Raw genomic sequence first — 56,290 nt, forward strand, 5'->3', positions numbered from 1 at the left:
CATCGTCTATCTGGCCTCGGACGAGTCGAAGTTCATCACCGGCGCCGAGCTGGCGATCGACGGCGGCTACACCGCACGCTGATCGCCGCAAAAGGTCAGAGCCGCTGCAGACGGTAGGCCAGGCCGTCGGCGCTGGGCTGCGCCTCGCTATCGAGCATCTCCAGTCCACCGTCGTCCTGCAGCCAGAACCAGCGCCCCGCACCCTCGGGATCGATTCGATAGACCACGGCGTCGGCGCCGTCGATCACCGTGCTTTCTTCACGCCAATCGCCTTCCTGCACGAAACGGTTCTGGCCGGGACCGCCCAGGTAGGTTTCCTCCAGCAGATAGCGGCCGCCGTCCGGATCGGTGCGCAGCTGCAGCCGGGTCTCGATGCCATCGCAATCGGCGCAGGGCAGTACGCCCAGCCAGGTGCGGTCTACCTTCTGGGCATCCGATGCCGACTCGGTGGGCACCGCCTGCCGGGCCTCGTCTCCACCGTCTTCGCGCGCGCAGCCCACCCCGGCCATCAGGGCGACCAGGAACAGCGCCGCGCAGGCGGGGCGGGCAAACAGGTTGGCGGTCATGGCGTCCTCCGGCAGGGCCTCCATCCTAGCCTGTCGCTGCGTGAGGGTGACTTCAACCCCGTTCCCCCGCCCGGCGCGTTGAAGGCAGTGCAAACCCCGCACGGAGGTGTTCCATGATCCAGCGCAGCCTGTCCCAGCCCTCGCCCTTCGATGCCATCGATGCCAAGCGCATCGCCGGCAATACCCTGGCCATCGCCATCCACGCCGCGGTGTTCGCGGTATTGCTGGTGCCCAGCACCTGGACGCCGCCGGCCAAGCCGCCACAGGCGGAGCTTGTGGTGATTCCAGAATACGTGCCGCCGGTAGAAATCCCGGTGATGCCGGCGCCCGACAAGCCGCCAGTCCGGCCCGAGCCGCGCCCGCGCCCCAGCGCGCAGCCGGTCGTGCCGCAGGTCCCGGCGCTCGACACCGCACCGGTCCTGGACCAGGGGACGGAGCCGGCGGTCGAGCTCGATCCCGGCCCGCCCATCGAAGACCGCTTCGAAGTCGGTCCGCCCCAGGTCGCGACGCTGGCCTACGACGTCTATCCCCCGCCGCGCTATCCGCGCCAAGCGCTCCGCAGCGGTGCCACCGGCACCGTGCTGCTGCGCGTACTGGTGGACGCACAGGGCTGGCCCCAGCAGGTTCAGGTGGAAACCAGCAGCGGCCACCGCGAACTCGACCGCGCCGCGGCCGAACAGGTTCAGAGCAAGTGGCGCTTCCACCCGGCCACCGACCGGGGCCGCCCGATCAGCGCCTACGCCCTGGTGCCGATCGGCTTCAACCTGCCCTGAACACGATGCTCACACCGGTTCGACGGTTCGCCTTCACAATGGGCAACCCCGAACCGGTGATCGCCATGACCAAGTCCCTGCTCGCCTGCGCCCTGCTCCTTGCCGCCGCGCCCGTCCTGGCCCAGCAAGAGGCGCCGCCGCGCTGGACCTTCGGCGTATTGGCCGCCGACCGTGACGCGCCCTATGTCGGCCTCGACGAAGGCCTGCTGGTCGTGCCCCTGGTCCGCTTCGAGGGCGAGCGCGCCTACCTGCGCGGACTGCGCGGCGGCTGGCGCCTGCGCGACACCGGCACGCACGAGATATCGATCTTCGGCCAGGCCCGCACGGACGGCTATGACGCGAAGGATTCGCCGTTCCTGGCCGGCATGTCCGACCGTGAATTCTCGCTCGACCTCGGCGTCGCCTCGACATGGACCGTCGCCAACGTGGGTCAGATCGAGGCGGCGGTGTCGGCCGACGCGCTCGACCGCAGCGGTGGCTACGAAGCTGCGCTGTCCTGGAATGGCCTGTTCCGCGCCGGCGGTTTCACCTTCATTCCCGGCGTGTCGGCGCGCTGGCAGTCGGACGACATCGTCGACTACTACTACGGCGTTCGCGCCGGCGAGGCCCTGCCGGGCCGGGCCGCCTATCGCGGCAGCGCCGCGGTAACGCCGGACCTGTCGCTGCTGGTGCAGCGCCCATTGGGTCCGCGCTGGAGCGTATTCGCACGCGCCAGCCACGCCTGGCTGCCCTCGGAAATAAGCAACAGCCCGATCGTCGATCGCGACAGCACGACGTCGATTTTCCTGGGTCTGGGCTACTCGCCCGAATAAGGCACTCAGGCGTCAAGCACGACGCAGTTGCGGCCGCCGCGCTTGGCCCGGTAGAGCGCGGCGTCGGCGCGGGCCAGCAGTTGCACGGCGGTCTCATCGCCGTGGGCCTGGGCGGCCCCGATGCTGACCGTGACCGGGTCATGCGGCCAGTCCGCGGCGGCCAGATGCAGGCGAATACGGTCGGCGACCAGGACCGCGCGCTCGCCGTCGATACTGGGCAGCAGCACGGCGAATTCTTCACCGCCGAAGCGTGCCGCCAGGTCGCCGGGCCGGAGCTCGGCTAACAGCGCCTCGCCCATTCGTCGCAGTACTTCGTCGCCGGCGGGATGGCCGTGGTTGTCGTTGTAGGCCTTGAAATGATCGATATCAATCATCAACAGCGAGAACTTCTCGCCGGTCGCCTGACACTTCTGCAGCGAGACGCCCAAGCTGCCGTCGAACGCCCGACGGTTGCCTACCCCCGTCAGCGGATCGGTGTTGGCGTCCTGCCGCAGGTCGCGCGCGATGCGCATCTGCTGCTCGATCCTATCGAGCAAGGAGCCGGCAGACCAAATCAGCCAGGCGACCAGGCCACCCGAGGTCAGCGCCAGCAGCGCCAGCGTCGTCTGCGGTGCAATGAGCGCGTTCGACTGCAGCCATTGCGCGGCAAAACTCAGCAGGCTCGGGATCAGCAGCGAGGGCAGCAGCACGCGTCGCGTCAAGGCGCCGCCGAAACTGTCCGAGGACAGCACCCGCATCAGGCCGGCCTCCGGGCGCGTCGCCAGCAAGCCCAGCGCCAGCACGATGAACAGCAGTGCAGCGTGCAGGGCAACCGGTGCGAAGGGCGTCACGGCCGAAGGCGTCGCCGCCTGGTAGCCGAGGATCGAAAGCCCGTATAGCGAAATGACGATGGCGCCAACGCTCGCGCCCTGCGCGAGACCGTGCAGCCGCGGCCTTCCGGCGACGAGTCCGGCCAGGCCCAACAACAGCAGCGACATGGCGCTCAATTCCGACATCCGACCCGGCGCGCGACCCACGGCGATGGTTCCCCGGTCGGGGTGGAACAGGGTGTCAATGCCCAGATCGAGGCGACCCACCATCTGCACCAGGGTCGCGACGGCCACCAGCAGCGTTGCGAAGGCGAGCACGCGCGGAACGACCGTGTCGCGGGTACGCGGCCAGCAGGACGCCAGCAGCGACAGGCCCATCATGGCTACGCTGATCGCGGTGTTGATCTTCATGGTGATCCGGCCGGGCAGCAGTCCGCCGGTGTCGCCGGTGCCAAAGACCCAGTCCAGCAGCACCACCACGGCAACCAGCACCGACAAGCCGCCCGTCGCGCAGGCGAACAGACCGAAGTAGCGCACTACCCGGGGATTGGAACGACTGCGTTCGCGAACCGCCATGTCGCCTCAGGGAAACTTAAACGCCGAGGGGCAGGCTAGCGTAGGCGGCGCAGATTGGAAACCCGGATTACAGGACCTCGGGTGGGGTATCCAGCGCACAGCGATCCAGCGCCGCAAGCAATGTGGCATCGTGTTCAATGGCCGGCAGCTCATGCACAAAGAACCAGCGACAGGCGGCCAGCTTGCCGGCGTAGAAGTGGCGATCCGCCTCCGTGGTGGGTGTCGCTGCACTGGCGATCTGGGCCTGCCTGAGCCAGGTCCAGGCAATGGCCACGTGGCCAACCAAGCGCAGGTAGCGCGGCGCATTGGCGAGCGTAGCGCGCACCTCACCGCGCGCCAGCGCCTCGCCCAACGTCCCGGTGGTGCGGGCCAGCAGCCCGGCGGCCCGGGTCAGGGCCAGCGCGTGTTCGGCCAGCGCCGGCTCGGTGCCTGCAGCGGCCGCGGTGCCGGCGATCTCGCACAGCAGCAGCTTCAGGGCGGCGCCTCCGTCCAGCATGGCCTTGCGCCCCAACAGGTCCAGCGCCTGGATGCCGTTGGCCCCTTCATGGATTGGGTTGAGGCGATTGTCGCGCCAGCACTGCTCGACCGGATACTCGCGGGTGTAGCCGTAGCCGCCCAAGACCTGGATCGCCAGGTCGTTGGCTTCCAGGCAGGCGTCCGCCGACCAGGCCTTGACCACCGGCGTCAGCAGCTCGAGCAGGCGATGCGCATCGCCACGGCGCGAGGCGTCCGGATCCTGGTCCCGCGCATCCACCAGGGTGGCGGCGCGTATCGCCAGACCGAGTGCGCCCTCGACCCGCACCTTCTGCTGCAGCAGCATGCGCCGCACGTCGGCGTGCTCGATGATCGCCACCGGCGGCGAGGAAGGATCCTTCTGGTCCGGATGCCGGCCCTGCCTGCGCTCGCGCGCGTACTGCAGCGAATAGCGGTAGCCGGCGCTGCCGAGCATGATCGCGCCGACGCCGACGCCGATGCGCGCCTCATTCATCATGTGGAACATCTGCGCCAGGCCCTGGTGCGGGGCACCCACGAGTTCGGCGAAGCAGTCGCCGCGCTCGCCGAATTTCAGGAAGGTGTTGACGATGCCGCGCTGGCCCAGCTTGTGGTTCACACCGGCGAGCTGCACGTCGTTGCGCGCCCCCAGGCTGCCGTCGTCATTGACGCGGAACTTCGGCACGATGAACAGGCTGATGCCTTTCACTCCCGCCGGTGCCTCCGGCAGCCGCGCAAGCACCAGATGCACGATGTTTTCGGACAGCTCGTGTTCGCCGCCGCTGATCCACATCTTGGCGCCGCTGAGGCGATAGCTGCCGTCGCCAGCCGGTTCGGCGCGCGTGCGGATATCGCCCAGCGACGAGCCGGCCTGGGGCTCGCTCAGGCACATCGTGCCCAGGAAGCGGCCCTGCAGGATCGGCCTGCGGTAGCGCGCGCACTGTTCGGGCGTGGCGTGCGCCTGCAGCAGGTTGGCGACGCCGCGCGCCAGCAGCGCGTAGCCGGCGGTGGAGACATTAGCCGCAGCGAACATCGCGTCGCAGGCCAGCGCCACGGTGTAGGGCAACTGCATTCCGCCCTCCTCCGCATCCGCCAACTGCGCGCCGAAGCCCGCCTCGGCATAAGCGTCCAAAGCGAGCTTCACCGCTGGAAGGATCTCCACCCGGCCATCCACGAAGCGTGGCTCGTTCGTGTCCGAGGCACGGTTGTGGTCGGCGAACTTCGCCATCGCCAGTTCGGCGGCGGCATCCATGGCGGCATCGAAGGTATCGCGCGAATGTTCGGCGAAACGCGGATGGCGGCATAGCGATCCGACGTCCTCGACTTCATGCAGGAGGAAATCAAGGTCACGGCGGTCGAAAGGGACGTGCGAGGTCATGGATGCATCCAGCGGGGCCAGTCCCAGAGCCTAGCAATCCGCGCGCGCAGGCGCTGCGAAAAATCAGTCACGACCCTCGATCACGGCCATCGCCCGCGACTGCAGCGCGGCCACCGCCTTTGGAATGCCGCCGGCGGTATCCACGGTGACGACGCGCCCCCGGTGCTCGGGCTCAAGCCCGTTTTCCAGCTCGTGCGCCCAGGTCACGTGATACGGCACGTGCACGCCCCAGCCGCCCAGCCGGACCACGGGCTCGATGTCGGACCGCAGCGAATTACCCACCATCGCAAACGAACCGGCCTCGACCCCGAACTCCGACAGCACGCGCGAATACGCACGAGCATCCTTCTCGGACACGATCTCGATACGGCGGAACAGGTCCGCCAGCCCCGAGGCGGCGACCTTGGACTCCTGGTGAAACAGGTCGCCCTTGGTCACCAGCACCACGGGATAGTGGTGCGCGACCGCTTCCACGGCGGCACGAATGTCCGGCAGCAGCGCTACCGGGTGGGCCATGACGTCCTTGCCAATGCCGACGATGCGGTGAAGATCGGCCGCTTCAATGCGGCCGCCCGTGATCTCGAATGCGGCTTCGAGCATGGACAGGGTCATGCCCTTGGCGCCGTATCCAAACAGTTTCAGGTTGGCGCGCTCGGTGGCCAGCAGGCGCTCGTGCAGACCGGCGTCCGCCAGGTTGACGTAGCGACCGACGATTTCCTCGAAGGCGCCCGCTGCCGCGCGGTAGTAGTCCTCGCTGTGCCAGAGGGTGTCGTCGCCATCGAATCCGATCAGCTGGATCATTCAGGGAGGCGTCTGCGGCCGGGGTGGCCCAGTCTAACCGTGGGGCACCCCCGGTTGCGATGCGGCATGATGGGGTCCAGCCGCCCCGAGGAATCCGCCATGAAATTTGCAGCGATTGCATTGGCCCTGCTGGTGTTCACCACTGGCGCCGCCCACACCGTCCAGGCCGAGGATTGGAAGGACCGTCTCAAGCGCAGCTTCGAGCGCAGCGACAGCGGCGTCACCGAACAAGAGGCTGCGGGCGGCATCCGCGAGGCCCTGGCGCAAGGCGTGCAGCGTGCCGTGCGGCAGCTTGGGCAGCAGGACGGTTTCTACGGCAACGAGGGCCTGCGTATTCGCGCGCCCGGCCAGCTTCGCAAGATCACCGACACCGCCCGCCAGTTGGGTGCCGGCCGCAAAGTGGACGAGTTCGAGCTCGCCATGAACCGGGCCGCCGAGAAAGCCGTGCCGATGGCGGCAGACATCTTCGCCGACGCCGTGCGTGAGATGAGCGTAAGCGACGCCCTCGACATCGTCCGCGGCGACGAGGACGCCGGCACACGCTTCTTCCGCCGGGTCACCGAAGACCGCCTGCGCGCGCAGTTTCGGCCGATCGTCAGCGACGCCACGCAGCAAGCCGGCGTCACCCAAAGCTACAAGGCCGTGGTGGGCCGCAACAGCGCGCTGATCAGCGCGTTGGGCGGCAGCGAGTCGGTGGATCTGGACGACTACGTCACCAACGAGGCGCTGGACGGCCTGTTCGAGGTGGTGGCCCAACAGGAGCGCGAGATCCGCCGCGATCCGGCGCAGCGCTCCAGTGAGCTGCTTCGAAAGGTATTCGGCAGCCGCTGAGCGACGCCGTCAGCCCTCGGGCTCGGGGCGGAATTCACTGCCGCCAATAATCAATTGGCCCGCCAGCAGGGTGTAGATCGCATCATGTCGGCGCCCGAAGATCGCTTGGGTCGCCTCGTCCAGCGATACCGGCGCCTCGGCACCGAACCAGTAGCGACCGCAGGCGTCGCCCATCGCCACGGAACGCTCCAGCCGCGTCGGGCCCAGGCCCTGGCCGGTGATGCGCTGGGGCTGCTCGCCGCTGGCGAAGATCGCGGTGACCTTGGTTTCGGGCGACACCCTGACGGCCCAGGCGCTGGCGTCGGGTGCGGTCAAGAGCAGGGCGACTTCCCCGGGCACCAGCACTTCGACCCGGCGGATGGTTTCGCGGCCGGGCTCGGCCAGGTCGCCCGGCAGACCGCCGTCCACGACGAATAGTTTGCCGCGCACCGGCAGGGTGCCCGGGAAGCGGCAACGGCTCCAGTCCATGGCCGCCGGCTGGGGCGCCGCCTCCGCGGCGGGCGGCGCGACTTCCGGCGCCGGGACGTTGTCCTGGCAGGCCGCGAGGGCCAGCAGCAGGGCGAGTCCGGAGGCAGTGCGGAAGACAGGCGTCATGGGGTTCAATCCTTGAAGGTGATGGCCGAAGCATAGCCGCCCCGCGCCGGGCTGCCACCCCTCAGGGGTGTTCGGCCTCGGCGTGCACGCGCTCGCGGCGCAGCAGATAGATGCCGCTGGCGACGATGATGCCGGCGCCGGCGAAGGTCCAGCGGTCGGGCAGCGCCTGCCAGATCAGCCAGTCCAGCCCCAGCCCCCAGGCCAGCGCGCTGTATTCAAACGGCGCCACCACCGAGGCTTCGCCCGCCCGGAAAGCCTCGGTAATCGCCACCTGGCCCAGGAAGCCGGTCAGTCCAACGCCAAGGATGACCCATAGGTCCACGCCCAACAGCGGCTGCCAGTTCGGCCAGGCCAGGGCGCCCGCGCCTGCGCCGGTCATCAGCAGCATCCAGAACACCATGCTTTGCCCGCTGTCGGTGCGATGCAGCACGCGCACCAGGATCGACGACAGCGCATAGGCCGTGGCCGACACCAGCACCGCCAGGCCCGCCAGGGTCACCACGCCTTCGCCGGTCGGGCGCAGCACCACCAGCACCCCCAGCAGGCCGATCGAGATCGCGGTCCAGCGTCGGGGCCCTACCCTCTCGCCCAGCAGCGGCACCGACAGCGCGGTGATCATCAGCGGCGCCACGAAAAACAAGGTGTAGGCACCGGTGAGCGGCATGCGCTTGAGCGCATAGGCAAACGACGCCAGCATCAGGATCGACAGCACGCCGCGCAGCAGGTGCAGCGGCCAGCGAATGCGCAGCAGCGCCATGGCACCGCCGGTGGCCAAGACCCAGACCATCACCAGCGGCAGCGAGGACAGACCGCGGATCGCCGCCACCTGCATCGGCGGGTAGTGGGTGGAGAGATGCTTGAGGCCACCGTCCATCAGCGAGAACAGGCCGACAGCCAGCAGCATCGCGACGATGCCGCGCAGGTTGGTCTTGGATTCCATGCCGCTATTGTGCGGCAGGTCGGTCGCCGGACCGAAGTGAAATCAGCCGGCGACAGGCACCGGCAGTTCTTCTGCCACGGGCGCGTCCGGGTCCCGACACTGCCCGATTACCCAGCTGCGGATGCGTTCGCGCTGGGACTGGGTCAGGTCCAGCCACGCCAGCGCCAGGGCGGTGTCCTGGAAGTCGTGCGCGATCGTGCAATCGCTTCTTCGCACCGGGCGCTGGCTGCTGGCTTCGGCCGCCCGAAGTCGCGCCTGCTCGGCCGCCTGGGCCTGTTCGGCCAAGCGCGCCGCCTCGGCGGCACGTGCCGCTTCGGCCGCGCGCAGGGCTTCGGCCTCCGCCAGCGCGGCGCGCGCGGCCAGTGCCTCGGGACTGGGGGCCGGGTCCGGCGTGGCGTCGCGCTTCCAGACCTGGGTCATGCCCTTCGGGCAGGGATCGGACTGGATGCTCACCTCGCCCTTTTCACCGGTGCACTTGTACAGCGCTTCGGCCCGGGCTGCGGGCGCAAGCAACAGCCATGCCAGCAGCACGGACGACAGCGGGATCAGGCGGATCGAGGCCATCGAGAGCTCCGTAACAGGGTTTGAAAACCAACTGTACGCCCGCCGCCCTTCGCTACCCAGTCCCCGCGACACCTAGTCGGTGTTCCGCGGCGATCGCCTGACAGCCTGTCGCTGCGCTGCACGCGCCAGGATCGCCTCGCGCTCGTGCTGCTCTGCGGTATGCCAGTGCGTTATCTCGTCGATCCGGCGCCCACAGCCCAGGCAAACATCCTGCGCATCCAGGCAGCAGTTGCGGACGCAGGGCGAGGCGGGCTCAGTGGCGGGTGTGGCCATGGGCGCGAGTTTGTAGGTTCGCGCCGGCCACCGCCAGCCGTCCGGACGAAGGCGCGCGACCAGCGGCCGCGTGCTCAGAGCGGCAGGCTCTTCTTGCTGCCCATGGGCTCGGCGTCACCGGTGATCGCCGCCACGGCGAACGCGAGCATCCGGCCCACGGTGCCTGATGGGCCCGTCCAGGTCTCAGCGTGCTCGGGTATCACCCGCAGCAGGGTCAGCGCGGGATCATCGCGTCCGCCCGGGAAGTAATTTTCGTGCTCGGGCGACCACAACTCGGAAATCTTGGCCTGGTCGTGAATCTCCTGCGCCTTGCCGGTGATGCAGACGTAGGTGTTCTTCTCGCGCGAGGCGTAGGTCAGGCAAACTGCAGGATGGTCGTGCACTTCGCCCACCACGTCCGAGTCGCGTGAACTCAGGAACCAGAGCATGCCGTCGGCATCGATCTGCTGGGTGTCCATCGGGCGACTGTGAAGCTTGCGGCCGCCGTCCTGGGTGGTGAACATCGCGATGTCGATACCCTGGATGAGTTGGCGGAGCTCGTCGATCTGATCGGCGCGAGTGGCATGCATGGTCGTTCCTCGTGATGGGGGGATGCAGGAAGCGTTGCAAGATCGATGCCAGTGCCTGCGCCTGGCTGAACGGCGAGCGTGCCAGCGCGGCTTGCTTGATCAAGGCAGTGATAAGTTGTGGCCATCCATCCGCTCGAGAGCCGCCCCATGCCTGATTCCTCACGGCTTGCCGCCATCACGTCCTTCTTGGTCAAACATCGCAACTCACCGGTATTCCACGGCCATAGTGGCGAAGAGACCTCGGTCACGCCGACCGATACCGAGGCCGCCGAAAATTTCACTCGCGATCTAGAGAACCTCGGCCCCACCTTCATCAAGATCGGCCAGATGCTCTCGACCCGTCCGGACCTAGTGCCGCCCGTGTACATCGCGGCGCTGTGCCGGCTACAGGACAAGGTCGCACCGGCCGACCTGCAGGCGATCGAAGCGCAGATCGTCGAGGAGCTCGGCGCCCCGCTCAACAAGCTCTTCGCCAGCTTCGACCCGGAACCGCTGGGCACCGCCTCCTTCGCCCAAGTGCATGCCGCGGTGCTGCCCAGCGGCCGCAAAGTGGCGGTGAAGGTGCAGCGCCCAGATCTTTTGCCGGCGATCGAAGCCGACCTGGACACCCTGCGCAGCCTGATCGGCTCGCTGGGCCTGGTCAGCAAGGTCGGCCAGCGCCTGGGTTTCCGCGAGTGGCTGGAGGAATTCCGCACGACCATGCTGGCCGAGCTCGACTACCTGCAGGAAGCCAACAATCTCGAAACCTTCCGCACCCGCCTCGAACCCTATGCGCACATCAGCGTGCCGGCACCGGTGTGGGACTACAGCACGCGCCGGGTGCTGACCATGGATCGGGCCGAAGGTATCCGGGTCACCGATATTCCCAACGTGCTGCGCACCGAGACCGACCTGCTGCCGCTCGCCAGCGAGCTGGGCAAGGCCTACCTGGACCAGATCTTCGTGCACGGGCTGATCCACGCCGATCCGCATCCAGGCAATGTGGTGCTTACCCACGACCAGCAGCTGGTGCTGCTCGATTTGGGCATGGTTGGCCACGTGCCGCCGCGCATGCGCGACCAACTGCTCAAGCTCATCCTTGCGACCACGGAGGGCCGCGGCGAACAGGTGGCTGAAACCCTGATGCACATGGGCACGCGACTGGAGGACTTCGACGAGCCGCGCTTCAGCCGTGAAACCGGCCGCATGGTGGCGCGCTTCTCCAACAGCTCAGTGCGCACGGATTCAGAGGGCGGCTTCCTGCTGCAGCTCGTGCGAATCGGCGGCGAGTGCGGCCTGCGTCCGCCGGCCGAGCTGACCCTGCTGGGCAAGACCCTGCTCAACCTCGAAGACGTGCTGCTGGCGCTGGACGCGAAGATGTCCATGCGCGATGTGCTGCAGGGTCATCTGGCGGAACTCTTCCGCGCACGTACCCGCGCCAGCCTCGACGTTGGCCGCCTGGCTACCGATGCGCTGGAAATGCAGGAGCTGATCCGCGAATCGCCGCAGCGCCTGTCGGTGCTGCTGCGCACGCTGGCCGACAACCGCTTCAAGGTGAATATTGCCGGGCTCGAGGAATCGCACCTGATTGAGAGCATGCAGAAGATCGCCAACCGCATCACCCTGGGCATCATCGCCGCGGCGATGATCGTCGGGGCCGCGCTGATCATGGACGTGCCCACCGAGCAAAAGCTGTTCGGCTATCCGGGGCTGGCGCTGGTGCTGTTCCTGATGGCGGCGGGGCTCGGCGGCTGGCTGGTGGCCAGCATCCTGCTCGCCGACCGCAAGACCCGACCCAAGGCGGAGAAGGATCCGCTCTGAGGGCCGGTTCGCCTCAGCGGTAGTCGTGGGACGCGACCTGCAGGGCGCCGAGCAGGTGGCTGAAGTCGTGCAGGCGGCCGGCGATCAGGTGGCTGACGCCGTCCACCTGTTCCCAGCGGCCGTCCACGGCCATCAGCCTGGCGTTGGCCAGCTCCCGGCGCTGGCGCTCGCCCAAGTCCTGCCAGATCACCACGCTGACGCTGCCGTCTTCGTCCTCGAGCGTGACGAAAGTGACGCCCTTGGCGGTACCCGGCCGCTGGCGCAGCGTCACCAGGCCGGCATGACGGATATGAGCGCCGTGCGGCAGCGTCGCCAGCTCGCGCGAAGGCCGGCAGCGCTGCGCCCGCAACTGTTTCCTCAGCAACCGAAGCGGATGCGGCCCCAGCGTGGTGCCGGTGCTGGCGTAATCGGCCAGCACGGATTCACTGACGCCAGGTGGCGGCAGGCTGACGCGCGCCTCCGGCGAAGCTTCAAGCCCGGCGAACAGCGGCAGGCTGGCCTCGACGCCGCTGGCGGCCCAGCGCGCACGGTTGCGATGACCCACCAGCCCGCGCAGGGCGTCTGCTTCGGCCAGCCGATCAAGCTGGCGACGATCAAGACCGGCGCGATGCGCAAGATCTTCAAGATGCCGGAACGGTGCGCGGGCGCGGGCGATGACCAGGCGTTCGGCGGCAGCTTGCGGGAAGCCCAGTATTTGGTTGAAGCCCAGGCGGATGGCGGGCTGGGGGAGCTTCGGGCCTGAAGGCCCTCCTACGCGCGCCCCTGTAGGAGGGCCTTCAGGCCCGATGCTCTCCAACGAACACGCCCAATCACTAAACCGCACATCCACCGCCCGCACCGCGATCCCGTGCCGGCGCACATCCTGCAGCAGCTGGTTTGGCGTGTAGAAGCCCATGTGCGTGGGCGTGTTGATGAGTGCACAGGTGAACGCCGCCGGCTCGTGGCATTTCAGCCAGCAGCTGACGTAGGCCACCAGCGCATAGCTGGCCGCATGCGACTCGGGGAATCCGTAGCTGCCAAACCCCTTCACCTGCTCGAAAATGCGCTCGGCGAAATCGTCGTCATAGCCGCGCTCGCGCATGCCGGCCAGCAGCCGCTGGCGATGCGGCTCCAGGCCGCCGTGGCGCTTCCATGCGGCCATCGAGCGCCGCAGCTGATCGGCTTCGCCGGGCGTGTAGCCGGCCGCAACCATGGCGATCTGCATCACCTGTTCCTGGAACAACGGGATGCCCAGCGTGCGGCTAAGCACCTTCTCCAGCGCCGGGGAGGGATACACGACCGGCTCGCGCCCCTGCCGCCGCTGCAGGTAGGGATGCACCATCTTTCCCTCGATCGGACCCGGCCGCACGATTGCCACCTGCACCACCAGGTCGTAGTAGCAGGCGGGCTTGAGGCGCGGCAGCATCGCCATCTGCGCGCGGCTTTCAATCTGGAAGGCGCCGACGGTGTCGGCGCGCTGGATCATCGCGTACACCGCCGGGTCCTCGGCCGGGATGTCCTGCACGCGCAGCTCGCGCCGGCCGCTGTCGCGCAGCAGCGACAGGCAGCGGGCGATGGCGCCGAGCATGCCGATGCCCAGCACATCCACCTTCATCAAGCCCAGGGTGTCGAGGTCGTCCTTGTCCCACTGGATGACGGTGCGGTCGGGCATGGCTGCGTTTTCCACCGGCACCAGCGTGTGCAGCGGTGCGTCGGAGATGACGAAGCCGCCGGGATGCTGGGACAGGTGGCGCGGGAAATTGAGCAGCTGGCCGGTCAGCGCCAACACCCGCTTGAGCGCGGGGTTGTCGGGGTCGAAGCCGGCCTCGCGCAGGCGGTCCTCGGCCGGCAGCGCGCTGTCCCAACGGCCCAGCGTGCGCGCCAGCCGGTCCACCTGGTCCGGTGCCAGGCCCAGCGCCTTCGCCACGTCGCGGATCGTGCTGCGGCCCGAGTAGGTGGTGGCGACGGCCGTGAGCGCGGCGCGCTCGCGCCCGTATCGCTCGTAGATGTACTGGATCACTTCCTCGCGCCGGGTGGAATCGAAATCCACGTCAATGTCCGGCGGCTCCTTGCGCTCGCGCGAGATGAAGCGCTCCATCAGCATGCCGATCCGTGCCGGATCCACTTCGGTGATGCCCAGCACGTAGCAGACCACCGAGTTCGCCGCCGAGCCGCGACCCTGGCAGACGATGCCGCGCTCGCGGGCGAGGCGGACGATGTCGTGCACGGTGAGGAAATAGGACTCGTACTGCAGCTCGGCGATCAGCGCCAGTTCGTCGGCGATCTTGTGCCGCACCTCGTCCGGCACGCCGCCGGGCCAGCGCCAGCGTGCGCCCTCTTCGCTCAGCCGACGCAGCCAGCTGCTGGCGTCATGGCCCTCGGGCACCACTTCGCGCGGGTAGTCGTAGCGCAGCTGGTCGAGGGTGAAGCGGCAGCGCTCGGCGATGCGCAGGGTTTCTTCCAGCAGTTCGGGCGGATACGCCTGGGCCAGCAGATCGCGCCGGCGAAGGTGGCGTTCGCCGTTGGCGAACAGGCGCGCGCCGGCCTCGCGCACCGTGCTGCGGTGGCGGATGGCGGTCACGGTGTCCTGCAGCGCGCGACGGCCGCGGGCGTGCATGTGCACGTCGCCAGCGGCAACCAGCGGCAGCCCGAGCATGGCGCCCAGCTCGCGCAGCTGCTGCAGGCGGACGGCGTCGTCGGGGCCGCGGTGCAGTTCGACCGCCAGCCAGGCCCGGCCCGGGAAGCTCGCCTCCACCCAGGCGCCATGCGCGGCTTCGGGCGTCTCGCCCGGCACCCACAGCGCCAGCACGCCGTCGGTGTCGCCGGCCAGGTCGGCCATCGCCAGCCGGTACTCGCCCTTGCGCATGCGCCGGCGGCCGAGCGTGATCCAGCGGCACAGGCGCTGATAGCCGGCCAGGTCGGCGGCCAGCAGCACCAGCTTCGGGCCGCGTTCGAGCTGCAGTTCAGTGCCGGTGATCATGGCGATGCCGGCCTCGCGCGCGGCTTCGAACGCGCGCACCACGCCGGCCATCGAGGCCTCGTCGGTGATCGCCAGCGCGCGGTAGCCCAGCGCCTTGGCACGCGCGAACAGCTCCTTGGCCGAACTCGCCCCGCGCAGGAAGCTGAAGTTCGACAGGCAGTGCAGTTCGGCGTAGGCAGGCGCGCTCATGCGAACCAGCCGTGGAGCATGAAGGGGCCGGTTTCACCGGGCGCGCAGAAGGCCCAGGCGCGCTGGCCGCGCGCGGTTTCCACCACGTAGTAATCGCGCTGCACGTCGCCGCCGTCCCACCAGCCGGTCTCGATCCGCTCGGGGCCGGCCAGCAGCAGCAGGTGCGGATCGCGCAGCGGGATCGGGCGCGGCAGCAGCCAGGTCGGGCGCGGCAGCGCGGGGCCGGACGGCGGCGGTTCGGCCACGCCTTCGCGGCGCTTGAAGCTGCGTTCGGGACGATGGTCGGCGACCGGCTCCAGGCCATACACCGACTCATTGCCCAGCCGCGCGCGCAGGCGTTCGCGCAGCGCCGGCCAATCCTGCGCCTGCTGCGGCCGGGCTTCGAACAGTTCGCGCGCCGCCGGCACGAAGGGCGGCAGTTCGCGCGCCAGCAGCCGCAGCGTGCGCACCGGCGCCGGCACCGCCACCCGTTCGAGTCGTCCGCGCGCCAGTTCGAACAGCATCGCCGGCTGCCGCTCCGGCGCCAGCAGGCCGACCACGACTTCGGTGTCGGCACGATCCTCGTGGCCCAGCTGCAGTACGAAACGCGATACGCCGCCATCGCGCCCGGCCAGGTAGGCGGCCAGGTCGGCGGTGAGCCGGCGCAGCGGGAACAGCAGCGCCTGCGAGCTCTCGACGTCGTAGTTGAGCTCGATCCGGGCATCGAAGACGTCCGGCGGCTGGTACAGCGCCAGCGTTTCCGGCGCCTGACCCAGCAGCCGATCAAGATGGTCGAGCAAGGCCACGCCGTGACGCTTGCCCAGGGAGGAACGCGGCAGCGCCAGCACTTGCCCCAGCGTGCGCACCGCCATGCGCTGCAGCGCTACGGCCGCCCCGCCCGGCAGCCGCGCGCCGGCCACCGGCACCGCCGCCAGCGCCCGCCGCAGCGCGTCGGGCGTGGTCACCGCCAGGCCGTCCTGGCAGCCGGCCAGCACCGCGGCGCCGGCGGCGCTGGGCGCCAGCGCGATGCGGTGGCGGAAGCCCAGCGCCTGCAGGTCCTCGCGCAGCCGCGCCGCAAACGTCGGCCATGGCCCGAACAGGCCCAGGCTGCCCTGCACTTCCAGCAACAGCGCGCCCGGCAGCGCGAGGCTGACCTGGGAGCTGTAGCGATAGGCCCAGGCCGCGAGGAAGTCCCGCGCCCGCGCCAGCCGGGCCGGGTCGTCGTCCACCAGCTGCACGTCTTCGCACAGCGCCTCGGCCGCGGCCACCGACTGGCCGCGATGCAGGCCGCACGCCGCCGCCGCCGCGTTCACTGCCGACAGCACGCGCCGCGGCCGTGGCCCGGTAACCAGCGCCAGCGGCGCTTCAGGCGAAGGGTGGCGCCGAAGGACGGTGTCCAGCGCCAGGTGCGGCAGCAGTAAGCAGGCCCAGAGCATCGCGCGCCCGCATCAGTGCAGCGGGAAGGGAATGGGCTGCGCCGGCGCCAGGCCGCCGCGGCACTTGAGCACACGCAGCTGGCCGGCCTCGAACTGCAGTCGCAGCGCCGCCGGCGACGGCTGCGCGGCAACGCGTGCGTCGCGGAAGGCGAACACCAGCGCCTGCCCGCTTTCAGCCGCGACCTGCAGCCGGCGCAGCGCGCGGTCGTCCACTTTCTGCGGCCAGCACAGCACCGCCGACAGGCAGCCGGCGCGCAGGCATTGTTCGGTGGCCCAGAGCGCGCTGCGCGGATCGGCCGAGACGAGGTGCATGCGGGCGGTGTCCACGCCGGCCGCGCGCCAGGCCAGCGGGTTGGGCACGTAGGGCGGCGCCACCAGGGCGATGTCGCGACCGGCGCCGGTGTGGCGGGCCAGCGTGGGCAGCAGCAGGCGCAGTTCACCCAGGCCATCGGCGGGCAGCAGCACCTCTACCAGGGCGGCCTCGGGCCAGCCGCCGGCGGGCAGCACGGCGTCGAGCGCCGCGTGGCCGCTGGGCTCGGTCGCGGCCGGACGCGGGGTCGGCTGGCCGCGCCAGAGCCGGCGTTCGGCCAGCAGCGTGTCGAGGGAAACCAGGGCGCCCACCGCTAGGCCCGTCGCACCAGGCCGCAGTACAGGCCTTCGATGGCGAATTCGGCGTCGGCCGGCACTTCGATCGGCGCGTAGTCGGGGTTGCGCGGCATCAGCAGGATGCGATCGCGTTTGCGCTGCAGGCGCTTGACGGTGATCTCGCCGTCGATGCGCGCGACCACGATCTGGCCGTTCTCGGCCACTTCGCTGCGGTGCACCGCGATCAGGTCGCCGTCGAGGATGCCGTCGTCGCGCATCGAGTCGCCCTTCACCCGCAACAGGTAGTCGGGCTGGGGGAAGAAGGCCGCGCGGTCGAACAGCATCTGGCCTTCGTGCCCGGCGGCGGCGCCGATGGGCGCACCGGCCGCGACCCGGCCCAGGATCGGCAGCGACAGCAGCTCGTCGCGCCGCGCCGGCTTGCGCGCCGCCGCCGGCAGCCGGATGCCGCGCGCCCGCCCGGGCAGCAGCACCAGCGCGCCCTTGGCCTCGAGCGTGCGCAGATGCTTGTGGGCCGCACTGTCGTGGATGCCGAAGGCGCGGGCGATCTCGGCCACCGACGGTGCGCCTTCGGTACGCAGCCGCTCGGCGATGAAGTCGTACAGGGCCTGCTGGCGGGGGGTGAGGTCGGGGCTCATGGGTGAATATTTATACACCTTGGCGGGCGAATGTCACCTCCTTCCGGAAGCGCCAAGGGATTCAACCACTTGCCTGTCTCACGGGATGAGCCGGCGCCCGACCGATGGCCAGGCGCCGGGACCCGACGGCGATTACTCCGCCGTGTTCGCCTTCAGGAAAGCACCGATGCGGTCGAGCATCGCGGCGCGTGCGGTCGAGTCGACCAGACTGTGCTCGAGGCCTTCATACACGGCCAGCTCGCTGGACTTGCCGGCGGCGCGCAGCTTCTTGTCCATCTCGCGCGAGTGGCCGACGTTGACGTTGAGGTCCATGTCGCCATGGAAGAGCAGCACCGGCGCCTCGATGCGCGCCACGTTCTGCAGGGGCGAGCCCTCGACGGTGTGCCGGCCGTTGCCCACCATGTCCACCACCAGGTTGCGGCCGACGTAGTTGCGGGCGTCCGATTTGAGCATCTCGAGGTCGGTCACCGGCGCGATCGCCACCAGCGCCTTGAACAGCCCGGGCTCGGTCACGCCGGCCTGCAGGGCCGCGTAGCCGCCGTAGGACCAGCCAACGATGGCGAGGCGATCGGCATCGGCGATGCCCTGCGACACCAGCCAGCGCGCGCCGTCGGTGACATCGCCGATCGAGGTACGCCAGCCCTGGAAGCCATTGCGCTGCAGCCAGGCGTCGCCATAGCCGGCCGAGCCGCGGTAGTTGGGCTGCAGCACGGCATAGCCCTGGTTCGCCAGATACTGCGCCAGCCAGTCGAAGCCCCACTCGTCGCGGGCGCTGGGGCCACCGTGCGGCAGCAGCACCGCGGGCAAGCCGCGGGCATCCGCCTTGCCGGGCGGCAAGGTCAGGTAGCCCGGAATCGAGGTGCCGTCGCGCGCCGGGTAGCTCACCGGCTTCGAGCTCGCCAGCGCCACGCCTTCCAGCGACGGTCGGGCCAGCAGGATCTCGTTGAGCGAGCGCGCAGTCTTGTCGTAGACGAAATAGCGGCCCGGGTCGGCGTCGCTGCCGGCATGGATCAGCAGCTTGCTGTTGTCGGCCGAGGAGCCCAGGAAGTCCACCATCGGCAGGTTCGGCAGCGCCTTGCCCAACGCACGCGCCAGGTTCCCGTATTCGGCGTCGAAGTAAACGGCGTGGCGTTTTTCCTCGGCATACGTGAGGCCGATGATCCTGGCGCCGCGGCCGATGCGCAGCACGCCATCGACGTCGACGCGATCGTTGGCGTAAACCAGCTCGGTGGTCATCGACCCGTCGAGCTTGACCCGGTACAGGGCCTGGCGGCCGTTGAGCGGCTGCAGGGCATAGGCGCAGCCGCAGCTGGCGTCAACGTCGATCGGCGACAGGCCGGCGCCGCCGTCCTCGACGGTGGAGAACGGCTGCCATTCGTCCGAACCGTCGGGGCGGTAGCGATAGACCACCTTTCTGGCGAGCTGGCTGGTGGCGCCGACGCCCGGGCGATAGCCCTTGATGCGAACCTGGCCGCGGCCGTCGGTGATGTAGAAATCGGCGTCCTTGGCCGGGCCTTCGACGCGGGTGGCCTCCATCGTAGTCAGGTCGATGCGGTCCACGCCGAGCCCGTCCTCATTGCGCACCATGCGGGTGTTCAACTTGCCGGCTTCAGGAATGTACTCGCGGGTCATCAGCACCGCGTTGGCCTCGTCGGGCAGCCAGTCCAGGACATCGCCGTTGAACTGGCGCAGGCGTGCGTCGAAGCGGCTGTCGCGCTGGCCCAGCATCGCGCCGTTCTTGCCGTCGGTGTCGATGCTGACCAGGCGCGAATAAGGGATCAGGATGCCGGCGCTGTCGACCAGGCCGGTGATCTGGCAGATCAGGCGCGTATCGGTGGCGAAATTGCACCAGCGCAGGCGGTCCGGATCGGCGCCCGAGGTCATCACCAGCCGCGGCGGCGCACTGCCGTCGAGGCTGGCGACGTAGACCGAAGTAACGCGGCCGTGGCCGGGCGTGAGGTATACGACGTACTGGCCGCCGGGCGAGATGTCGGCGTACTCGATGTTCTCGCGGGTTCCGAACAGCGAGCCGGGTGTTTCTTTCGGAGTCTCTGGCGGCGCTTGCGCGAACAGGGCGGCGGGGACCGCGGCCAGGGTGATGGCCGCGGCCAGCAGAAGTCGATTCATCGATGGGGCTTCCGGGTAACAGAGAGATCGGCAGGGTAGCCAGCACCCTGCCCCATCCACAACCCGAAGGTTTCTCCCTAGTCGGCGGCTGCGGCCTCGACGTGGTCGCGCACGTAGCGATCAAGCAGGCGCACGCCGTAGCCGGTGGCGCCGGCCGGCACCGTCGGCAGCAGCGGCGCCTCGCGCCAGGCCATGGAGGCCACGTCCAGGTGCGCCCAAGCCACGCCTTCCTGCACCCACGAGCCGATGAAGAAGGCACCGACGCTGGCACCCGCGCCGCCGGTGCTGCCGCCGTTACGCAGGTCGGCGATCGGCGACTCCAGGTCCTTGGCGTAGCTCGGATGCAGCGGCAGGCGCCAGACCTCTTCGCCCGAGGCCGCACCGGCCGCCTGCAGGTCGGCAGCCAAAGCTTCGTCACGGCTGAACAGGCCGGCGTACTCGTCGCCCAGCGCCGTCACCTGCGAGCCGGTGAGCGTAGCCACGTCGACGATCACCCGCGGGCGGTCGCGCTCCTGCACGAACCACAGCGCGTCCACCAGCACCATGCGGCCCTCGGCGTCGGTGCTCATCACTTCGTAGGTCTTGCCGCTCATGGTGCGCACCACGTCGCCGGGCCGGCCGGCCGTGCCCGAGGGCATGTTCTCGGCCAGCGCCGCCACCGCGATGGCATTGACCCGGGCGCCGCGCTTGGCCAGGGCCAGCACGGTACCGGTGACCGAAGCGGCGCCGGTCATGTCGTACTTCATGCGCCACAGGTTGGCCGAGGGCTTGATGGAAATGCCGCCGGTGTCGAAGGTGATGCCTTTGCCGACGAAGGCCAGCGGCGCCTCGTCGCGGGCGCCGCCCTGGTAACGCACCACCAGCAGCCGCGGCGGGCGCTGGCTGCCCTGGCCAACCGCCAGGATCGAGCCCATGCCCAGCTTCTGCATCGCCGGCACGTCCAGCACCTCGATGCTCACCTTGGGCACGCCGGCGAAGGCAGCACGGGTGCGCTCGACGAAGGATTCGGGATAGATCGTATTCGCCGGTTCGGTGACCAGGTCGCGCGAGAAGCGCACGCCTTCGGCCACCGCACTCCAGTCGTCGTTCCAGGCGCGACGGGACGCTTCGGCGTCGGCGACGCGCAGCACCAGCTCACCCTGGCCCAGCACCGGCGCATCCGGCTTGGGCGTCCGGTAGGTGCGGAAGCTGTACTGGCCCAGCGAGGCGCCCAGCGCCAGATGCGCACCGGCCGCCGGCACGCTGGCTTCCGGCCACAGCAGCTCGATCCGCGGCACCGCACTGAGCAGGCCCCATTGCCCGACCAGGCCGCCAATATCCTCCAGCAGGCGCGCGCTGGGCGCGTCGCTGCCGATGCCGACCAGCAGCACCTGGCGATACGGACCCACGCCCGGCAGGTTCAGCACCACGCCGCGATCGCCGGCGAAGCCCGACGCCGCCACCGCACGCTGCAGCGCACCGCCGCTGATGCGATCCACGTCGGCGAACGCACCCTCCAGCGGCGCACCCTGGCGCACGGTAACGGCGATGGCGCCTTCGGAAGGCACCGCCGCATAGGGCGCGAAATCAAACGTGCGCTGGGCCGCAACGGGTGCCGCCAGGCACAGGGCGAGGAGCACGGCAGAAAGGGATACAAGTCGGTTCACGGGACCTCCGGGACGAAGTGCTGGGCCGGCGGCCCTTAGGGGCCACCGCAGAAATTGGGCAACAAGCTCGACGATGCCGTCAGGAATGTAAACGCCGCGTCACGCCGCGGCATCTGCCGCTGGTCACGGGCCGGCGGCGCTAGCGCAGGGTCCGCTGCCGCGGCCGCAGCGCATCGAGCCGTGACTCGTACAGCGCCTGGTCGGCGGGCGTGCTGCTGTTGTCCAGCGCGATCTGCAGGTGCTTGCGGGCCTGGTCTATCTCGCCCAGCTCGAACAATGCGGCCGCCAGCCAGGCGTGGAACTCGTGGTAGGACGCCGCGCGCTCAACTTCCCTGGCGAAGTTCTCGCGCGCCAGCTCGTACTTCTTGTCGGCCATCGCCTGCATGCCGATGTCGAAGTAGTGGAAGGGCGGCACCGCTTCGATCCGGCGGATGCGCACCTCAAGCGCGGCCGCCTCATCATCACGGCCGCTGTCCTTGAGCACGCGCACCAGGTTCGACATCGGCACCGTATTGCCCGGCTCGCGCGCCACGGCGTAGCGCAGTATCTGCTCGGCTTCCCGCAGATGGCCGCGCCGCCGATAGATCACGCCCAGGGTGTTGTGCGCGGCCAGGAAGCCCGGGTCCTGCCTGGCCGCGGCGCGCGCCCACCAGTAGGCGTCGTCGAAGCGGCGCACGCGCACGGCTTCGGCCGCCTTGTTGTTGAGGTACATGGCGACGATGGTGTCCTCGCGCACCACCCGCGCACGCTGCCGGCCCTGCCCCGTGGGCGGGATGAAATCTACCGTCAGCGGCTCGTTGGCCAAGGTCACCATCCGACCTTCCGGCGCGCTCGGCCGCAGGGTCAGGTTGATGTGGTTGCTCAGATAGACGATGCCGTCGCTGCGCGACACCGACTGTTCGGAATAGACACTCTGATACTGCACCTGCAGGCCCAGCTGCTTGGCGAAGGCGGACGTCATCAGCACCAGCGACAGGCAGTTTCCCGAGCGCGCGTCGAAGGCCTCGGCGGCGTTCCGGGTGACGGCTGCGTTGTATTCAAGCTTGAGCTGGGCGCTGGAATAGAGCGCGTCCACCAGCGCGTTCTGACGGTTCTTGCTGCGCTGCCGGCTGGCGATCTCCGTGTCCAGGTAGCGCTGCATTTCCGGGCTGAGCGCGAACAGGCCGTCGGCGCCGATCGGCTCCGAGGGCGGCGCGAACAGCGCGTCCGGAAACACCGCATCAGCAGTGGCGCCGCCGGGCACGCTGGCGCAGCCCGCCAGCAGCGTCACGATCACCGCGATCCCGCCCAGGCCAAGCCATTTCACGCGCATTGCCTTCACGTCCGCAGCCACCTCCTGGAAGCCATGGTGCCATCCTAAGCGCTGGCCGACGTGATCGTGCCCGCCTCGACGAAAAAACCCCGCCAAGCCACCTTCTCGAAGAAGGCGCGTGACGGGGTTTTTCGACCGCCGGCGCGTTTGCGCCGGCGGCAATACCTAAGCTTTGATCAGCGACCCGAGACCCGGCAGCACTGCGCCGTACCCTCGACCGTGATGGTGCCCGAGGTCACATTGTTGCCCGAGCAGAACCCGAGGACATTGCCGCCGGACGTGAACAGGCCGTTGATCGCCCAGCTCGCTTCGTTGAAGCCCGGGGTACGGCAGCCCGCGCCGGTGATGGCATAGCTCACCGGGCAGCTCGGGATCTGGAGGTCGAAGGGCTGGTTGGCAAGGATGTTTTCGGTGACGAAGGTGCTCACGCACTGGAATGCCGTCGCCTGCGGCTGGACGAAGTAGCCGACGATGTCGCCGACCAGATGGGTCGGGGCGAAGGTGAAGGCCGTGATGTCGTCGCCGGCCGCATCATCGTCCAGCGGGACGATGGTGAGATTGCCGCTGGATTCGTTGGTGACGTAGTTCACCGTGGCCGCGAGCGGCTGCACGCCGCCGAAGTCATAGACCGTGACGAAGCCGGCGTAGTCCGGCGACACCGTGGTGAAGTTGATGACGGCAGCCGAGATATCGCCGACGTTGCCGACGCTGCAATCGGTAGCCGACCCGCCCTGGGCGAGGTAGTCGGTAGTGGATGCGATCTCGAAGCTGCGGGTGCTGACGGCGCCGATCTTGCCGCCGACCAAGCGGGTATCGATGACGCGGCAGGGCACGACCGGCACATACACCAGGTCGGTGTTGGCGCCGCCAACGCCCGCGGTGACGTCCTCGCTCTTGGCCACCGGCAAGGCGCTGCTGCCAGACACGCGGCCAATCGGTGCGCCCGCACGCGGCATGGTCGGCACCGGCGCAGCCTTGGCGACCAGGGCGTCGTTCATGGCGTCGAAGGTGCGCGCATTGGCCGCGAGCTGGAGCGACTCCAGCGGTGCTTTCATCAGCAGGGGAAGCATGTCCTGGCCCCAGGCTTCAGAAGATCGCGAATAGGCGCCTTCAACATGGCTGCCCCACTTCTCGATGATGGCGACGCTCAGGTCGGAACGGCGCTGCTGCTCAACGTTGGCGACAGACGCCGCGCTGACGGTGCCGGCAAGAACGGCGCAGCCGAGGAACACCCCAAATGCAATGCTTGAACGATTCATTTTAATCCCCTGATGTAGTAACAGACTGACGTATGTGACCGGATGGCGCTCTGGATACAGCGCCCTGACGATGCCTTCGATCGCCTTGAGCATATACCTTTTGCACCAAAGCGCACCGTTCGCATCGGTAGGGTACGCCGCCTCGTACGGGGCGCCGCCAGGGCATGACAAGCTCCAGTCTCATCGGGTGAGACAGGGCCGCGTTCCACTCTGGGGCCCCGTCCCGGTGCCCCGCTCATGTCCCTGCCCGCGCTCGCCCCACACCGTCACAATACCGGCCTGCTGCCGGTTCCCGAGAAGACATCGCAGGCCCTCGCTTCGCGTTTGACGCACAAGTATGGCGACCGCATCACGGGCTGCTTCCATCAGCCCGGGCGGGAGGGCCAGTACGCGCCCTTCCCCGACGACCTGCCCCCGGCGCTGGCGGCCGCACTGCGCGTGCGCGGCATCGATCGCCTCTACAGCCATCAGGCCGAGGCCTGGGCAGCAGCCCAGCGCGGTGAACACACGGTGGTCGTCACGCCCACGGCCTCCGGCAAGACGCTGTGCTACACCCTGCCGGTGGTGGCGGCGGCGATGCGCAAACAGGCCAAGGCGCTGTACCTGTTTCCCACCAAGGCGCTGGCCCAGGACCAGGTGGCCGAACTGCTCGAACTCAACGCGGCCGGCACGCTCGGCGTGCGCGCCTACACCTTCGACGGCGACACGCCCGGCGATGCCCGGCAAGCCGTGCGCCTGCACGGCGACATCGTGGTGTCCAACCCCGACATGCTGCACCAGGGCATCCTGCCTCACCACACCAAGTGGGCGCAGTTCTTCGAAAACCTGCAGTACGTCGTCATCGACGAGATCCACAGCTATCGCGGTGTGTTCGGCTCGCACCTGGCCAATGTGCTGCGGCGCCTGAAGCGGGTCTGCGCCTTCTATGGCGCCACGCCGCAGTTCATCCTCTGCTCGGCCACCATCGGCAATCCGAAAGAACATGCCGAAGCGGTGATCGAGGACACGGTGACCGCCATCACCCGCTCCGGCGCACCCACGGGAGACAAGACCGTGATGCTGTGGAACCCGCCGGTGGTGAACCCGGACCTGGGGCTGCGCGCCTCGGCGCGCTCGCAGTCCAACCGCATCGCGCGGCTGGCGATCAAAGCCGGCCTCAAGACGCTGGTGTTCGCGCAGTCGCGGACGATGGTGGAAGTGCTGACCAAATACCTCAAGGATGTCTTCGACCACGACCCGCGCAAACCGCCGCGCATCCGGGCCTACCGCGGCGGCTACCTGCCCAACGAACGCCGCGCCGCGGAACGCGACATGCGCGCGGGCCGCATTGACGGCATCGTCAGCACCTCGGCGCTGGAGCTGGGCGTGGACATCGGTTCGCTCGACGTCGTCGTGCTCAACGGCTATCCCGGCTCCATCGCCGGCACCTGGCAGCGGCTGGGCCGCGCGGGTCGGCGGCAGCAGGCGGCGCTGGGCATCCTGGTGGCCAGTTCCGACCCGCTCGACCAGTACCTGGTGCGCCATCCGGAGTTCTTCGAGGGCGCGCCGCCGGAACACGCGCGCCTGCACGCCGACCAGCCGCTGATCCTGCTCGACCACATCCGCTGCGCGGCCTTCGAGCTGCCCTTCCTGCACGGCGAGACCTTCGGCCCGGTGGATGCCCAGCCCTACTTGGAGCTGCTGGCCGAAACCGGCGTGCTGCACGGCGAAGGCGGTCGCTGGGAATGGATCGCCGACAGCTATCCGGCCAACGCGGTCAGCCTGCGCGCGGTCGCCGACGGCAATTTCGTCGTGGTCGACCGCAGCGACGGCCGCCAGAACATCATCGCGGAGGTGGACTACAGCGCCGCGGCGCTCACGCTCTACGAGGGCGCCATCCACATGGTTCAGTCGGTGCCCTACCAGGTCGAGAAGCTCGACTGGGAGGGGCGCAAGGCCTTCGTCACCCGCACCCACGTCGACTACTACACCGACGCCATCGACTACACCAAGCTCAAGGTGCTCGAACGCTTCGATGGCGCCATCTCCGGTCAGGGCAGCAGCCACCACGGCGAGGTGCACGTGGTGCGTCGGGTCTCGGGCTACAAGAAGATCCGCTACTACACCCACGAGAACATCGGCTACGGCCCGGTCACCCTGCCCGACCAGGAGCTGCACACCACCGCGGTGTGGTGGCAGTTGCCGCAGCAGGTGCTGGAAGCCGCGTTCGCGTCGCGCCAGAATGCACTCGACGGCTTCCTCGGGGCCGCCTATGCGCTGCATCTGGTCGCCAGCGTGTCGGTAATGGCGGAAGCGCGTGATCTTCACAAAGCGGTTGGCAGCGGCGACGGCGCCTGGTTCGCGGCACATGACGGCCGCGGCCGCGGCCAGCTGCGCGGTGGTGACGGGAAACCGATGGACCCGATGACGACCGATCAGTTCGTACCTACGGTCTATCTCTACGACGCCTACCCGGGCGGCATCGGCCTGAGCGAACCACTGCATCAGCGTCGCGATGAACTGGTCCGTCAGGCCCGCGATCTGGTGGCGGCCTGCGACTGTCGCGGCGGCTGCCCCGCCTGCGTCGGCCCGGTGCTGGCGGCCGACGAGTCCTCGGTGTCATCGCCCAGGCGACTGGCCGAGCAGGTGCTCGCGCTGCTGGCGCCGCACGCATGAGTGCCACGCTCGAACGCCTGCGTGCGCTGCGCCAGCAGGCCGGCACCGGCGCGCCGCCGTCACCCCCGGTGGCTGCGCCGCCGGCCATCGCGCCTTCCACCGCGCGCAGCGAAGTGCCTGACCACATCCGCCGCCTGCTGGGCCTACGCGAACGCATGCGGCTGCCGCGAATGGCGCCGCCACCGCGCCCCCTGGCCGCTGATCGCCACGTACCTGGCGAAGAGATCGAGGACGGCCTGCACTACGTCGAGCAATTCACCCCCTGGGGCGACGTGCCGCCGACGCTGGACGCCAGCTTCGGCAAGCTGGGTGAATTCAGGTGCGAGCAGCTGCTGCATTTCGACACGGAAACCACGGGCCTGGCCGGCGGCACAGGTACCCGCGCCTTCATGATCGGCGCCGCCGACTGGCAGCCCGGCGGCCTGCGCCTGCGTCAGCTCACGATCACCACGATGGCGGCCGAGGCCGGGATGCTGCGCCGCTTCGTCGACTGGCTGGCGCCGGACACCGTGCTCGTCAGCTACAACGGCAAGTGCTACGACGCGCCATTGCTCAACACCCGCTACCGCCTGGCGCGCCTGCCCAGCCCGCTCCCGGGTCTGCCGCATCTGGATCTGCTCCATCCCAGCCGTCGCCACTGGAAGGGCCGCTGGGATAACTGCCGGCTAGGCACGATCGAGCGGCAAGTGCTGGGCGTGGTCCGCGAGGACGACCTTCCCGGTTCAGAAGCCCCGCGCGCCTGGCTCGACTACCTGCGCGGCGGCAGCGCCCACGACCTGCGCCGCGTCGGCGAACACAACGCCCAGGACCTGCGCAGCCTGGCCGGGCTGTGCCTGCACTTGGCCGCGCTCGGTGCCGCATCTATCCCGGGCTCGTCGCCCGTGCCCTAGCGTGCGGGCAGCGTGCCCAGCTGTCTCAAGCTACCCTGCCGGCATGGAACCCGACCGCACCCGCGTCGGCACCGCATTTCGCGAAGAAAAAGAACCTCTACTACAAAGACACACCGGCCGAGATCCGCGACCTGCTCTGGCATCGTTTCGAATCCGCCGTGCGTCCGCTGCGCGAGGCCGGCAAGCTGCGCGCCCTGGTCGCCCCGCTGCGCGAAACTTCTGGCCAGGTCGGCGAGACCCACGCCATCTTCAACAACCACTATGGCGACCACGGCCAGCGCAACGCCGCCACCCTGCAGGCGCTGCTGGCGGACGCCTGAGCGAACTCGAAGGCGCGCGACACCAATTCGGCCCGCCAAAAAGTGCGCAATGCGTCACGAACGCGGGCATGCCGCGTGAAATCCCGACACGTAATGCGAAACCCATCCCAATGTGCCGCTGAAAAAGGTCCAAGAATCGCGCTCAACCCGCCCCGCACGCGTCGGCCAGACTTCCAGGCCATCATGAAAGGTAAAGTGATGTGACCTGTCTCCCGGCCAAGATCATGGCAATCAGTCCAATGCCGCCGGATCGCCCTACCGCACCCAGCGTCCGTGCGGTACCTCCAACGAGCACGCTGACCGGTCTTGAAATCCTCCAGGCGGACAACGTCACGCGCGCGGCCGAAGCCTTGGTGTCGGCGCTCGCCGGAACCGGTCTGCTGGACACCTGCGTCGCCTGGACCAACGCGCAGGGCTTGGCATTCCATCCTCGGCAAGAAGGCAACACCGACCAGCACGCTTGGCTGCTGTCCGCCCTGGCCTTGCCCGGTGATCGCGGTCCACGCGTGCTCTGCGACGACGCGGTCGATGCCGCCGCCTTCCTGCTCGATCTCGACCACGTCCGCATGCCGCTCCTCACGCCGATCCAGGAAAACCTGGTGGCGATCGCGGAGCGACGTATCCGGGAGCTGTTCGCTTTCGAACGCATGTCCGCATCGGTCCATCGCCTGGCCGAGGCCGAGAAGCTCCAGCGCGCACTCTTTACCATCGCCGACATCGCCGGCTCCGACCACGACATGCCGTCGATGCTCAGGAGCCTGCACGAGACCATCGGCCAACTCATGTACGCCGAGAATTTCTACATCGCCCTACTGGACGAGGATGGCGACAACCTGCAATTCCTCTACTTCGTCGACACCGTCGATTCCCAGCCGCAAGCCACGGAGTCGATGGATTCGATTGAGGGCGGCCTGACCTGGTATTTGCTGCGCGGTGGCGTGCCGATGATGGGCAGCATCGTCGAGCTGCAGCACCAGGTATCCGGCCCGCTGGACGTCATCGGCGCATCCTGCGAAGACTGGCTGGGCGTGCCCATGCTGCGGGACGGCAAGACGGTGGGCGCGCTGGTGGTGCAGAGCTACCTGCCCGGCATCGGCTATACCGAGGCCGACCGCGCCGTTCTCGCTTTCGTAGCCGACCATGTGCTGACGGCGCTGGAGCGCAAGCGTGACCAGGCCGAGCTTGAGCAGCGGGTCACGATCCGCACGCGCCAGCTCGCCGAGGCCAACGAGGACCTCGAGCTCCGCATTGCCGAGCGCGAGCGCGCGCGTCACCTGCAGGAAACCCTGTATCGCATCGCCAGGCTAACCCACAGCGAGGAAGAGGACGACAGCTTCTACCACCAGATCCATGGCGCGGTGGCGGAGCTTATCAATGCCGAGAACTTCTACATCGCGCTGTTGTCCGAAGACGGCGCGATGCTCCAGTTCCCCTACCATCGGGACCAGCGTGACGGTATCCCGACCTCACGCCCGGTGGGTCGTGGCCTCACGGAGTACGTGATCGACCATGGCCAGGCGCTCCTGACCGACGAGACCGGCGTGCGGCAGCTGGTGGCCGACGGCGTTTTGGAACACGACCTGGCCTTGGGTACGCCTGCCCTGTGCTGGTTGGGCGTCCCCCTGACGGACAACGAGCGAGTGATGGGTGCGGTGGTGGTGCAGAGCTATCGCAGCGACCTGCGCTACGAGCACGAAGACGCCGAACTGCTGAAGTTCGTGTCCTACCAGATCGCCACCAGCCTTCAGCGCCGGAACCACGCCGACTCGCTTCGCCGCCTGAACTCGGAACTCGAAAGCCGCGTGCAGTCACGCACCCGCGAGCTGAGCGAGCAGATCGCCGTACGCGAACAGGTGGAAGAGCGTCTGAAACACGAGGTGATGCATGACCCGCTGACGGGACTTCCCAACCGGGTCTACCTGCGCGATCGGATCGAGCGCGCCATCGCGGCGCGGCGGCGTGATCCCGGCCGAAGCTTTGCGCTGATGTATCTGGACATCGACCGGTTCAAGCTGTTCAACGACAGCCTGGGTCATCTGGCGGGCGACGAGGTGCTGTGCGAAGTTGCGCGCCGACTGGTCCAATCCGTCCGCGATCCCGACGTGGTGGCCAGGCTGTCGGGCGATGAGTTCGCGATCCTGATCGAGGACGCGCACCTGCCGCAGACCGCCTGCAAGGTGGCGCAGCGCATCCTCAACAGCCTGCAGCAGCCGATGACGATTGTTGGACGCGAACTGCAGGCATCGGCCAGCATCGGCATTGCCGTGGGCGCCGATAGACACACCAACACCGACGAACTGCTGCACGACGGTGACGTGGCCCTGTACCGCGCCAAGGAAGCCGGACGCCAACGCTTCGTACTGTTCGACGAGTCCCTGCACAAAGACGCGATGGACGTGCTGGAGATCGAGCAAAAATTGCGCGCGGGCCTCGCCAACGGCGAGTTCATTCCCTATTTCCAACCCATCGTCCGGCTGGCCGATGGCGCCAAGGTGGGCTACGAGGCGCTTGCCCGCTGGCAGCATCCGGAACGCGGCGTGGTGGGGCCGGGCGAGTTCATGGCGGTTGCCGAGGACAGCGGCCTGATCGAATCCCTGGACTGGCAGATCTACCGCGCCACGTGCCTGACCGGCGCCTGCCTGGTGCGCGATGGCGGCTACCTGACCATCAACCTTTCGGCCCGCCACTTCCAGAGCGATCAGTTCGACGTCCGACTGCTGGCGCTGCTGTCGGAGACCGGCTTCGACCCGCGCAAGCTACGCATCGAGGTCACCGAGGGCACGCTGCTCGGCGATACCGCCGCGGTCGTGCGCATCCTAGAGCGCCTGCGCGCCGGCGGCGTCGCCGTGGCCTTGGACGACTTCGGCACCGGCTATTCGTCGCTGGGCTATGTGCATCGCTTCCCGCTGGACATGATCAAGATCGATCGCTCTTTCGTATCGCCCCTGGGCGAAGACGTGGCCGAACGCAGCTCGGCCATCGTCGGCGCGGTGCTGGCGCTGGCGAAGTCCCTGAAGCTGGAGGTCGTGGCGGAAGGCGTGGAGACGCCCGCCCAGCGCGATGCGCTGGTGGCGATGGGCTGCACGCATGGCCAGGGATATTGGTTCGGCAGGCCGCAGCCCGTCGAGCACTGGATGCAGGGTTAATCCCCCCTCCCTGTGGGAGGGACTCAGGCGAGTTCGGCGTAGCGTGCGCGCACCAGCGGCAGGCCGTAGGCACGCTCGAGCCGGCGCACGATGAAGTGGCCGCGGGCGGCGCGCTGGAAGTGGTTGATGAAGACCAGGTTCAAGGCCGCCCCGCTGGCAGCACCGACCAAGGGCGCGGCCTGTGCCAAGGCTTTTTGCGAGACCGGAATCGAGAACCGGCTGGCCACGGCGTGGATCACCCGCATCACCGCGGGCGCGCCACCGCTGGCGACCTGTTGGGCCAGGTGCCCCGACACCGCGCTGACCTGCTGCGCCAAGGCCGCCCGGGTCGCGAAATAACCGGTCTCGGCGCCGTCGTCATCACGGCGGTTGCCGCCGAGCGCCAGCACTTCGATACAGGCCAGGCGGGTCGCCTCGTCCTGGGGTGATTCACCTTCGCTGCGGGCGATGTCGGCGATCGAGCGCAGGATGGTCGCGGTGGTCACCGGCAGCTCCACCAGCAGACCCGGCAGGCCGAAGAAACCGCCGACGGCGCCACTCCCCACCACCGCCACCTTGTGCAAGCGCTCACTGGCGCTGCTGCCTGCACGCGCACCACCCAAGGTGAACGCCGCCGCGCTATAGCCCGCCTGCACCGCACGGCGTGCCGCACGATCGACCAAGCCGCTCGCGGCGCGGGGCAGCTTTTTCGCCAGCAGGTATTCCACCGGTGAACCCACCGCGTTCGCCAGCTGGATCGCCAGGGAGGGCGACTCGAGCAGCGACTTGGCCCGGGCGAGGTCGGCCAGATCGGCGGGTGCGAGACTGCGGACCAGCGCGCCCATCAGCGCTTCCCTAGCCGCTGGCCGCGATAGAACTCGCCCACCCGCACCAGCACCGCCAGCAGTCCGAGGCCGATGGCGCGCAGCACGCGCATCAGGCCCACAGCTCGCCGTTCGGCGTGGCGCTGTCAGCGAGGCGGTTGAGTTCGTCTTCGTCAGGAATACCGCCCGCCTGCCATTCGTCGATCAGTGCGCGGGCTTGTTCGTGCTGCTGCGGCGCTACCCAGACACGCACCAGGCCGCCCGCCGGCAGTTCACCGATGCCGCCGGCGAGGTCGGCGCCCAAGACCTGGGCCTGCAGGCCGGCGCTGAGCAGCAGGTCGCAGACCAGCTGGGCATCAATGCCGTTCTCGGCCTCGTAGACCGGCGTCACGGGCGGGTCTGGCGCCAGCGGGCGAGTTCGGCTTCGGCCGCGGCGGACTGCGCCGGCGACATCGCGGCCTTGATCGCGGCTTCCAGCTTGGGCTCGGGGGCATTGCCCAGGGCCACACCCTGGGAATAAAGCACCCAGGCCTGCACGGCATCGGCCGGGGCGCCCTGGCCGGCGAGGTTCAGCAGGGCCAGATCACGATGCGCCTGCGGCTGGCCGACGCGGGCGGCTCGCTGGTAAAGCGAACGCGCCATGGAGAAGTCCTGTGCCACGCCCGCGCCCGAGGCCAGCAGCGCGCCCAGGCTGGTCATGGCGTCGGCACTGCCGGCAGCAACCGCACGCTTGAGGTGGTCCACGCCCAGCACGGTGTCCTGGGCCCGGCCCTGGCCGTTGACGTAAGCCATGCCGACCCGCCACAGCGAGAAGGCGTCGCTCTTGGCGGCGGCGCGGTTGTACCAGGCCAGGGCGGCGTCGAGGTTGCGCTCGGTGCCTTCGCCGGTTTCCAGGGCACGGCCCATGTCGCGCTCGGCGTCGGTGAAGCCAGCCTCCGCGGCGCGGCGGATCAGCACCAGCGCGCGATCCATGTCCGGCCCCAGGCCGCACTCACCGCGTGCCGTGGCGAGGCCGAGGTAGTAGCTGGCAACCATCCCGACCTCTTCCTTCACCAGCACCTCGGCGAACAGGGCGCAGGCGGTGGCGACGTCGCGCGGCAGGCCCAGTCGGCCCTGGTAGAGCATCACGGCGTAGTCGGCCCGGGCGACGACGTCGCCGGCCTTGGCGGCGCGCTCGAGGAATCCGCGGGACTTCACTTCATCCACCGGCACGCCCCAGCCGCTGCCGTGCATCAGCGACAGCAGGTAGAGCGAGCGGGCATCTTCCTTGGCCGCCGCGCGATTGGCCAGACGCAGGGCCTGGGCGAAGTCGTCCCCGCCGCCTTGTCGCTGCAGCTGGCGGTTGAGGTAGGCAGAGGCGAGCGAGAAGTCCACGTCCGGCCGGGCCAGCTCACGGTAAGGCGCAAGGGCTTCGATGATCGCGGTATAGCTGACGGCGGCGTCCAGCGCCTCGACCTTCTCCAGCGCCTGCTCGACGGATTGCGCGAAGACGGCGGGCGACAACGCCAGACCGAGGGCGAGGACGAGGGAGGCGCGGCGGCGGATCAGGGGCATACGGGAACTCTCTAAGTCGGGGAATTCGCCCGGGCCGCAGCCGGAAGGCGTGCACCGATGATATCTACTGCGTCCCGGGGCCGCGAACGCGGTGGGCGCATCCATGGCGAAGCGTTCAGCCTGCGTGGGCATCCAGCAGCACCGTCGCGATGTCCGCGGCAGGGCGCCAGTAAGAACCGGCTGGTGCCATCAGGGAGCGCTTAGACGGTGTTCAAGCGCGCGCTGATCTGCGGCAGCGACGGGCCCGGGGCTAGAGGCTCTGGCTGTCGAGCAGGTAGTCGGCGTCATCGTCGTCGCCCGCCGGGCTGGTTTCGAGGTGTTTGATCAGGGCGCGGGCGAGGTCGGCGTCTTCGTCCTCGACCACGACCCGGATCAGCCCGGTGGCCGGCACTTCGGGCACCGCCCCGGCCACGTTCGGACCGAAGATATGGGCGGTGATGCCTGAGCCCAGCAGCAGATCTTGTACCAGCTGGGCGTCCAGCTCACTTTCGGCGTTGTAAACCGGCGTCATGTCGGCCCCTGATTTTCCCCGGGGTCATTAACCGGCCTTCTTCACGCCAAGACTGTGAACTGGTTCACACTTTTTGCGGTTTTCGGGCGCGTGGCCGCTGGGGGCTGACGAGCGGGCTGAAAATGCCGGCTCAGGTTTCGGGCGATGTCTCGCCGGACGTCAGCTGCACCAGGTTCACGCCCGCCTCTGCCGCAACCCGCTCCCCCTGCAGGGGCCGCGGTGCGAACTCGGGGCAGGCCTGCCCGCGCTCGACGCGGCAGAAGGTCACCGGCACCAGCACCTTGGTTGCCCGCATCACGCCGGCCACTTCCTCAGGAAAAATCTGCCAGTCCGCCGCCGCCTCGAGGGCAGCCTCGGCGAGATCTTTTCCAGCCCGGCTGCGCTTGATCTCCTGACCCCGGCCGTTCCTCAGCTCAAGGCTCTCGACGCGGCTGGCGTCCCTATCAACGGTGCCGTCCGACAGAATCGCGAGTTCGAGCCAGACGCGGCCACCGGTGCCGTCGCGCATGGCCTCCGAGGGATAGACCGGAACCCGGTTGAAGGGATTCGCCTGGGTGATCGACAGCACCGTGGTGATCAACTGCTCGTCCGCCCCCGACTGCAGGCGAAGGCGTACCCAGACGGTGGTTTTGCTGGCCGCCGGTTCGCCGGCGACCGTCGCCGGGCTGAAAGCCAGCTTTTGAACCGCGTCCTGCACGATCGCCGCGATGGGCGCAGGAAGGCCGCCCTGGGTTTCCACCGCTTGCACCGCGCCATCGGCGCCGACCTGGACACGGGCGTGGAAGCTGCGCTCGATCGGGCTCGTGGCGGCGGCAAGCCCCGAGCAAAGCAGGGCGGCGATCATCAGAAGGTGGCGCATCGTGTTCCCCGAGCCATTGACCAGTCGCCGACGCTAGCGGCTGCGTTCTGCGCCCGCAAGCCGGTGAGCGTTACTGCTGGCCGACAGCTGGGGTAACCGCCGCCGTCTCAGCACGCCGCGGCCGACTCGGCAACGCATGCCGCAGGATCCGCCACACCACCTGGCCAAACTGCCGCGGCAGTGAACCGGTGTTGTAGTGCTGGCCGTAGCGCGCGCAGATGGCGCGCACCTCCACCGCCATCGCGGCGTAGCGGTTGGCGGGCACGTCGGGGAAGAAGTGGTGCTCGATCTGGTGACTGAGGTTGCCCGACATCACGTTCAGCATGCGGCCGCCGGCCAGGTTGGACGAGCCGCGCAGCTGGCGGATATACCAGCCGCCGCGGGATTCATACCGGACCGACTCGCGACTGAAGGTCTCGGCGTCGGCGGTGAAGTGGCCGCAGAAGATGATCAGGTAGGTCCACAGGTTGCGCAGGATGTTGGCGATGACATTGCCCACCAGCACGGTCAAGAAGAACGGACCGGCGAGCAGCGGGAAGAACACGTAGTCCTTGAGCACCTGGCGCGCCATCTTGTGGCCGACCGGGCGAAACTCGGCCCACAGCGCGCGCGTGCTTTTCTTGCCCGCGAACCAGCGGCCCAGGCGCAGGTCCTGGATGGCGATGCCCCACTCGAACAGGACCGCGAACACCACCGCCACCACCGGCTGCAGCAGGTAGAACGGCCGCCAGCGCTGTTCGGGGAAAATCCGCAGCAGGCCGTAGCCGATGTCATCGTCCAGGCCGCGAACATTGGTCCAGGTGTGGTGACGGAAGTTGTGGGTCTTGCGCCAGTTCTCGCTGGTGCCGGCGATGTCCCACTCGTAGGTGCGGCCGTCCAGCGCCGGATCGTTCATCCAGTCGAACTGACCGTGGATGACGTTATGGCCCAGCTCCATGTTGTCCAGGATCTTCGACAAGGCCAGCGACAGCACGCCCAGTACGCCGGCGATCCAGAGCACCGGGGTGAAGAAGGCACCGGCGATGGCGGCCACCATCAGCAGCACGCGCCCGGCGACGCCGGTGTAGCGCACGGCTTTGTAAACCGCGCGAATGTAGTCGGCATCGGCCTGGCCGATGCTGGCAACGGTTCGCGCGCGCAGCGCATCGAGTTCGACGGCGAAGGCGTCGAGTTCGGAAGATGACAGGGCGCGATTGCGAGGGCTGGGGTTCATCAACTCAAAGGTCCAGGACAAGATCAGTGCGGGCGCTGCTGACGCACAGGCGCAGGGCCGAGACCGGCTCGTGCTCCACGTCGCCCGAGAGCAGGTGGCGGGTGCTGCCCGCGGACTTGCCGCAGGCGCAGGTGTTGCACAGGCCCTGGCGGCAGCCGGCGGCAGGCGCCAGGCCGGCAGCCTCCAGCGCTTCAAGGAGTGCCTGGCCGCGTGCGACCTGCAGCTTGCGGCCGCTGCGTGCCAGCGTCAGCTCGATCATTCCGGTGTCAGTGTTTTGATACACGGGCGGTGAGAAGGATTCGGCGGCGAAGCTGGCGACGCGTGCGGCCAGCAAGTTACGCGCCCCGTCGACGAAGCCGGTGGGACCACAGGCAAGCACGTGCACGTGCGCGCGCGTGTCCAGCCACGGCATGAGGTGGTCGGCATTGAGTCGACCCTGCGCCTCGTCGCTGGCCTCGGCGGTGTCGCGGCTAAGCAGGAAGCGGACCTGAAGCAGCGGATTCGCGGCAGCGATAGCGCGCAATTCGTCCACGAAGCAGCGCTGCTCCCGGGTACGGGTGGCATAGACCAGCGTGGCTGGCACGACGCCCGACTGCGCGGCCAGCGCGCTGAAGATCGCCATCATCGGGGTGATGCCGCTGCCGGCGGCGAGCAAAAGACGCGGCGCCCCGTCGTCGGCCGGGAATGCGAGCTGGCCGAAGGCTTGGCCCAAGGCCAGGACGTCGCCGACCTGGGCCACGTCATGCAGGTGACGGCTGACCTTTCCACCCTCGATCGCCTTCACGGTGATGCGGAAGCTGCCGTCGGCCTGGGCCGGCGCACTGGGGCTATAGCTTCGGGTGATCCGGCGACCGTCGATCTCGACGCTGATATTCAGATGCTGCCCGGGCGCGAAGCCGCGGAAATGGCGGTTCGGCTTGAGCACCAGGGTGATGGCGTCCGAGGCGGCCGGCTCCCGCGCCAGGATGCGCGCCAAGGGTCGGCTCCAGGTCCAGGTCGGGGACAGCCGCGCCGCCCAGAAATCGAACAGGGCGGGCGAAAACAGGGGCGTACGGCGGGTTCGCCCGGCGGGCCGGGCAACGGCCGGGCCGGTAAGGGGGGCGGTGTGCATGGGCGGGATTATACAGAGCCGCATACATCTGTCTATACAGCTGTATATACCCCAGACCGCTATGATGCAGGTCCACCCCGAGCCGGCCCGCCCGTGACGCCCCAAGACGCCGACGCCGCCACCGAGCTGCACCCTGCCCGCCGCACCGCGATCACCCAGAGTGACCTGCTCGACGCCGCCCTTCGCCTGATCGGGCCGCATCGCAGCGTGTCCAGCCTGGGCCTGCGGGAAGTGGCGCGCGAGGCCGGGATCGCCCCGAACAGCTTCTACCGCCAGTTCCGCGACATGGACGAGTTGGTCGTGGCGCTGATCGACGTCGCCGGCCAGTCCCTGCGCAAGATCGTCGGCGCCGCCCGCCATCGTGCCGAGGCGGAGCACGGCGTCGTCCGCGGTTCGGTCGAGGCCTTCATGGAACAGGTGCGCGCCGACGACAAGCTGCTGCACGTGCTGCTGCGGGAAGGCACCGTGGGCTCGGATGCCTTCAAGCGCGCAGTTGATCGCGAGCTGGGTTTCTTCGAAGACGAGCTGCACCACGACCTGGTGCGCTTCGCCAAGCTGCGCAACCAGCCCTTGGTCGAGCCCGCCCTGGCCGCCAAGGCCATCACCCGTCTGGCCTTCGCCATCGGCGCCACCGCCCTGGACCTGCCGCCCGAACGCGATGCCGAGCTCGTCGACCAACTGACGACGATGGTGCGGATGATCCTGGTGGGCGCGCGCGAGCAGGCCAACTAGGCCAGCCCACTAGCCACAGGCCGCGCGGATGCGATCACCGTGCCGGCGCAGGCCGTCGTGGGTGACTCGACTGAGCGGCTGGGCGCGGTAGGCGGTATCGGCCGCCCTCGCCCGCTGGCAGCCCGCTGACGTGGACTTCCGCCCAGAATCGCCTGCGCTCGCCGTCCCCCGGCTTGGACGGATGATGTCGCGCGAATCCACCGGAGATTTGGCTGAGGCCACAGGCGCGGGCGGCACGGGAGGTTCGCCCGCCGGCTCAGGCGCCGCGTCCCTGACCCAAACCTGCTCACTCGCCACCGGGCAGGCCTGCGACTGGTAGCTGGCGTGACCCCGCGCGTCCAGGCACTTGTAGAGCGCCGCCGCACTCACGCCCAGCGCAAGCGACGCGCCTATCCACAGCGAAAACAGCAAGCCCGCGGTCACGACACGAGACTGGCGCATACAGAACACTCCTGGCGCGAAACATAGTTCGATGCCAACAAAGAGTGCCGCGCCAACGGGGCGCCGTTAAGCAGAAGATAGGGCGAGGACGCGTAGGAGTCCGCTGCGGAAAAAGGCCTATAGACCTTTCCCGACAGGGCATGCTTTCGTCTGGATTGGAACCGTGTGCGCGGCGGCTAGCCCGCGTACGTCCACGCTACTTGCGCCGGGCGAGCAGCAGTCCGCCGAGCAAGACCAACACCGCCACGGCGGCACCAACCAAGGCCTTGGTCCCGAAGCGTCCCCACTCGATACCTCCGCTCAACTGGCGCGACGACGCCACGCTGGCATCCGATGCGTTGAGCGCGACCATCCCCTCGACCGTCGTATCGAGCTTGCGCCGCGCCACGTCAATCGTGTCCGGGGTAGCCGGCACCGCGTACCAGTAAACGAAAACAAGCTTGTTCTGCACCAGCACTATGGCCCCCGCCGCGCCAACGGCGACCTCCCTGGTCTCGCCACCGACTTCGAACACCGCCGGAATGTTCATCAGGAAACGGATGCTGTCGGGCGTCTTGGCGTAGATTTCCGGGGCCGTCAGCTCGCCGAAGCGCATCGCGACATCGCGCCCCGCAGCTTCGCTCATGCGGGCGTCGCGGGCCTCGGCATCGTTATGGATTTCCTTGCCAGCCAGGGCATCCACCATGCCGCTGGTGATGTCAGGCTGCATCCTCTGCCAGTCAGCCACGCTGACCTGCAAGGGTTCAAGCGAGCGCATGGTCTGGATCATGAAGTAGTGGCCGTTGAGCATCTCGCCCTGCTGCAACGCCTTCAGGTCGGCAGCGGTGTAGAAGGTATCGACCAGCCGGTTGCTGGGCGGCAGCGCCGCCTGGCCGAAGCGATGAAGTTCGGGCGCGTGCTCGCTCACCGCAACGTAACCCGATTCAATCGGCACTTGGATCGATGCGTCGCCCATGGGGAAAGCGACGACGCCGGCATGGGCCGCCGGGGCCAGGGCGAGCAGCCACGCGACAGCGACAACCAGCGGCCATCGCCGCACGGTGGCGCTCAACCGCACTTGCTGTAGCCGCAATTCAGGCAAGTCGCGCAGCCATCCATGATCACCGTGGCCTTGGTATTGCACTTGAAGCACATGGTCGCGCTGGGCGGGAAAGAGGCGCCCTCGCCGGTCACCTGCACCGCCTCGTCGGCGCGCGAAGCGCCGTCGGTGCCGGAGGTCCCCGCGGGGGCGCCGCTCAGGCCGGAATCACTGGACTTTTTTTTTGCGCGGTTCTCGTAGGCAGCGCGCTTGTCGGCAATCAGCTGGCGCTGGGCCTCGCTGAGCTCGGGGTCGATGATCATGCCGATGGACTTGAGGTGCTCTTCGACCACCGAACCGATCTCGGCCACGATCGAGGGCATGTAGACGCCACCGGCCTTGAAATAGCCGCCGCGCGGGTCGAACACCGCCTTCATCTCATCCACCAGGAAGGTGACGTCGCCACCCTTGCGGAACACGGCGCTCATGATCCGGGTCAGGGCCACGATCCACTGGAAGTGGTCCATGTTCTTGGAGTTGATGAACACCTCGAACGGACGGCGCAACTCGTGTTCGGTCCCCGGGTTGAGCACGATGTCGTTGATGGTCACGTACATTGCGTGTTCCACCAGCGGCGACTTGATCTTGTAGGTATTGCCGATCAGCACTTCAGGGCGCTCGACCTTCTCGTGCATCTGGACGATGTTCGAGACCGGTTCGTGCTCGACCACGGGCGCGGCGACGGACGCGGCGGCTTCCTTGGTCTTGTCCTCGGGTTTCTGGACGCTGTAACCCTTGATTTTCTTGCTGATCTTGATGGCCATCTGTTTCTTTTCGCTTTTTGGATTCGGTGGGTGTTTCGCCCGGAGCCCCCCGCCGCCGGGCGGCGGGGGGACGGGGTGCGACAATCGGGACAACCTCAGGTTTTAGCGCTTCCTGGCAACCTTTCGGGCCGTCGTCTTGCGGGCCGCCGGCTTCTTGGCGACCTTTTTCGCTGCCTTCCGGGCCGGAGCCTTCTTGGCGGCAACCTTACGCTTGGCGGTCGTGGCCTTCTTCTTGGCAACGCCCTTCTTGGCGGCGACCTTGCGCTTGGTCGTCGCGGCCTTCTTCTTGGCGACGCCCTTCTTGGCGGCGACCTTGCGCTTGGTCGTCGCGGCCTTCTTCTTGGCGACGCCCTTCTTGGCGGCGACCTTACGCTTGACGGTCGCGACCTTCTTCTTGGCAACGCCCTTTTTGGCAGCGACCTTCTTCTTGGCAACGCCCTTTTTGGCAGCGACCTTCTTCTTGGCGACGCCCTTCTTGGCGGCGACCTTCTTCTTTGCAGCAGCCTTTTTCTTCGGTGCTGCCTTCTTGGCTGCGCCGACCTTGGCCTTGACCGCCTTCACTGCCGCCGAAGCCTTCTTCTTGGCGCCGGCCACGGCTTTCTTGACCGCTTTGCCGGTGTCGGAACGCTCGGCCTTCTTGATTTCGGCTTTGGCGCGCTTGATCGCAGGGGCTGCCTTTTTCTTTGCGGCCTTCATTACTTTGTTGGCCTGGTCGGCGATGGCGCCGCCGATCTCGGACGCCTTGTCGCTGACGCTTCCAGCGGCATTGGAAATGGCCGCCGTGACACCGTTGCCGTTACTCATACCGCTCTCCTCGTCGATGAAACCGCGGCAATCGCCGCGGGCCTTGCAAACTTAGCGCGATTCGGGACCGTTTGCGCGCCCGGCGGGCGCGCCGCCGGAATCAGAACTTGCCGTAATAGCCTTCTTTCAGAGCATCGAACAGGTTGGCGGCGCTGTGCAGCTCGCCGTCGTATTCGATTTCCTCGTTTCCCTTGGCCTCGACCATCGTCCCGTCCTCGAGCTCGAAGCGGTAGGTGGTGTTCTCCAGGTCGGACTCCTTCACCAGCACGCCCTGGAAGGCGGCCGGGTTGAAGCGGAAGGTGGTGCAACCCTTCAGGCCCTGCTTGTGGGCGTACATGTAGATGTCCTTGAAGTCCTCGTACGGGTAATCCGTCGGGACGTTCGCGGTCTTGGAGATCGACGAGTCGATCCACTTCTGCGACGCCGCCTGGATGTCCACGTGGGCCTTGGGCGTGATGTCGTCGGCCGAGATGAAGTAGTCGGGCAGGCGCGTCTCGTCGTCGGTGCCGTAGGGCATCGCATCCGCATTCACCAGGGTGCGGTAGGCCAGCAGCTCGTAGCTGTAGACCTCGACCTTTTCCTTGGACTTCTTGCCTTCGCGGATCACGTTTCGGCTGTAGTGATGCGCGAACGAGGGCTCGATGCCGTTGGAGGCGTTGTTGGCCAGGCTCAGCGAGATGGTGCCGGTGGGCGCGATCGAGCTGTGGTGGGTGAAGCGGGCGCCGGTTTCGGCAAGCTCCTTCACCAGCTCGGGCGCCACTTCGGCCACGCGCTGCATGTAGCGCGAGTAGCGGGCATGCAGCTCGCGACCCTTGATGTTCTGGCCGACCTTCCAGCCGTCCTTCTTCATCTCCGGGCGCTTGCGCAGCATCTCGGCGGTGACCTTGAAGTCCTCGTCCATGATCGGGGCCGCGCCCTTTTCCTTGGCCAGGCTCAGGGCCACTTCCCAACCGGCGACGGCCATCTCGCGGCTCACCTGCTCGGTGAACGCGACCGAATCCTTCTCGCCGTACTTCATGCGCATCATGGTCACGGTGCTGCCCAGGCCCAGGAAGCCCATGCCGTGGCGGCGCTTGCGCATGATCTCGTTGCGCTGCTGCTCCAGCGGCAGGCCGTTGATCTCGACCACGTTGTCGAGCATGCGGGTGAACACGCGCACGACCTCGCGGTACTCCTCCCAGTCGAAGCTCGCCTTGTCGGTGAACGGATCGCGCACGAAGGTGGTGAGGTTGATCGAGCCCAGCAGGCAGGCGCCGTAAGGCGGCAGCGGCTGCTCGCCGCAGGGGTTGGTGGCGCGGATGTTCTCGCACCACCAGTTGTTGTTCATCTCGTTCACCCGGTCGATCAGGATGAAGCCCGGCTCGGCGAAGTCATACGTGGACGCCATGATCCGGTTCCACAGCTGCTGGGCGCGGATATGGCCGTAGATCTTGCAGGCCACCATGCCGTCGTCGCGGGTGACGTAGTTGGTGGCGTGCGGCCAGTCGCGCCAGATGACCTGGGTGGGGTCGTTGACGTCGATCTCGTGCGCTTCCTTGATGTTCACCGGGAACACCAGCGGCCAGTCCAGGTCCTGCTCGACCGCCTGCATGAACTCATCGGTGACCAGCAGCGAGAGGTTGAACTGGCGCAGGCGCCCGTCCTCGCGCTTGGCGCCGATGAATTCCTTCACGTCCGGATGGGACACGTCGAAGGTGCCCATCTGGGCGCCGCGGCGGCCGCCGGCCGACGAGACGGTGAAACACATCTTGTCGTAGATATCCATGAAGCTCAGCGGACCCGAGGTGTAGGCGCCGGCGCCGGACACGTAGGCGCCGCGCGGGCGCAGGGTGCTGAACTCGTAGCCGATGCCGCAGCCGGCCTTCAGGGTCAGGCCGGCCTCGTGGACCTTGCCCAGGATGTCGTCCATCGAGTCGGTGATGATTCCCGACACGGTGCAGTTGATGGTGCTGGTGGCGGGCTTGTGCTCGAGCGCACCGGCGTTCGAGGTGATGCGGCCGGCCGGGATCGCCCCGCGGCGCAGCGCCCAGAGGAAGCGCTCGACCCAGTATTTCTGCTTCTCGGCGGTCGGTTCGGCGTCGGCCAGGGCCTTGGCCACACGCTGGTAGGTGTGGTCGATGGTCGCATCGACCGGATCACCCTGCTTGGTCGTCAGGCGGTACTTCTTGTCCCAGATATCGTAGGACGCCGGCTGCATCTCGATGCCCTGCGCCAGCTTGTTCTTGACCGCCTCCAGGCGAACCGTGCTCATAAGTCCTTTCTTCCTCCGGGTCGCCCGCCTTCGGTGGGGGGCGCCTTGCTTGTGAATTCTTATCGGTTAGTGCCGGCCGGGGATCCGGTGGCAGCGTCGCCCGCCCGTGGGGTCAGGCCCCTGGGAAGCCGTGCTGTCCGATCCGATCCCCGCATGCCGTCTCGCCGTCGCGTCGTGCAAGCTCCAACCCCAAGCCTTGGGGCTGCGCCCGCTGCCCGACACAAGATGTAGTGGCAGCGGAAGCCAAAGCTACCCCTCGCTGACAGGGGTGTCAACTGCTCAAAACGCGTCTAAATCACTGTCTCGTCAAGATGTTCCACGGGTTTGGGAGAGTTGGCCTGAACCCGCTCAGGATCGCGTTTGCCCTTTTCCCGGGCGCCGCTGCGACCGTGGAACCTTGACCCAGGTCACGCTTTTCACACCCCTTGTCCAGCCCCGGTTAGGCTCCCATCTGGTATCACCCACCAAGACTTTTTCACCCCGGAGCCCCGAATGCGCCTTCTACCCGCTGCTGCCTGCCTACTGATCGCCGCTGTCGCGGGAGCCGGCGCCAGTCATTGGCTGGCCGGGCCGGTCGAGCGCAGCCAGGGCGCCCCACCCACCCGGGCCCGGGTCGCCCTGGACGGCGCCGCGGCGCTGGCCCTGCCCCGCACCGCCGAGGCCGCACTGCCGGCACAGATCGCCGGCAGTCCGATGCCCTCGCTGGCGCCCATGCTCCGGGACGTGACGCCCGCCGTGGTGAACATCTACACGCGGCAGGTAGTGCGCGTGCGCAATCCGCTGGCCGAGTTCTTCGGCAGCCCCGGCGGCATGCCGCAGGAACGCATGCAGCAGTCGCTGGGCTCGGGCGTGATCGTGGACGCCGAGCGCGGCCTGGTGCTGACCAATAACCACGTGATCGAAAACGCCGACGGCGTCTCGGTGACCCTGGCTGACGGCCGCACGCTTGAGGCCGAATTGGTCGGCGCCGACCCGGACACCGACGTCGCCGTCATCCGCATTCCGGCCGAGAACCTGACCGCCCTGAACCTGGCCGACTCCACCCAGCTGCAGGTCGGCGACTTCGTGGTTGCGGTCGGCAACCCCTTCGGCCTAGGCCAGACCGTCACCAGCGGCATCGTCTCGGCGGTCGGCCGCAGCGGGCTGCAGGGCCTGGGCTACCAGAACTTCATCCAGACCGACGCCTCCATCAATCCGGGCAATTCCGGCGGCGCCCTGGTCAATCTCAATGGCGAACTGGTCGGCATCAACACCGCCAGCTTCAACCCCCGCGGCAGCGCGGCCGGCAACATCGGCCTGGGCTTCGCCATCCCGGCCAACCTGGCGCGCGAAGTAATGCGCCAGCTGATGGCCTACGGCGAAGTGCGCCGCGGCTCGCTGGGTTTGGACAGCGAAGACATCACGCCCTTCGTGGCCCGGCAGATGGACCTGGACGAAAACCAGCGCGGCGCCCTGGTGGCGCGCGTCTACCGCGGCTCGCCGGCCGAGGTCGCCGGCGTGCGCCCGGGCGATGTGATCGTCGGCGCCAACGGCCAGCGCATTGACAGCGCCCAGGCCCTGCGCAACGTCGAGGGCCTGCTGCCGGTGGACCAGCAGGTGCAGCTGGACCTGATGCGCGGCGAGCGCCAGCTCAGCGTGCAGGCGGTGCTCAAGGCACAGGCCAAGGAAGTCGACGGCGGCGAGATCGACCCGCGACTGGCCGGCGCCACCCTGGTCGAACTGCCCGAGCGCTTCCGCCAGCAGGGCCTGCTGGGGGTGGTCGCCAGCAAGGTCGCACCGGGAAGCCGCGCCGCCCGCAGCGGCCTGCGCGCCGGCGATCGCATCGGCCAGGTCAATCGCCTCAACGTTGCAGACCTGCCGGCTTTCCGCAGCACGCTCGGCAACGAGCCACGCGAGCTGGTGCTCAGCGTCGCCCGCGGCCGACGCTTCGGCTACCTCGTCATGGAGTAAGCCTGGCGCCGCCACGGCGGCGACGGTGTAAGGTAATCACCTGATCCACGCGGGAGCGCGCAATGAACCGTCCCAAGGTCGAACAACCGATCAACGACACCAGCCACCTCGACGCCGCCAAGGACAACCTTGGCGAGGCCAGGGATGCTCTGAAGGCCGGCGTCAGCGACGCCCTCGATGCGGGCGGTGCCGCCGCACGCGAAGCCAAGGCCGAGCTTGACGAGAAACTGCAGGGCCTGCTCGACCAGGGCAAGGGCATGCTGACCCAGGCCGAAGACCTGATCCGCAGCAAGCCGCTGGCCTCGTTCGGCGTCGCCTTCGCCGCCGGCTATCTGGTCGCGGCCCTGACCCGCCGCAAGTAAGCCCGCCGTGGACGAGCAAGCCCCGGCCCGCGACGACGCCGGCCCCCTGGGCGACGACGCCCGGGCGGTGCTGGACGCCGCGCGCGCTACCGCCAGCGCCTATGCCGGCGGCTTCCACACCCTGCGCAGGCTGTTCGCCGCTGAAGTCGGCCTCGCCCGCGACGCGCTGGTCGCGGCCCTGATCTGGCTGCTGGTCGCCACCGTGCTGCTGGGCACCGCCTATCTGCTGTTGACTGCGCTGCTGGTCAGCGGGCTGCGCGCACTCGGTGCGTCCTGGCCACTGGCGATTGCGATTCCGCTGATCATCAGCGTGGCGGTCGCCGTGTTCGGCCTGCTGCGTGCGAAGGCGGTGCTGCGTCACGCCGACTTCGAAGCCACCCGCCGGCAGCTCAAGCTGGGTCTGGGCGGCGCGGCGCAGGACGCGCCCGACGCGCCGGACACCGGGCCAGCGCCGTGAGCCTCAACGCCAAGATTGCCGCCGTGATGCTGGCCGAGCAGGCCTGCCTCGACCAACGCGCCGCCGCCAGCGCGTCGCTGGGCCACCTGAAGTCGGAAATACAGCGCAGCGCCACGCCTGTGCGCATCGTGGTGTCCGGCTTCGCGCTGGGCGTAGTCAGCGGCTTCAGCGCGCCGGCCCTGGGTGCGGCCGGTGCCGCCGGCGGTCGCCTGGCCAGTGGACCGATCTTCTCAATGCTTCTCGACACCGTGGTGCCCGGCCTGCTGGCCGGTCTCACCGCAGCCGTCACGACGGCCGGCGAAGAGGACGACCAGGACGACCAGGACGACACCGATGCCGAAGCGACCGAAGACGACGCGCAAACCGACGCCGACCAAGACGCCCGACGTGACGACGGCGCCTGAGTCCAGCGCCGCGTCGCCGGCCACCACATCCACCGCGCCGGCGGCCAGCGGCCACGCCGCACGCCTGGCCGCGCTGCGCATCAATGCCCGCCTGCTGTGGGTGCTGGTGCTCGCCGTGCTGCTCTACACCTGCTACTTCGCCTCCAGCCTGATCCTTCCGGTGGTGCTGGCGGCCTTCTTCGCGATGCTGCTCAGCCCGCTGGTCAAGCGCGCGCCGCTGCGCTTCCTGCCGCGCGGCGTGGCGGCGATCCTGCTGGTGGGCGCGCTGTTGGGCAGCCTGGGGGCGGTCGCGACCTTCATCGCCGGGCCGGCCAGCGACTGGGCCAGCAAGGTGCCGTTCGCGCTGCGCGAGGCCGCGCCCAAGCTCAAGGAAATGGTGCAGCCGCTGCACGCGGCACGGCGGGCCAGCGCCAGTTTCGACGAATTCACTGAAGGCGATGCCGTCCAGGGCGAGCGCGTCGTGGTGCGGCCTCCCAGCGTGGACCTGGTGTCGGCCACGCCGCGGGTACTGGCTTCGGTGCTGGCGGTGCTTTTGCTTACCTTCACCTTCCTGGTCTACGGCGACGACCTGCTGAGAAAGTTGCTGGAGATGCGGCGCACCCGCGCGCAGAAGAAGCTGACGGCGGGCATCGTCCAGCAGATCCAGAGCGAGCTGTCGCGCTACATGATCACGATCAGCTTCACGGCGGTGATGCTGGGCGGCGCGACGGCGCTGTGGCTGGCCTGGCTGGGCGTCGAGGATCCGCTGCTCTGGGGCGTGCTGGCGGCGGCGCTCAACCTCACGCCCTTTGTCGGGCCGGCGGTGGTGGCGATGCTGCTGATGCTGGTCGGGCTGACCGAGTTCGACACGGTGGCCGCCGCGCTGCTGCCGGCGGCGGGCTATCTGGTGCTCAACGGTTTCGAGAGCCAGCTGCTGACGCCGATGGCGCTGGGCCGGGCGATGAAGATCAACCCCCTGGCCATCATACTGTGGCTGATGTTGTGGGGCTGGCTGTGGGGCGTGCCCGGCCTGCTGGTGGCGGTGCCGATGCTGGTCTGTCTGAAGATCGTCGCCAGCCGCGTGGACGATTGGGGCCACTGGTCGCGGCTGCTCGAATAGGCTTCACCTGTTCCTTGCCACCGGCCGCGCTATCCTTTGGCAGTGAACTTGCGCCCGCTCGCCCTCAGCCTTGACCTCGACGACACCCTCTGGCCCATCTGGCCGGCGATCGAGCGCGCGGAGCTGGCCCTGGACGCCTATCTGCGCGAACACTGCCCGCGCACCGCCGCCAACTTCCCGGTCCACCGCATGCGCAAGCTGCGCGAGAAGATTGCGATCAAGCACCCCGAGTTCGCCCACGACTTCTCCGAGCAGCGCAAGCTGTCCCTGCTGCACGCACTCGAGACCTCGGGCGAGCCCGGGCATCATCTCGAGCCGGCCTACGAAGCCTTCATCGTCAGCCGCAACCGGGTCGACTTCTATCCCGACGCGCTGGCCGCGCTGGCCAGGCTGTCGGCGCGGCTGCCGATCGCGGCGCTGACCAACGGCAACGCCGACCTGGCGCGGATCGGGATCGACGGCCACTTCCAGGCCTTCATCAGCGCCCGCGAACACGGCCACGCCAAGCCCGAGGCGCCGATCTTCCACGCCACCTGCGAGCGCCTGGGCCGGGTGCCGGCCGAGGTGCTGCACATCGGCGACGACCCGCTGTTGGACGTGGCCGGCGCCCAGCGGGCCGGGCTGCGCAGCTGCTGGATCAACCGCGACAAGCAGCGCTGGCCGGCCAACCTGCCCCGTCCGGACCTTGAATTCGCTACGCTGGCGGGACTGGCCGACTGGCTCGACCACCACGTTTTCCAGCCCCATCCCCTGCCCGCCACGGAATCCCGATGAGCCTGCCGTCCTGCTTCGCCCGACCCGACGCTGCCGCCGCCACCACGCCGCTGAGGCTGGTTGAGCGCGCCTCGTTCGCCGCCTGGCGCGAGACGCAGCCGGCCACGACCCAGGCCTGGCTGGACGCACACGGGGCCGGCGCCGGCGCGATCGCGCCGCTGGCCATTCCCGGCGCCGACGGTCGCCCGCTGTTCGTGCTGGTGACGCTGGCCGACGCCACCGATCCGCTGGCGCTGGCGCACCTGCCCAGCCTGCTGCCGATGGGTCGCTACCGCCTGTGTCCGGACTCGCCGGCGCAGCTGGCGCCGGGCCAGGCCCTGCTGGGCTGGGGCCTGGGCGCCTATCGCTTCAATCGCTACCTCAAGCCGGCGCGCGAACCGGCGCAGCTTGAGCTCGACAGCCTCAAGGGCGCCAACGCCGAGGCGCTGGCCCTGCTCGACGCCAGCTATCTCGTGCGCAACCTGATCAACACCCCGACCGAGCACATGGGCCCGGATGAGATCGAAGCCACCGCCGCGCGCATGGCCCAAGACCACGGCGCGCGCCTGGATGTGATCACAGGCGAGGCGCTGCTGACCGAGAACTTCCCCGCCATCCACGCGGTGGGCCGCGCCAGCCACCGCGCACCGCGCCTGGTCGAACTCAACTGGGGCGACGACGCCCACCTGCGCCTGGCCATCGTAGGCAAAGGCGTGTGCTTCGACACCGGCGGCCTGGACATCAAGGGCTCTGACGGCATGCGCAACATGAAGAAGGACATGGGCGGCGCTGCCCACGCCCTGGGCCTGGCCCAGTTGGTAATGGCGCTGAAGCTGCCGGTGCGCCTGCAGCTGCTGGTGCCCGCGGTCGAGAATGCGATCGGTCCGAATGCCTTCCGTCCCGGCGAAGTGCTGGCCACGCGCCAGGGCCTGAGCGTGGAAGTCGACAACACCGACGCCGAGGGTCGGCTGGTGCTGTGCGATGCGCTGACCTACGCGGCCGAGTCCAAGCCGGCGCTGCTGATGGATTTCGCCACCCTCACCGGCGCCGCCCGCATCGCCCTGGGCCCCGACCTGCCGGCACTGTTCGCCAACGACGACGCCCTGGCCAACGACTACCTGGCCGCCGGCCAGCGCGCCCGCGACCCGCTGTGGCGCATGCCGCTGTGGCGTCCCTACCTGAGCTACCTGAAGTCCGGCATCGCCGACCTCGCCAATTCCGGCGGCTCGCGCATGGCTGGCTGCATCACCGCCGCGGTCTACCTTGAACGCTTCGTGCCCGAGGGCCAGGTCTGGACCCACGTGGACGTCTATTCCTGGAACGACAGCGAACGCCCGGGCAAGCCTGCCGGCGGCGAAGCACAAGGGCTGCGTGCGGCCTGGGGCTTGCTGCAGCAGCGCTTCGGGCACGCGACCCCAGCCTGACATTCGTCAGGCCGATCCGGTGATCGGCGCCACTGGGCGGAGAAAGTGCATTCCGGCACCTTGGCCTCACGGGGACGGTGCGTACACTGGTCTCTCCCAAGGAATCCCGTGACGCGATGACCTCCTCCGACCTGCTAAATCAACTTCGAATCGACCGCAGCGCGGCGCCGCCGCCGACCAAGGGTCCCGGCAAAGCCGCGCTTTTGATCGGTCTGGCAGTGGTCGCGGTCGGGGCCGCCGTGGCCTTCTTCCTGCTGCGCGAAGCGCCGATTGCCGTCACGGTGACCACCGCCCAAGCCGAGACCGGAGCTGGCGCAGGCGCCAGCTCGGTGCTCGACGCCTCAGGCTATGTCACCGCCCGCCGCATCGCCACCGTGTCCTCGAAGATCTCGGGCAAGGTGCTCGAGGTCTATATCGAGGAAGGCCAAAAGGTTGCCGAAGGCGAGGTGCTGGCGCGGCTGGAGCCTACCGATGCCGACGCCCAGCGCGCGCTGTCGGCGGCCCAGCTTGCTGCGTCACGCAGCGATGTTGGCCGCGCCGAGGCCCAGCTAAAGCTCGCCGAGCAAACCCTCGTGCGCAGCCGCGACCTGGCTGCCCGCAAACTCGTCGCCGCCGCCGCGCTCGACCAGGCCCAGGCCGAACGCGACAGCCTCGCCGCCCAGCTCCAGAGCGCGCGCGACAACGTCCTCGTCGCCACCCGGGCGTTGGCGCTGGCCGACATCGGCGTCGACAACACCGTGGTGCGCGCGCCCTTCGCCGGCGTGATCACCGTCAAGGCGGCGCAGCCGGGCGAAATCATCTCGCCGATCTCCGGCAGCGGCGGCTTTACCCGTACCGGCATCGGCACCGTGGTGGACATGGAATCGCTGGAGATCCAGGTCGACGTCAACGAGGCGTTCATTGGTCGGGTCAAGCCGCAGCAGAAGGTCGAGGCCGTGCTCAACGCCTACCCGGACTGGCGCATCCCGGCCGAGGTGATCGCGATCGTGCCGACCGCCGACCGCAGCAAGGCCACCGTGAAGGTGCGCATCGCCCTGCTCGAACGCGATGACCGCGTGGTGCCCGACATGGGCGTGCGGGTGTCGTTCCTGGAAGACCGTTCGCAGGCCGTCGCCGATGCTCCGACCGTGGTCGGCGTCAGCGTGCCGGCCGAAGCGGTGGCGCAGCGCGAGGGCCGCAGCGTCGCCTTCGTGGTGCGCGAGGGCCGCGCAAGCCTGCGCCAGGTCGAAGCCGGCGAAACCCGCGACGGCCGCCGCCGCATCAGCCGCGGCCTGGCCGTCGGTGAGCAGGTAGTGGTATCGCCGCCGGCGGAGCTGGTGGATGGCGGCAAGGTTTCGGTGGGGTCTTGAGTTAGAGAGCTTCGGGGCTGAAGCCCCTCCTACACATTTTCGAGGTTCGTCATGACTGATTCGCTCGTACAGATCCGCCAGCTGACCAAGCACTACGTCCGCGGCAAACAGTCGGTAGAAGTGCTGCACGGCATTGACCTGGACATCCCGCGCGGCGATTTCGTCGCGCTGATGGGTCCCTCGGGCTCGGGCAAGACCACCTTGCTCAACCTGATCGGCGGCCTGGACACGCCTACCGCCGGCAGCGTCGCGGTCGACGGCAAGCGCATCGACCAGTACAGCGGCGGCGACCTGGCGCGCTGGCGCGCCGAGCACGTTGGCTTCGTGTTCCAGTTCTACAACCTGCTGCCGGTGCTGAGCGCGCAGAAGAACGTCGAACTGCCGCTGCTGCTTTCCAAGATGGGCTCGGCCGAGCGGGCCAAGCGGGCCACTGTCGCCCTCACGCTTGTCGGCCTTGCCGACCGCGCCGGCCACAAGCCCAGCGAGCTATCAGGTGGCCAGGAACAGCGCGTCGCCATCGCCCGCGCCCTGGTGACCGACCCGACCCTGCTGGTCTGCGACGAACCCACGGGCGATCTCGACCGCAAGACTGCCGATGAAATCCTCGGCCTGCTGCAGGTGCTCAATCGCGAGCACGGCAAGACCATCATCATGGTGACGCACGACCCCAAGGCCGCCGAGTTCGCCAGCCGCACGGTGCACCTCGACAAGGGCCAGCTGGTCGACGCCGCGCCGGCGCACTGAGGCCGACGCCATGACCAAGACCGGATTCATCCTCGCCAACCTCTTCCACAAGAAGACCCGTACCTGGCTCACCCTGCTGTCGGTCGTGATGGCCTTCGTGCTGTTTGGCCTGCTGCAGTCGCTGAACCTGGTCTTCAGCGCCAACCCCGACTTCATCGGCGCCACCCGGCTGGTGACGCAGTCGCGGGTGTCCTTCACCCAATCGCTGCCGATGCGCATGGTGCCCGAGATGGACGCCATTCCCGGCGTGCAGCGGGTGATGTACCAACAGTGGTTTGGCGCCGTGTTCCGCGACAACCCGCAAATCTTTGCATTCGCGGTCGATCCCGAGCGCCTGCACGACGTCTACCCGGAATGGGTGATGCCCGAGGAAAACTGGAACGCCTTCCGCGACACCCGCACCGGCATGGTCGCCGGCCGCCTGCTGGCCGACCAGTACGGCTGGAAGGTGGGCGACAAGATTCCGCTGCAGTCGAATATCTTCCCGCAGAAGAACGGCAGCAAGGACTGGACCTTCGACCTCGTGGGCATCTACGACGGCAAGGACGACCAGTGGCAGCAGCAGACCGCGGGCAGCATGTACATCAATCACGGCTACTTCGCCGAAGCCACCCAGTTTGGCGGCGGCAATGCCGGCATCTTCGTGCTCCGCCTGGACGACCCGGACATGGCCGAATCGGTGGCGATGACGGTCGACCAACGCTACGAGAACTCTGCCGACGAAACCAAGACCCAGACCGAGAAGGACTTCCAGGTCGGCTTCCTCAAGCAGCTCGGCGACATTGGCCTGATCGTGCGCTGGATCCTGTTCGCGGTGTTCTTCACCCTGTTGCTGGTGGTGGGCAACACCATGGCCCAGAGCGTGCGCGAGCGCGTGCCGCAGTTCGCGGTGCTCAAGACGCTGGGCTTCAGCGACAACAGCGTGCTGGGCTTCGTGTTGGCTGAAACCGTGGCGATGTGCACGATCGGCGGACTGCTGGGCCTGTCCCTGGCAACACTGCTGGGCGCCGCCATCTCACGGGTCGCCGGGCCGATGATGCCGGTGGCCGTGGACGGCCGCGTCTGGCTCACCGGCGTGATCGCCATCGTTGTGCTGAGCCTCGTAGTCGGTCTGCTGCCCGCGCTGCGGGCACGTCGCCTGAAGATCGTCGATGCCCTGGCCGGGCGCTGAGGAGAAACCCATGTTCCGACAGATCTTCGCCATCACCGGCCTCAACCTTCGCTCAATCCCGCAGCGCTGGGGTCCGTCGCTCGTCATCATCATCGGCCTGGCCGGCGTGGTGGCGGTGTTCACCGCCCTGCTGGCCATGGCCCAGGGTTTCCAGGCCACGCTGCAGGACGCCGGCCGCACCGACAACGCCATCATCCTGCGCGGTGGCTCCGGCGCCGAGCTCAACTCCGGCTTCGGCGGCGACAGCGCCGACATCATCAAGCTCGGTCCCGGCATCCGCAGGGGCAGCGACGGCAAGCCGCTGGCCGCTGGCGAGCTGATCGTGATCACCGAGCTGATGAAGAAGGGCGAAACCATCAACGGTGCCAACGTCACGCTGCGCGGCGTCGAGTCGGCGTCGTTCGAGCTGCGCCCGCAGCTCAAGATCATCGAGGGCCGCACGTTCAAGCCCGGCCTGCGCGAGATCATCGTCGGCGCCGGCGTGGCGCGTCTGTTCGACGGGGCCGGGGTCGGCGAGACGCTGCGCATGCGCGGCTCGGAGTGGACGGTGGTCGGCATCTTCGAGGCCGGCGATGCCAATGACAGTGAGATGTGGGCCGATGCCGGCACCGCCCAGTCGAGCTTCAACCGCGGCAATGGCTTCAGCGCCGTGCGCGTCGGGCTGGAATCGCCCGAGTCGCTGGAGACGCTCAGGGCGGCGCTGGCCGCCGACCCGCGGCTGACCGTGGAGGTGCTGCAGGAACAGGCCTACTACAGCGCCCAGACCGGGCAGTTCCGCGCCACCATCTCGGTGCTGGCGGGCGTGGTGACGCTGATCATGGGCCTGGGCGCGATCTTCGCCGCGCTCAACACCATGTATGCCGCGGTTGCCACCCGCACGCGCGAGATCGCCACCCTGCGCGCGATCGGATTCGGTGCCTTTCCGGTGCTGGTGTCGGTGATGGTCGAAGCCGTGGTGCTGGCCTTCCTCGGCGGCGTCACCGGCGCCTTCATCGCCTGGTCGCTGTTCGACAACCTTTCGGTGTCCACGCTCGGCGCCAGCTTTACCCAGGTCGTGTTCGCCTTCCAGGTGTCGCTGCCGCTGGTGCTCAGCGGCCTGGCGATCGCCATGGTCATCGGCTTCATCGGCGGCCTGCTGCCCGCCGTGCGGGCTGCGCGAATGCAGGTCACCACCGCGCTGCGCACGCAGTAGCCGGCGGGGCGGCAGGCATTGCCGCCCCGGGAACTGACCGTTGCAGCCATAGCGGCCCGGTCGGGCGGATAATCGCCGCCCTGACCCGGAGCCCATCGTGACCCACGCACCCGCCATCGACCGCAAGGGTCTCGCCGCCGCCATCGCCTCCTACGTGTTGTGGGGCGTGTTTCCGCTCTACTGGTACCTGCTCAAGCACGTGCCGGCGATGCAGATCATCGCCCACCGCATCGTCTGGTGCGTGTTGTTCGTTATCGGCTTCCTGGTGCTGCGCGAGGGCTGGGGCTGGCTGCGCACCGCGCTGTCGCGACCCAAAGTGGGCTGGATGCTGCTCGCCAGCAGCCTGTTCATCAGCTTCAACTGGGGCATCTATATCTGGGCGGTGACCAACGGCCGTGTCATCGAGGCCAGCCTGGGCTATTTCATCAATCCGCTGGTGAACGTGCTGATCGGCGTGCTGGTGCTCGGCGAAAGGCTCAACCGCGCGCAGTGGACGGCGGTGGCGATCGCGACCGTGGGGGTGCTGTGGCTGGCCTTCCTGCACGGCGATCCGCCCTGGATCGCGCTGGCGCTGGCCTTCAGCTTCGCCTTCTACGGCCTGATCCGGAAGCTGGCGAACGTGGACGCGGTGCCGGGCCTGGCGATCGAAAGCCTGTTCCTGCTGCTGCCGGCCCTGGCGTGGCTGGGCTGGGCCCAGTCCCAGGGCGTGGGCGCCTTCGGCGACGGCAACCTGCGCAGCGACGTCCTGCTGGTCGTGGGCGGTGCACTGACGGCGCTGCCGCTGATCGGCTTCGCCTACGGCGCGCGCCGCATCCCGTATTCGCTGGTTGGCATCCTGCAGTACATCGCGCCGACGCTGCAGTTGATCAGCGGCGTGTGGTTGCTGGGCGAGAGCTTCTCCCGCACCCAGGCGATCGGCTTCGCCTGCATCTGGTTGGCGCTGGGCATCTACGCCGTCGACGGCTGGCGCCGCGCGCGCCGGCAGCCGCTGCGCGCGGCCCGCGAACACGCCGCCGAACAGGTGCCGCCCTGCGATGGCGCCGTGCCGCCGGCCGACGGCAGCGTGCGGCCGCGCGGATAGTCCCGCCCTTCACGCCCGGGGCCGCAGGCTCCGGCCATGGCTTTCCTGCGCGCGTCTCTCACTTCCCTGCTGCTGGCCGCCCTGTGGCTGGCGCCGCCGGCGGCCCAAGGCCGCGGCCTGCCCGAGCGCATCGCCCAACCCGAACGCAGCGACACGCCCTACGGCGGCGCGAAGTACCTCGGCTTTTTGGAGCAGGTCGGCAGCCCGCTGGAGTCGCTGACGCGCGCGGGTGAACCGACGCTGGCCTTCGCGGTGATCGAACCACGCGACTACGGCCTCGACTACCGCTACCGGCGCCGCGCCGACGAGCTCGGCATGCGCTTCGAGTTCAATCCCGGCGCGCCGCGACTGGCGCCGCCAGTACGCGGCACCGTGGTGATGCTGCACGGCCTGACCATGGACGCCAGCACCCAGGGGCTCTGGGGCCTGGCCCTCGCCGAGGAAGGCTACCGCACGGTGCTGCTGGACCTGCGCAACCACGGTTTCTCCGGCGACGGCCCGGCCGGCTACGGCACCCGCGAGGCCGGCGACGTCAGCGCCTTGCTCGCCCATCTGCGCGCGCAGCGGCGCCTGGCCGAACCCATCATCCTGTTCGGCACGTCCTACGGCGCCGTGACCGCGCTGCACGCCGCCGCCGATACGGCCGGTATTGCCGGCGTAGTGGCGATGGAACCCTTCGCCAACGCCGGTGATTCAGTGCGCGACTACGTACGGCGCCTGAAAGCAGGCGAGGACGGTGGCTGGGCGGCGCGCCTGCTGGGCTGGTGGCTGCGCCGGACGCTGCCGCCGCCGGCACTGGATGCGGCCATCGCCCGCGCTGGCACCCTGCTCGATCTGGATCTGGACCAGCTAGAGACCGCGACGCCGCTGGGCGCGACCGAGGCCTGCGTACTGCTGCTGCACGGCGCCCGGGACACCCTGGTGCCGGTGGCGACCGCGCGCACGCTGGCGCGCACCGGCGGCGAGCGGCTGCGCTACGTCGAGCTGCCCGACGAGAACCACTATTCGCTGCCGGCACGCATCGACTGGCTGCGCCGCCCGCTGCGAGACTGGCTGGGCGGCATGGACGGCGCCCGCACCGGCGACTGCCCACGGTTCACGCTGCCACCCGACCCACTGGCCTGATCGCTCGCCTTGCCGCACTCGTGCCCGCATGCGCTAATCACGAGCGATGGATGACACCCCGACCTTCAGCGCGCTCTATCGCAACCGCGTACTCGACCACGGCCGCACACCGCGCCACGTC

The 56,290-nt window shown here is 68.5% G+C and carries 53 protein-coding genes and 1 pseudogene (2 of these 54 cut by a window edge); 25 read left to right on the forward strand and 29 right to left on the reverse strand.

From position 1 onward, the window contains the following. Nucleotides 1–82: the 3' portion of an SDR family NAD(P)-dependent oxidoreductase gene (locus tag ACYVGY_RS07655; RefSeq protein ID WP_460456872.1), read on the forward strand. The gene continues 692 nt to the left of window position 1, outside the view; the window shows 82 of its 774 coding nt (coding positions 693–774); the start codon falls outside the window, past its left edge; its stop codon occupies nucleotides 80–82. Between the two features lie 13 nt (nucleotides 83–95). Here the strand turns inward: ACYVGY_RS07655 and ACYVGY_RS07660 are convergent, their stop codons facing one another. After that, a complete protein-coding gene (locus ACYVGY_RS07660; RefSeq protein WP_460456873.1) occupies nucleotides 96–566 on the reverse strand; it encodes a copper resistance protein NlpE in 471 nt (156 codons plus the stop codon). Nucleotides 567–679: 113 nt separating this feature from the next. On the opposite strand from ACYVGY_RS07660, the gene ACYVGY_RS07665 reads away from it, so the two are divergent. Further along, complete coding sequence (locus ACYVGY_RS07665; protein ID WP_460456874.1) at nucleotides 680–1,339, forward strand: energy transducer TonB; 660 nt, start codon at nucleotides 680–682, stop codon at nucleotides 1,337–1,339. A 65-nt stretch (nucleotides 1,340–1,404) separates the two neighbouring features. Further along, the gene (locus ACYVGY_RS07670) at nucleotides 1,405–2,151 is read left to right on the forward strand and encodes a MipA/OmpV family protein (RefSeq protein WP_460456875.1); all 747 of its coding nucleotides are present in this window, start codon (nucleotides 1,405–1,407) and stop codon (nucleotides 2,149–2,151) included. A gap of 5 nt (nucleotides 2,152–2,156) precedes the next feature. Here ACYVGY_RS07670 and ACYVGY_RS07675 read toward each other — a convergent pair whose 3' ends face one another. The 3 genes from ACYVGY_RS07675 to ACYVGY_RS07685 form a co-directional block, all read right to left on the reverse strand. Beyond that, the gene (locus ACYVGY_RS07675) at nucleotides 2,157–3,536 is read right to left on the reverse strand and encodes a GGDEF domain-containing protein (protein ID WP_460456876.1); all 1,380 of its coding nucleotides are present in this window, start codon (nucleotides 3,534–3,536) and stop codon (nucleotides 2,157–2,159) included. A gap of 67 nt (nucleotides 3,537–3,603) precedes the next feature. Then, nucleotides 3,604–5,406, reverse strand: coding sequence for an acyl-CoA dehydrogenase (locus ACYVGY_RS07680; RefSeq protein WP_460456877.1), 1,803 nt, complete (start codon nucleotides 5,404–5,406; stop codon nucleotides 3,604–3,606). Between the two features lie 63 nt (nucleotides 5,407–5,469). Next, the gene (locus ACYVGY_RS07685) at nucleotides 5,470–6,207 is read right to left on the reverse strand and encodes an HAD family hydrolase (RefSeq protein WP_460456878.1); all 738 of its coding nucleotides are present in this window, start codon (nucleotides 6,205–6,207) and stop codon (nucleotides 5,470–5,472) included. A 99-nt stretch (nucleotides 6,208–6,306) separates the two neighbouring features. Here ACYVGY_RS07685 and ACYVGY_RS07690 point away from each other — a divergent pair, with 99 nt between their 5' ends. Further along, nucleotides 6,307–7,038, forward strand: a complete 732-nt coding sequence (locus ACYVGY_RS07690) for a DUF4197 domain-containing protein (RefSeq protein ID WP_460456879.1) — start codon at nucleotides 6,307–6,309, stop codon at nucleotides 7,036–7,038. Between the two features lie 9 nt (nucleotides 7,039–7,047). On the opposite strand, the gene ACYVGY_RS07695 is transcribed toward ACYVGY_RS07690, so the two are convergent. From ACYVGY_RS07695 to ACYVGY_RS07715, 5 genes are all read right to left on the reverse strand, one after another. Beyond that, nucleotides 7,048–7,632, reverse strand: a complete 585-nt coding sequence (locus ACYVGY_RS07695) for a hypothetical protein (RefSeq protein WP_460456880.1) — start codon at nucleotides 7,630–7,632, stop codon at nucleotides 7,048–7,050. Nucleotides 7,633–7,693: 61 nt separating this feature from the next. Then, on the reverse strand, nucleotides 7,694–8,572 hold the full coding sequence (locus ACYVGY_RS07700) for a DMT family transporter (RefSeq protein WP_460456881.1): 879 nt from the start codon (nucleotides 8,570–8,572) through the stop codon (nucleotides 7,694–7,696). Between the two features lie 42 nt (nucleotides 8,573–8,614). Beyond that, nucleotides 8,615–9,136 (reverse strand): DUF4124 domain-containing protein, encoded by a 522-nt coding sequence (locus ACYVGY_RS07705; RefSeq protein ID WP_460456882.1) that lies wholly within the window; start codon nucleotides 9,134–9,136, stop codon nucleotides 8,615–8,617. Nucleotides 9,137–9,208: 72 nt separating this feature from the next. Continuing rightward, nucleotides 9,209–9,409, reverse strand: a complete 201-nt coding sequence (locus tag ACYVGY_RS07710) for a DUF1289 domain-containing protein (RefSeq protein WP_460456883.1) — start codon at nucleotides 9,407–9,409, stop codon at nucleotides 9,209–9,211. 74 nt (nucleotides 9,410–9,483) lie between these two features. Next, nucleotides 9,484–9,978: a pyridoxamine 5'-phosphate oxidase family protein gene (locus ACYVGY_RS07715; RefSeq protein WP_460456884.1), complete on the reverse strand. Its 495-nt coding sequence runs from the start codon at nucleotides 9,976–9,978 to the stop codon at nucleotides 9,484–9,486. 147 nt (nucleotides 9,979–10,125) lie between these two features. Between ACYVGY_RS07715 and ACYVGY_RS07720 the strand changes: the two genes are divergently transcribed. Next, on the forward strand, nucleotides 10,126–11,778 hold the full coding sequence (locus ACYVGY_RS07720) for an ABC1 kinase family protein (RefSeq protein ID WP_460456885.1): 1,653 nt from the start codon (nucleotides 10,126–10,128) through the stop codon (nucleotides 11,776–11,778). 13 nt (nucleotides 11,779–11,791) lie between these two features. Here ACYVGY_RS07720 and ACYVGY_RS07725 read toward each other — a convergent pair whose 3' ends face one another. From ACYVGY_RS07725 to ACYVGY_RS07760, 8 genes are all read right to left on the reverse strand, one after another. Continuing rightward, nucleotides 11,792–14,926 (reverse strand): error-prone DNA polymerase, encoded by a 3,135-nt coding sequence (locus ACYVGY_RS07725; RefSeq protein WP_460456886.1) that lies wholly within the window; start codon nucleotides 14,924–14,926, stop codon nucleotides 11,792–11,794. Then, nucleotides 14,923–16,341 (reverse strand): Y-family DNA polymerase, encoded by a 1,419-nt coding sequence (locus ACYVGY_RS07730; RefSeq protein WP_460456887.1) that lies wholly within the window; start codon nucleotides 16,339–16,341, stop codon nucleotides 14,923–14,925. The genes ACYVGY_RS07725 and ACYVGY_RS07730 overlap by 4 nt, the downstream gene beginning before the upstream one ends. Nucleotides 16,342–16,353: 12 nt before the next feature. Next, nucleotides 16,354–16,962, reverse strand: coding sequence for a translesion DNA synthesis-associated protein ImuA (imuA, locus tag ACYVGY_RS07735; protein ID WP_460456888.1), 609 nt, complete (start codon nucleotides 16,960–16,962; stop codon nucleotides 16,354–16,356). Between the two features lie 2 nt (nucleotides 16,963–16,964). After that, nucleotides 16,965–17,582, reverse strand: coding sequence for a transcriptional repressor LexA (gene lexA / locus ACYVGY_RS07740; RefSeq protein ID WP_460456889.1), 618 nt, complete (start codon nucleotides 17,580–17,582; stop codon nucleotides 16,965–16,967). A 132-nt stretch (nucleotides 17,583–17,714) separates the two neighbouring features. Beyond that, nucleotides 17,715–19,709 (reverse strand): alpha/beta hydrolase family protein, encoded by a 1,995-nt coding sequence (locus ACYVGY_RS07745; protein WP_460456890.1) that lies wholly within the window; start codon nucleotides 19,707–19,709, stop codon nucleotides 17,715–17,717. 77 nt (nucleotides 19,710–19,786) lie between these two features. Next, nucleotides 19,787–21,355: a leucyl aminopeptidase gene (locus tag ACYVGY_RS07750; RefSeq protein ID WP_460456891.1), complete on the reverse strand. Its 1,569-nt coding sequence runs from the start codon at nucleotides 21,353–21,355 to the stop codon at nucleotides 19,787–19,789. Between the two features lie 139 nt (nucleotides 21,356–21,494). Further along, nucleotides 21,495–22,661, reverse strand: a complete 1,167-nt coding sequence (locus tag ACYVGY_RS07755) for a hypothetical protein (protein WP_460456892.1) — start codon at nucleotides 22,659–22,661, stop codon at nucleotides 21,495–21,497. Between the two features lie 182 nt (nucleotides 22,662–22,843). Next, nucleotides 22,844–23,926, reverse strand: coding sequence for a hypothetical protein (locus ACYVGY_RS07760; RefSeq protein ID WP_460456893.1), 1,083 nt, complete (start codon nucleotides 23,924–23,926; stop codon nucleotides 22,844–22,846). 237 nt (nucleotides 23,927–24,163) lie between these two features. Here ACYVGY_RS07760 and ACYVGY_RS07765 point away from each other — a divergent pair, with 237 nt between their 5' ends. The 4 genes from ACYVGY_RS07765 (at nucleotide 24,164) to ACYVGY_RS07780 (ending at nucleotide 30,937) form a co-directional block, all read left to right on the forward strand. Next, nucleotides 24,164–26,581 (forward strand): DEAD/DEAH box helicase, encoded by a 2,418-nt coding sequence (locus ACYVGY_RS07765; RefSeq protein WP_460456894.1) that lies wholly within the window; start codon nucleotides 24,164–24,166, stop codon nucleotides 26,579–26,581. After that, entirely contained in the window at nucleotides 26,578–27,471 is an 894-nt protein-coding gene (locus tag ACYVGY_RS07770; protein ID WP_460456895.1) for a ribonuclease H-like domain-containing protein, read from the forward strand. Before ACYVGY_RS07765 ends, ACYVGY_RS07770 begins: the two co-directional genes overlap by 4 nt. A 158-nt stretch (nucleotides 27,472–27,629) precedes the next feature. After that, nucleotides 27,630–27,791: a hypothetical protein gene (locus tag ACYVGY_RS07775; RefSeq protein ID WP_460456896.1), complete on the forward strand. Its 162-nt coding sequence runs from the start codon at nucleotides 27,630–27,632 to the stop codon at nucleotides 27,789–27,791. A 224-nt stretch (nucleotides 27,792–28,015) separates the two neighbouring features. Then, nucleotides 28,016–30,937, forward strand: a complete 2,922-nt coding sequence (locus ACYVGY_RS07780) for a bifunctional diguanylate cyclase/phosphodiesterase (protein ID WP_460456897.1) — start codon at nucleotides 28,016–28,018, stop codon at nucleotides 30,935–30,937. Nucleotides 30,938–30,960: 23 nt separating this feature from the next. On the opposite strand, the gene ACYVGY_RS07785 is transcribed toward ACYVGY_RS07780, so the two are convergent. From ACYVGY_RS07785 to ACYVGY_RS07815, 7 genes are all read right to left on the reverse strand, one after another. After that, a complete protein-coding gene (locus ACYVGY_RS07785; RefSeq protein ID WP_460456898.1) occupies nucleotides 30,961–31,761 on the reverse strand; it encodes an EcsC family protein in 801 nt (266 codons plus the stop codon). A 91-nt stretch (nucleotides 31,762–31,852) separates the two neighbouring features. Continuing rightward, nucleotides 31,853–32,131, reverse strand: coding sequence for a putative signal transducing protein (locus ACYVGY_RS07790; protein WP_460456899.1), 279 nt, complete (start codon nucleotides 32,129–32,131; stop codon nucleotides 31,853–31,855). Next, nucleotides 32,128–33,294, reverse strand: coding sequence for a tetratricopeptide repeat protein (locus tag ACYVGY_RS07795; protein WP_460456900.1), 1,167 nt, complete (start codon nucleotides 33,292–33,294; stop codon nucleotides 32,128–32,130). Before ACYVGY_RS07795 ends, ACYVGY_RS07790 begins: the two co-directional genes overlap by 4 nt. A gap of 250 nt (nucleotides 33,295–33,544) precedes the next feature. After that, nucleotides 33,545–33,805 carry a putative signal transducing protein gene (locus ACYVGY_RS07800; RefSeq protein WP_460456901.1) on the reverse strand — a complete coding sequence of 87 codons (261 nt, stop codon included), beginning with the start codon at nucleotides 33,803–33,805 and terminating at the stop codon, nucleotides 33,545–33,547. Between the two features lie 130 nt (nucleotides 33,806–33,935). Further along, nucleotides 33,936–34,664, reverse strand: a complete 729-nt coding sequence (locus ACYVGY_RS07805) for an energy transducer TonB (RefSeq protein ID WP_460456902.1) — start codon at nucleotides 34,662–34,664, stop codon at nucleotides 33,936–33,938. A gap of 70 nt (nucleotides 34,665–34,734) precedes the next feature. Further along, nucleotides 34,735–35,877, reverse strand: a complete 1,143-nt coding sequence (locus tag ACYVGY_RS07810; protein ID WP_460456903.1) for a fatty acid desaturase family protein — start codon at nucleotides 35,875–35,877, stop codon at nucleotides 34,735–34,737. Nucleotides 35,878–35,881: 4 nt separating this feature from the next. Next, nucleotides 35,882–36,988, reverse strand: coding sequence for a ferredoxin reductase (locus ACYVGY_RS07815; RefSeq protein WP_460456904.1), 1,107 nt, complete (start codon nucleotides 36,986–36,988; stop codon nucleotides 35,882–35,884). Between the two features lie 93 nt (nucleotides 36,989–37,081). Between ACYVGY_RS07815 and fabR the strand changes: the two genes are divergently transcribed. Beyond that, the gene (gene fabR, locus ACYVGY_RS07820) at nucleotides 37,082–37,720 is read left to right on the forward strand and encodes an HTH-type transcriptional repressor FabR (protein WP_460456905.1); all 639 of its coding nucleotides are present in this window, start codon (nucleotides 37,082–37,084) and stop codon (nucleotides 37,718–37,720) included. A gap of 9 nt (nucleotides 37,721–37,729) precedes the next feature. Here fabR and ACYVGY_RS07825 read toward each other — a convergent pair whose 3' ends face one another. From ACYVGY_RS07825 to ACYVGY_RS07840, 4 genes are all read right to left on the reverse strand, one after another. Continuing rightward, nucleotides 37,730–38,161 carry a DUF4124 domain-containing protein gene (locus ACYVGY_RS07825; RefSeq protein WP_460456906.1) on the reverse strand — a complete coding sequence of 144 codons (432 nt, stop codon included), beginning with the start codon at nucleotides 38,159–38,161 and terminating at the stop codon, nucleotides 37,730–37,732. 196 nt (nucleotides 38,162–38,357) lie between these two features. Continuing rightward, complete coding sequence (locus tag ACYVGY_RS07830) at nucleotides 38,358–39,212, reverse strand: hypothetical protein (protein WP_460456907.1); 855 nt, start codon at nucleotides 39,210–39,212, stop codon at nucleotides 38,358–38,360. After that, nucleotides 39,209–40,003, reverse strand: coding sequence for a TSCPD domain-containing protein (locus tag ACYVGY_RS07835; RefSeq protein ID WP_460456908.1), 795 nt, complete (start codon nucleotides 40,001–40,003; stop codon nucleotides 39,209–39,211). Before ACYVGY_RS07835 ends, ACYVGY_RS07830 begins: the two co-directional genes overlap by 4 nt. A gap of 102 nt (nucleotides 40,004–40,105) precedes the next feature. Continuing rightward, a complete protein-coding gene (locus ACYVGY_RS07840; protein WP_460456909.1) occupies nucleotides 40,106–40,597 on the reverse strand; it encodes a hypothetical protein in 492 nt (163 codons plus the stop codon). Nucleotides 40,598–40,604: 7 nt separating this feature from the next. Here ACYVGY_RS07840 and ACYVGY_RS07845 point away from each other — a divergent pair, with 7 nt between their 5' ends. Then, complete coding sequence (locus ACYVGY_RS07845) at nucleotides 40,605–40,862, forward strand: hypothetical protein (protein ID WP_460456910.1); 258 nt, start codon at nucleotides 40,605–40,607, stop codon at nucleotides 40,860–40,862. Between the two features lie 45 nt (nucleotides 40,863–40,907). Here the strand turns inward: ACYVGY_RS07845 and ACYVGY_RS07850 are convergent, their stop codons facing one another. Beyond that, the gene (locus ACYVGY_RS07850) at nucleotides 40,908–43,058 is read right to left on the reverse strand and encodes an adenosylcobalamin-dependent ribonucleoside-diphosphate reductase (protein WP_460456911.1); all 2,151 of its coding nucleotides are present in this window, start codon (nucleotides 43,056–43,058) and stop codon (nucleotides 40,908–40,910) included. Between the two features lie 492 nt (nucleotides 43,059–43,550). Between ACYVGY_RS07850 and ACYVGY_RS07855 the strand changes: the two genes are divergently transcribed. The 14 genes and pseudogenes from ACYVGY_RS07855 to ACYVGY_RS07920 all read left to right on the forward strand — a co-directional run. Then, nucleotides 43,551–45,008 (forward strand): Do family serine endopeptidase, encoded by a 1,458-nt coding sequence (locus ACYVGY_RS07855; RefSeq protein ID WP_460456912.1) that lies wholly within the window; start codon nucleotides 43,551–43,553, stop codon nucleotides 45,006–45,008. Between the two features lie 62 nt (nucleotides 45,009–45,070). Further along, nucleotides 45,071–45,370, forward strand: a complete 300-nt coding sequence (locus ACYVGY_RS07860; RefSeq protein ID WP_460456913.1) for a hypothetical protein — start codon at nucleotides 45,071–45,073, stop codon at nucleotides 45,368–45,370. 7 nt (nucleotides 45,371–45,377) lie between these two features. Then, on the forward strand, nucleotides 45,378–45,827 hold the full coding sequence (locus tag ACYVGY_RS07865; protein WP_460456914.1) for a hypothetical protein: 450 nt from the start codon (nucleotides 45,378–45,380) through the stop codon (nucleotides 45,825–45,827). Next, nucleotides 45,824–46,231 (forward strand): hypothetical protein, encoded by a 408-nt coding sequence (locus ACYVGY_RS07870; protein ID WP_460456915.1) that lies wholly within the window; start codon nucleotides 45,824–45,826, stop codon nucleotides 46,229–46,231. Before ACYVGY_RS07865 ends, ACYVGY_RS07870 begins: the two co-directional genes overlap by 4 nt. After that, on the forward strand, nucleotides 46,161–47,330 hold the full coding sequence (locus ACYVGY_RS07875) for an AI-2E family transporter (protein ID WP_460456916.1): 1,170 nt from the start codon (nucleotides 46,161–46,163) through the stop codon (nucleotides 47,328–47,330). The genes ACYVGY_RS07870 and ACYVGY_RS07875 overlap by 71 nt, the downstream gene beginning before the upstream one ends. A 42-nt stretch (nucleotides 47,331–47,372) precedes the next feature. Beyond that, a complete protein-coding gene (locus ACYVGY_RS07880) occupies nucleotides 47,373–48,104 on the forward strand; it encodes an HAD family hydrolase (protein ID WP_460456917.1) in 732 nt (243 codons plus the stop codon). Next, nucleotides 48,101–49,507 (forward strand): leucyl aminopeptidase family protein, encoded by a 1,407-nt coding sequence (locus ACYVGY_RS07885; RefSeq protein WP_460456918.1) that lies wholly within the window; start codon nucleotides 48,101–48,103, stop codon nucleotides 49,505–49,507. Before ACYVGY_RS07880 ends, ACYVGY_RS07885 begins: the two co-directional genes overlap by 4 nt. Before the next feature lie 116 nt (nucleotides 49,508–49,623). Beyond that, nucleotides 49,624–50,856, forward strand: coding sequence for an efflux RND transporter periplasmic adaptor subunit (locus tag ACYVGY_RS07890; RefSeq protein WP_460456919.1), 1,233 nt, complete (start codon nucleotides 49,624–49,626; stop codon nucleotides 50,854–50,856). A gap of 51 nt (nucleotides 50,857–50,907) precedes the next feature. Continuing rightward, entirely contained in the window at nucleotides 50,908–51,600 is a 693-nt protein-coding gene (locus ACYVGY_RS07895) for an ABC transporter ATP-binding protein (protein WP_460456920.1), read from the forward strand. A 10-nt stretch (nucleotides 51,601–51,610) separates the two neighbouring features. Then, nucleotides 51,611–52,771 (forward strand): ABC transporter permease, encoded by a 1,161-nt coding sequence (locus tag ACYVGY_RS07900; RefSeq protein ID WP_460456921.1) that lies wholly within the window; start codon nucleotides 51,611–51,613, stop codon nucleotides 52,769–52,771. A 10-nt stretch (nucleotides 52,772–52,781) separates the two neighbouring features. Continuing rightward, nucleotides 52,782–53,963: an ABC transporter permease gene (locus ACYVGY_RS07905; protein ID WP_460456922.1), complete on the forward strand. Its 1,182-nt coding sequence runs from the start codon at nucleotides 52,782–52,784 to the stop codon at nucleotides 53,961–53,963. 94 nt (nucleotides 53,964–54,057) lie between these two features. Then, nucleotides 54,058–54,945 (forward strand): annotated as a pseudogene (gene rarD, locus ACYVGY_RS07910) (EamA family transporter RarD); the annotation flags it as partial. A 135-nt stretch (nucleotides 54,946–55,080) separates the two neighbouring features. Continuing rightward, nucleotides 55,081–56,169: an alpha/beta hydrolase gene (locus tag ACYVGY_RS07915; protein WP_460456923.1), complete on the forward strand. Its 1,089-nt coding sequence runs from the start codon at nucleotides 55,081–55,083 to the stop codon at nucleotides 56,167–56,169. Nucleotides 56,170–56,215: 46 nt separating this feature from the next. Next, a protein-coding gene (locus ACYVGY_RS07920) for an iron-sulfur cluster assembly scaffold protein (RefSeq protein WP_460456924.1) crosses the window boundary here: on the forward strand, nucleotides 56,216–56,290 show its 5' portion. It continues 159 nt past the right edge of the window; only the first 75 of its 234 coding nucleotides appear in the window; its start codon is at nucleotides 56,216–56,218; its stop codon lies off the right edge, out of view.

It is taken from the genome of Arenimonas alkanexedens, assembly GCF_054781355.1.

Bases quoted from the DNA above. Each gene is read 5' to 3' on its own strand.
- ACYVGY_RS07660 (WP_460456873.1), bottom strand. From the start codon at position 566: ATGACCGCCAACCTGTTTGCCCGCCCCGCCTGCGCGGCGCTGTTCCTG.
- ACYVGY_RS07665 (WP_460456874.1), top strand. From the start codon at position 680: ATGATCCAGCGCAGCCTGTCCCAGCCCTCGCCCTTCGATGCCATCGAT.
- ACYVGY_RS07670 (WP_460456875.1), top strand. From the start codon at position 1,405: ATGACCAAGTCCCTGCTCGCCTGCGCCCTGCTCCTTGCCGCCGCGCCC.
- ACYVGY_RS07675 (WP_460456876.1), bottom strand. From the start codon at position 3,536: ATGGCGGTTCGCGAACGCAGTCGTTCCAATCCCCGGGTAGTGCGCTAC.
- ACYVGY_RS07680 (WP_460456877.1), bottom strand. From the start codon at position 5,406: ATGACCTCGCACGTCCCTTTCGACCGCCGTGACCTTGATTTCCTCCTG.
- ACYVGY_RS07685 (WP_460456878.1), bottom strand. From the start codon at position 6,207: ATGATCCAGCTGATCGGATTCGATGGCGACGACACCCTCTGGCACAGC.
- ACYVGY_RS07690 (WP_460456879.1), top strand. From the start codon at position 6,307: ATGAAATTTGCAGCGATTGCATTGGCCCTGCTGGTGTTCACCACTGGC.
- ACYVGY_RS07695 (WP_460456880.1), bottom strand. From the start codon at position 7,632: ATGACGCCTGTCTTCCGCACTGCCTCCGGACTCGCCCTGCTGCTGGCC.
- ACYVGY_RS07700 (WP_460456881.1), bottom strand. From the start codon at position 8,572: ATGGAATCCAAGACCAACCTGCGCGGCATCGTCGCGATGCTGCTGGCT.
- ACYVGY_RS07705 (WP_460456882.1), bottom strand. From the start codon at position 9,136: ATGGCCTCGATCCGCCTGATCCCGCTGTCGTCCGTGCTGCTGGCATGG.
- ACYVGY_RS07710 (WP_460456883.1), bottom strand. From the start codon at position 9,409: ATGGCCACACCCGCCACTGAGCCCGCCTCGCCCTGCGTCCGCAACTGC.
- ACYVGY_RS07715 (WP_460456884.1), bottom strand. From the start codon at position 9,978: ATGCATGCCACTCGCGCCGATCAGATCGACGAGCTCCGCCAACTCATC.
- ACYVGY_RS07720 (WP_460456885.1), top strand. From the start codon at position 10,126: ATGCCTGATTCCTCACGGCTTGCCGCCATCACGTCCTTCTTGGTCAAA.
- ACYVGY_RS07725 (WP_460456886.1), bottom strand. From the start codon at position 14,926: ATGAGCGCGCCTGCCTACGCCGAACTGCACTGCCTGTCGAACTTCAGC.
- ACYVGY_RS07730 (WP_460456887.1), bottom strand. From the start codon at position 16,341: ATGCTCTGGGCCTGCTTACTGCTGCCGCACCTGGCGCTGGACACCGTC.
- lexA (WP_460456889.1), bottom strand. From the start codon at position 17,582: ATGAGCCCCGACCTCACCCCCCGCCAGCAGGCCCTGTACGACTTCATC.
- ACYVGY_RS07745 (WP_460456890.1), bottom strand. From the start codon at position 19,709: ATGAATCGACTTCTGCTGGCCGCGGCCATCACCCTGGCCGCGGTCCCC.
- ACYVGY_RS07760 (WP_460456893.1), bottom strand. From the start codon at position 23,926: ATGAATCGTTCAAGCATTGCATTTGGGGTGTTCCTCGGCTGCGCCGTT.
- ACYVGY_RS07765 (WP_460456894.1), top strand. From the start codon at position 24,164: ATGTCCCTGCCCGCGCTCGCCCCACACCGTCACAATACCGGCCTGCTG.
- ACYVGY_RS07770 (WP_460456895.1), top strand. From the start codon at position 26,578: ATGAGTGCCACGCTCGAACGCCTGCGTGCGCTGCGCCAGCAGGCCGGC.
- ACYVGY_RS07780 (WP_460456897.1), top strand. From the start codon at position 28,016: ATGGCAATCAGTCCAATGCCGCCGGATCGCCCTACCGCACCCAGCGTC.
- ACYVGY_RS07785 (WP_460456898.1), bottom strand. From the start codon at position 31,761: ATGGGCGCGCTGGTCCGCAGTCTCGCACCCGCCGATCTGGCCGACCTC.
- ACYVGY_RS07795 (WP_460456900.1), bottom strand. From the start codon at position 33,294: ATGCCCCTGATCCGCCGCCGCGCCTCCCTCGTCCTCGCCCTCGGTCTG.
- ACYVGY_RS07800 (WP_460456901.1), bottom strand. From the start codon at position 33,805: ATGACGCCGGTTTACAACGCCGAAAGTGAGCTGGACGCCCAGCTGGTA.
- ACYVGY_RS07805 (WP_460456902.1), bottom strand. From the start codon at position 34,664: ATGCGCCACCTTCTGATGATCGCCGCCCTGCTTTGCTCGGGGCTTGCC.
- ACYVGY_RS07810 (WP_460456903.1), bottom strand. From the start codon at position 35,877: ATGAACCCCAGCCCTCGCAATCGCGCCCTGTCATCTTCCGAACTCGAC.
- ACYVGY_RS07815 (WP_460456904.1), bottom strand. From the start codon at position 36,988: ATGCACACCGCCCCCCTTACCGGCCCGGCCGTTGCCCGGCCCGCCGGG.
- ACYVGY_RS07825 (WP_460456906.1), bottom strand. From the start codon at position 38,161: ATGCGCCAGTCTCGTGTCGTGACCGCGGGCTTGCTGTTTTCGCTGTGG.
- ACYVGY_RS07835 (WP_460456908.1), bottom strand. From the start codon at position 40,003: ATGGCCATCAAGATCAGCAAGAAAATCAAGGGTTACAGCGTCCAGAAA.
- ACYVGY_RS07850 (WP_460456911.1), bottom strand. From the start codon at position 43,058: ATGAGCACGGTTCGCCTGGAGGCGGTCAAGAACAAGCTGGCGCAGGGC.
- ACYVGY_RS07855 (WP_460456912.1), top strand. From the start codon at position 43,551: ATGCGCCTTCTACCCGCTGCTGCCTGCCTACTGATCGCCGCTGTCGCG.
- ACYVGY_RS07860 (WP_460456913.1), top strand. From the start codon at position 45,071: ATGAACCGTCCCAAGGTCGAACAACCGATCAACGACACCAGCCACCTC.
- ACYVGY_RS07875 (WP_460456916.1), top strand. From the start codon at position 46,161: ATGCCGAAGCGACCGAAGACGACGCGCAAACCGACGCCGACCAAGACG.
- ACYVGY_RS07885 (WP_460456918.1), top strand. From the start codon at position 48,101: ATGAGCCTGCCGTCCTGCTTCGCCCGACCCGACGCTGCCGCCGCCACC.
- ACYVGY_RS07890 (WP_460456919.1), top strand. From the start codon at position 49,624: ATGACCTCCTCCGACCTGCTAAATCAACTTCGAATCGACCGCAGCGCG.
- ACYVGY_RS07895 (WP_460456920.1), top strand. From the start codon at position 50,908: ATGACTGATTCGCTCGTACAGATCCGCCAGCTGACCAAGCACTACGTC.
- ACYVGY_RS07900 (WP_460456921.1), top strand. From the start codon at position 51,611: ATGACCAAGACCGGATTCATCCTCGCCAACCTCTTCCACAAGAAGACC.
- ACYVGY_RS07905 (WP_460456922.1), top strand. From the start codon at position 52,782: ATGTTCCGACAGATCTTCGCCATCACCGGCCTCAACCTTCGCTCAATC.
- ACYVGY_RS07915 (WP_460456923.1), top strand. From the start codon at position 55,081: ATGGCTTTCCTGCGCGCGTCTCTCACTTCCCTGCTGCTGGCCGCCCTG.